We start from the raw sequence: 57,671 nt of genomic DNA on the forward strand, positions 1-57,671 counted from the left end.
CCCGCGATGGGGCGCGCCGGTCCTTTCGATTATTCGGCAGCCACAGAGGTCGCTGCCGCGCGGGCCTTGTCCCAGATCCCGGCCAGACGGGTGTAGCGCGTGGCCATCTCGGCAACCGCCTCCTCGTCATCCATCCGCCCCGCCAGCCAGTCGCGCGCCACCGACCCGAAGATCGTCCGGCCCACGGCAAAGCCTTTCACCAGCGGGAAGCCTGCGGCCACCTCGAAGCTTGCCGCCAGTTCCGCCTCCGGCGCATCCAGCCCCAGAACCACGATCCCGCGGGTGTGGCGGTCATGCTCCTCGATGGCATCGCAGGCCTTGGCCCATCCGGTCTGCGATGCCATCGGCTCCAGCTTCCACCAGTCGGGATAGATCCCTTCCGCATAGAACCGCCGGATCAGGATAGCCGTGGTGTCATCGGTCACCGCAGCCACCTTGGAGGGGATGATCTCGAGGAGGAACTCGAGATTGTTGCGGCGCGAAGCCGCGTAGAGTTTCTTGACGCTGTCGAGCTGCCAGGCCCAGGTCTGCGCATCGTCATCGGGATGGCAGAACACCAGAACCTTCACCACATTCTCGCGCGCCCATTCCTTCAGGCCACCGCAATCATCGCCCAGTTCCGGCTCCAGCGTCAGCGGACGGGAACCAGGCCATTCGCAGGGACGCCCGATCCACAGGCCCGTGCCGGAGGCCGCATGCAGCGCATGCCGCCCGATGCGGTTGTCGCACAGGATCCCATAGCCCGGACGGCCATCCTGCACCTTGAGTGCGGCCTCGAGGCACAGCTCCTTGAAGGCCCCGCCTTTTTTCAGCGTATAGCCCTCCATCTCCTCGAGCTGCATCCGGTGATCGAAGGCGAACACCCGCATCTCGGAGAAGTCGCCGCCATGGCTGCGATGGCGGTTGGTCGCCCAGTGGATCTGCTCGAGCTCGGCATCATTGCGCAGATCGGGCTGGATCACGCCGCGGCTCAGGAAGAACTCCAGCTCCTCGAGCGAGGGATAGGCCGGCGTGCAGCCATGGCGCGAGACCGCAAAGGCCCCGCAGGCATTGGCATATTCGAGCGCCTTCGGCCAGGTCTCGCCATCGAGCCAGCCCTTCAGGAGGCCGGAGAAGAACCCGTCGCCCGCGCCCAGCACATTGAACACCTCGATCGGGAAGCCCGGGCCCGTCTGGCCCTCGTCAAGGCTCTCGGGGATCGCGCCTTCAAAGGCCGCAGCCCCCGCCGCCCCGCGTTTGCAGATCAGCGTCGCATTCGACACCGCCCGCACCGCCTTGAGCGCCGCGATCGTATCCGTCGTGCCGCCCGCAATGTGGAACTCTTCCTCGGTGCCCACGATCAGGTCAAAATAATGCAGGCTCTTTTGCAGCTTGGCCGTCACCTCGGCGCTTTCCACAAAGCGGCTCTCGCCATCGCCATGGCCCGCAACCCCCCAGAGATTGGGGCGGTAATCGATATCGAGCGCCGTCTGCGCACCATGTTTGCGCGCCAGCGCCAGCGCTTTCAGCGTCGCCGCTTCCGTCTTGGGGTTCGACAGATGCGTGCCGGTCGCCACCACCGAGCGCGTGCGCCCGATCAGATCTTCCGAGATGTCATCCTCGCACAGCGCCATATCCGCGCAGTTCTCGCGGTAGAAGATCAGCGGGAATTGCTCCTCGTCGCGGATCCCCAGAATCACCAGCGCCGTCAGACGCTCGGGATCGGTGGTCACACCCTCGACATTCACCCCGTGGCGCACCAGCTCCTCGCGGATGAACCGACCCATATGCTCGTCGCCAACCCGCGTGATCAGACCCGAGTTCAACCCAAGACGCGCCGTCCCGCAGGCGATATTCGTCGGAGACCCGCCAATATATTTCTCAAATGACCCCATATCCTCCAAACGACCCCCAACCTGCGAGCCGTAAAGGTCAACGCCAGCGCGACCAATCGTAATTACATCCAATGGTTTCATGTCTTCCTCCCTCGCGCCCGCTTATGAAAGGCTGCGGGCCTCCTGAATGTCGCGCCATGTGCCGTTCGAGCGGGCCATAGCGTGAATGATTTCCTCGATCACAAGACCCTGCGCGAAATCGGGGCCGCATGCGGACGCCCCCCCGATGCACGCCACCAGATCGCGCGCCTCGATAACCTTCTGCTCGTTGAAGCCGAAATTATGGCCTGGCGCGGGACAGAATGCCGCGAAATCGGGCTGTTCGGGGCCGGTGAGGTGGCGGACAAACCCTGCCTCGCCCTGCCTGTGCAGCCAAAATTCATTCATATGCTCCTGATCGAAGCGCAAGGCCCCGAGGCTGCCATGAATCTCGAACGACAGATGGCATTTGCGCCCGCGCGCGACCCGCGAGGTGGCAAAGCTCCCCTGTGCACCCGAGGCGAAACGCAGAACCGCCATCGCGCTATCCTCGTTTTCGACCGCTTTCATCCCCTCGGGCGAAGGACGTTCGGCAATGGCGATATGGGTCCGGGCAGATAGCCCCGCGACTGGCCCCATCAGAGCCACCATGAGCGAGACGAGATGGCAGCCAAGATCGCCCAAAGCGCCCAAGCCCCCACCCTGCAAGGTATGGCGCCACGACCATGGCAAATCGGGATCGGCGGCATAATCCTCGTCATAGACACCGCGGAACGTATGCAGCTGCCCCAGCGCCCCCGCATCGACCAGCGCGCGGATTGCCTGGACTGCGGGCGAGCGCAGGTAGTTATAGCCCAGAATGGTGACCTGCTGCGGATGGGCTGCGGCCATCTCGGCCATGGCGCGGGCATCTTGCAACGTCAGCGCCATCGGCTTTTCGAGCCAGATATGCTTGCCTGCCGCAAGTGCGGCCATGGCCATAGGGTAATGCAGACCGTTGGGCACAGTGATGGAGACCACATCGACCCGCGGATCGGCCATCACCTCGCGCCAGTCGCTTGTCGCGCGGGCAAACCCCCATTGGGGCGCAAGACGCGCGGCCGCATCGGGGTCGGCATCGCAGAGCAGCTCCAGACGGGGCCGCGCTCCGCCGAAAACCGTTGCGACGTTATTCCATGCCATCGCATGGCATTTGCCCATGAAGCCGGTGCCGATCAGGGCTACCCCGAGTGGCTTTTGCGAAAGAGTGCCCGTCATGGCAAACTCCATACCTATCGGAAAACCTGCAAGGCTTCCGGGCGCTACCGCCCGGAATTTGCGTCAGATCGTGCCGCCGAGCGACCCTTCGAGGTCGGCCAGTTCCTGACCGCCAGCCATGAGGTCCTGCAGTTCGGACGAGGTGATCTCGCCCCGCGCTGCCGTTCCAAGGGTCTGGCCACGGTTGAGCACGGTGAAGCGGTCGCCCACTGCCATCGCATGGCGCACGTTATGCGAGATGAAGACGACCCCCACCCCCTGATCGCGGACGCGGTCGATGGTCGCGAGCACGTTGGAGGTCTGGCGCACACCCAGCGCCGAGGTGGGCTCGTCAAGGATCAGCACCTTCGCGCCGAAGAACACCGCGCGGGCAATGGCCACCGTCTGGCGTTCGCCGCCCGAAAGCGTGCCCACCGCCTGATCGGGCGCGCGCAGGTTGATCCCCATCTTGCGCATCTCTTCCATGGTGATCTCGTTGGCACGCTCGATATCGAGACGCTTGGTCAGGCCCCTGCCCTTGGTGGGCTCGCGCCCCATGAAGAAGTTGCGGGTGACCGACATCAGCGGGATCATCGCCAGATCCTGGAACACGGTGGCAATCCCTGCCTCCATCGCATCGCGCGGGCTGGAGAAGGACAGCGGCCTGTCCTCGAAGGTGATCGTGCCGGAGGTGGGCTTGTGCACGCCCGACATGGTCTTGATGAAGGTCGATTTACCCGCGCCGTTATCGCCAAGCAGGCAATGGCATTCACCGGGTTTCACATTGAAAGTCACCCCGTTGAGCGCGATGACATTACCGAAATGCTTGGTGATCTCTTTCATCTCGATGATCGGGGCCTGCGCACCGGCGACCGAGCCGTGATGGAATTTGCTATCCTGAAGGGTCATCTCAACGCTCCCCCGTCACGCGTTTGCGCACCACATTGTTGAAGACCACGGCAATCAGCAGCATGCCGCCCAGGAAGACCTGGAACCAGTCCTGATCGAAATTGGTATAGGTCAGACCGATGGTGACCATGCCGAAGATGATCGCCCCGAAGAAGGCCCCGATGGCCGAGCCGTAACCGCCAGTCAGAAGGCACCCGCCGATCACGGCCGCGATGATCGCCTCGAATTCCTTCTGGAAGCCACGACGCGCATCGGTGGAGCCGGCATCGATCACGGTGATGATGGCTACAAGGCTTGCCGCGATTGCCGTCAGCATGAAGAGCGAGATTTTGACGCGCTTCACCGGCACACCCGAATTCTGCGCGGCATTGCTATCGCCTCCGGTGGCGAAGATCCAGTTCCCCACCGGCGTGCGTAGCAGGATATAGGTGGCGACCAGTGCGAAACCTATGAACCACAGCACTTCGACCGGCACCCCCGGCACTTTCGGCGCTCCCGATTTGAAACTGTCGATGATGCCCGCTTTGGCCATCCATGCGAACAGGCCGGTAAACGCATCTCCAGAGAAGAACGGCGTCAGGAAATCCCCTTCGACGGCCTCACGCACACCGCGCAGCTGGGTCGAACCGCCGGTGAAGAGCTTCAGCCCGACCAGAGACAGGCCGCGCAGGATGAACAGACCCGCCAGCGTAACGATGAAGGAGGGCAACCCCGTGCGGATGACGATGGCACCATTGGCCGCCCCGATCGCCGCGGCAAAGACCATGGTCAACGGGATCGAAAAGATCAGCGGCAGGCCGAGATTGACGGTGAACACACCGAAGACCATGCCTGCGAAGGCTACCATGGAGCCGATGGACAGGTCGAACTCGCCACCGATCATCAGCATGGCGGCGGCAATGCCCAGAATACCCAGCTGCGCCGAAGGCGTCAGAAAATTCATGATGCCGGACAGGGTGAACATCGTGCTGTCGGCGGTGAACAAGAAGAACAGAGTGACGAGGATCAGACCCCCGATGGCACCCAGCTCCGGTCGTTTCATAAGTTTAGCGGCAAACGACTCGGATTTGATCCGTTCGTCCGCCTCGATGGTGGCGTCCGTTGGCATGGTTCCCTCCCCACATGCGATCCGTCTTGAAAAATTGGCTGCTCTTCCCCAGCAGCCCGGCCCTCGGGCCGGAAGTGTCATGCGTCACATGACATGCGCCCGTAATACGGCGCGGCGGATGCCCGGAGCGGGTGCTCCGGACATCCCGTTGACTTAGCGAATACCTTTGGCCGCGAGGTCGATGACCTGCTCGGCCTTGTCCTGCGTGATCAGGTTCGGACCCGAGGGCACATCGCCTGCAGGCATCAGCCCGTATTTGGCATTGAGCGCCAGGAAGGCCACCGGCAGATAGCCTTGCAGGAACTGCTGCTGGTCGATCGCGAAGGCCGCATCGCCATCAACAACCGATTGCAGGAAGGAGGACGACATATCGAAGGTCGCCACCAGCACGTCATCGCGCCCGATCGCCTTCACGGCCTTGACCGAGGGTTCGCCCACGATGGGGGCCGACAGACCCAGAACCGTGTTCACATCGGGATCGGATTCAAGCGCGGCGCGGACCTTGGATTCCACCTCTGCCGGATCGGTCATGGTCGGGATGACCTCGACCGGATTACCGAACCCCTCCTCGAAACCCGCACAGCGCTGATCGAGCGAGACATTGCCCACTTCCTGATTCACACAGATGCCCTTGGTGCCGCCCATTTCCGCGAGCTTGACCCCTGCGGCCTTGCCCGCATCATATTCGGATTGGCCCACATGCAGCATCGCGCCCAGTTCCTTGGACACATCGCCACCCGAGTTCATCGAGATCACCGGAATACCGGCATCCACCGCGCGCTGGATCGACGGCCCGAGCGCGTCGGCATCGGGAATGCTCACAACGAGCCCGTCGGGCTCCTGGTTCACGGCAGCATCGATCAACTGGCTCATCTGGACCATATCGAAAGTCTCGGGCGAGCGGACATCGACGGTCGCGCCGGTATCCTTTGCCGCCTCGGCGGCACCGTTTTTCACGACCGACCAGAACGGGTCACTGGCCTGACCATGGGTCACGACGATGATCTCTTGCGCCATCGCCGATCCAGCCATCATCGCGGTCACAGCTGCCGTGGCAAAAAGGGTTTTCATTGGTCTCTCCTCCCAAAAAGGTCTTGGCGCGGGCGTCCCTGTCGCCCTTTGCGCCGGTTATCCGGCCCTTGGCCGGTCGGGCCTTTTACGGCCCCCACTTACCCTGCGAGGGGTGGTCCCTGCCGGCTCCTCTTCCGGCAAGGCCCCCGCGGGGGTGTCTGGACCAGCGCGTCAGACCGCGCGCTGGTAAAGCTCCTCATGCAGATCGAGCGAGACGGCCTGTCCGGTTTTGGCCGATTCCGTGGCGGCTTCAGCCATTGCCAATGCCGCGATCCCGTCCTCGAGCGAGGTCGGCAGAGCCGCGCCATCCACAAGGGCTGCCACGAAGGCCTCCCATTCCGCCGCATAGGCGGGCATATACCGCTCGAGGAAGAAATAGGTGGGCTTGGCACTCATCACACCCTGAGTCGTCGACCGCACCACGGTGTTCTCCAGCATGTTCTGCGCCTGCAACAGCCCTTCGGAGCCCAGCAGTTCGACCCGCTGGTCATAGCCATAGACGGCACGGCGCGAGTTCTTGATGACGGCGATCCGCCCGTCGGCATAGGTCAGCGTGACCACGGCCGTATCGACATCGCCTGCCGCGCCGATCTCGGGATCGACGATCGAGCTGCCGACCGCGCGCACCGTCACCGGCGCCTCGCCCATCAGGAAGTTGGCCATATCGAAATCATGGATCATCATATCGCGGAACAGCCCGCCCGAGACCTTGATATAGGACACCGGAGGCGGTGCGGGATCGAAGGAGGTAATCGACAACAGCTCGGGCTTGCCGATCTCGCCGCGCTGCACCGAAGCCTTCAGCGTCGCGAAATTCGGATCGAAGCGACGGTTGAAGCCCATCATCACCGGACGGCCCGTCATCGATGCCTGCGCCAGACAGGCTTTGGCCCGCGACAGTGACAGATCGACCGGCTTCTCGCAGAGCACCGCCTTGCCTGCCGCCGTGGCCTGCTCGATCAGATCCGAATGGGTATCGGTCGAGGTCGCCACCAGCACCGCATCGATCGCCGGATCAGCGAGGATCTCCTCGGTGGTGCGCGCCTCGGCCCCGAATTTCTCGGCCAGCGCCTCGGCCCCCGGACGGTAGACATCCGAGACCGCCACCAGCGTCGAGCGCGGGTTTCCGGCAATGTTCACAGCATGCACCTGACCGATCCGGCCGGCGCCCAAAAGCCCAACTTTCAGCATTTATCCCTCCCTGTTGCCGCCCTCCTCAAGGCCGCGATGGGGATATTAAGACTTCCTTTGCTCGCGTGTGCAAGCTAAATTTGCTCTCGTGTGCAAAATTTATGAGCCAGCCGACAGTTACTCTGTAGAGTGGAGCTGCCGTCCAAGAGGCGCTATAGAAACAGTGACCGGACAGCCACGCTGCCCGATCGCGTAACAAGGACCAGAGCATGAGTAACGACGTCCCGACGACCCCAGAGGCTAGCACCGCTTACGGCAGCTATGTGACCGCCGATGACGTGGCCCGTGCAGCGGGTGTCTCGCGCTGGACGGTCAATCGTGCCTTCCGCAAAGATGCCTCGATTTCCGCCAAGGCCCGCGAGAAGGTGATGCAGGCCGCAGCCGATCTGGGCTATATCCCCGATCTGCGTGCAGCAGGTCTGGCCTCGGCGCGCTCCGTCTCGGCGCGCTCCAATCTGGTTGCGCTTCTGATCGACGATTTTGCCAATCCCCACAAACTGGTAATGCTGGAGCATCTGACCCGCGCGCTGCGTCAGGGCGGATGGGATATCTTGCTGGTGAACACGCTCGATACCGATGATACTGCGCCGGCCTTGCGCCATGCCAGCCAGCGCCGAGTCGATGCGACGATCCTGATCGGCATCCAGTTCCGTGACGAAATCCTTGATCAGGTCCATCAGGGTGGGCGCCAGCCCAAACTGATCGTCTTCGCACGGACCTCGCAGGTGGACGGCGTGATCTCGATCGCGGTGGATGATCAGGCCGCGACCCGCTGCATCGCCGAATATGTCACCCAGAGAGGCTTCCGGAGGCCCTTCTATCTGGCAGGGCCGCGGACCTTCTCGGCGCATCTTCTGCGCAAGGAAACCTTCATGGAGTATTGGGTGCAGAGGCATGAACACACGCCGGAAACCGCCTGGATCGGTGCCTATGATTCGCAAAAAGCCGAATCGCTGATCCGCGAGAGCCTGCGCGGACGGGCGGCGGAGGCCTTGCCCGATGTCATCGTCTGCGAGAATGACGCGCTTGCTTTGGGGGCGATTGATGCCATCCGGCACGACCTGAAACTGCGCGTGCCCGAGGATATCGCGGTGATCGGCTTCGACGATGTGCCGCAGGCGGCAGGCGCCAATTACCGGCTGACCACCTATCGCCAGCCACTGGCCGAGATGGCCGCCTATCTCGTCGAGGTGCTCGAGGCGCAGGAACCGATGCAAAGCCGGATGTTTCTGGGCGAGCTGGTCGCCCGCGAGACCGCATAAGCCCCGATTTCAGATCCGGCCGTCCGCGCGTGCCTCCAGCGCCACCCGCATCTCGGCCACTTCACCCTCGCCGAACCCCCGCAGGCAGAGCCGCTCGACAGGGCTCAGCTCACACCAGAACCGCTTGAGGACCATATCCCTCTCGGCACGCGGCGCGTTTTCCATCCGCAGGTCGTAGATCCTCTCGGCGGCGTCCAGAAGTCGCAAATGTAGCGCCGCCAGAAGCGCGCCGAAGGCCGCCTGACCGCTGGCCGAATTGCGCAACCGCAAGATCGCGCCCTCACCGATGGTCATGGTCTGCGCGAGCCCCCAGCCTAGCATATCGGCGGCCCGATGCGGCTTGACGGGCAGATGACCAGTCAGACCATAGGTCAACTCCAGCACACGCCGTTCATCGGCCGGCATCGACAGCACTACCCTGGCACAGGCCCGCTCGAGCGGGTCATCGGCTTCGTCAAGCCGTCCGCGCCGCGGCACGAGGCTCTGTGGCACGGACCCCTGTGGCGCATGACGGCGCGCCTCACGCGAAGGACGCGGCTGCAAGGTCCTGCGCACGAGACCATCGACTTTCGAGAGAATATATTCCGCCAGCACCGATTACCCTTTCACAACCTAACCGGATCTGAAGGTAGCGCGTCCGCGCCGGTTTTCCCCTTGCAAATAAGGCAAACCGGCCATGCATCTTTACGGGCAGACCAGGCGGCAAGCACTCTGCGCGCCAACCCGCCATACTCCCTTTGGTGCATATGCCTTTGCACGCGATCGCGTCATCGTCCTCCCCACGCCGCCCCTTCCAATAACGCGGCACCATCAACAACGGGGATGAATTATGAAAAAAACCAATCTGACCATCGCGGCTCTGGCCTTTGGCGCCGCTTCCGCCCAAGGCGCTTTCGCCGAGGACACCGTGAATGTGGGCGTTCTGCAATCGCTCTCGGGCACGATGGCGATCTCGGAAGTCACCGTGAAAAACGCCGAAGTCATGGCGATCGACGAGATCAATGCCAATGGCGGTGTGATGGGCCACCAGATCAAGGCGATTGTCGAGGATGGCGCCTCCGATCCCGCGATCTTCGCGCAAAAAGCCACCAAACTGATCGAGAATGACGATGTCGCCACCGTCTTCGGCGGCTGGACCTCGGCCTCGCGCAAGGCGATGCTGCCGGTCTTCGAGCGCACGGGGAACCTGCTGTGGTATCCGGTCCAGTTCGAGGGTAACGAATGCTCGGCCAATATCATGTATTCGGGCGCCCAGCCCAACCAGCAGATCCTGCCCGCCTATGAATGGGCCAAGGCCGAAGGCGACAAGAGCTTCTTCCTCGTCGGTTCGGATTACGTCTTCCCGCGCACGGCCAACCTGATCGTGAAGAAACATATCGAGAAAGACGGCCTGACCATGGCGGGCGAGGAATATGTGCCCCTCGGCGGCACCGATTTCTCCGCTGTGGTCGCCAAGATCCGCGCGGCCAAGCCCGATATCATCCTCAACACGCTCAATGGCGATTCAAACGTGTCCTTCTTCAAACAGCTCGCCGCCTCGGGCATCACGCTGGAAGATACGCCGGTCATGAGCTTCTCGATCGCCGAGCAGGAAGCGCAAGCAATGGGCACCTCGCTGGTGGCAGGTTCCTATGCCGCATGGAACTATTTCGAGACCCTGCCGGGCGATGCGAACGCGAAATTCGTCGAGGCCTACCGCGCGAAATATGGCGCCGATGCCGCGATCACCGATCCGATGCTGCATGGCTATCTTGATGTCTATGCCTGGAAAGCAGCCGTAGAAAAGGCCGGCAGCTTCGAGACCGATGCCGTGCGCAAAGCCGCTGTCGACCTCGATGTGGCAACGCCTATGGGCGATGTGGCCTTCGCCCCCAACCAGTCGCTGACCCAGACCGCCTATGTCGGCAAGCTCGACGAGAACGGCAAATTCGACATCGTCTGGAAATCCGAAGGTGAAATCACCCCCGAGCCCTATGATGCTCTCACCTTCCCGGGCAAATCCTGCGACCTGAGCGCAACCAACTGATCCCCCGACTGGCCCCCGGATCGCACCGGGGGCCGATTTCTTTCCCGCGAAGGAGAAAACCCATGTTGGACACCGCACTTGTTGTCGGGCAGATCTTCAACGGTTTCAGTGTTGCCTCGCTCTTTGTTCTCGCCGCTCTCGGTCTCGCGCTCAGCTTCGGGCTGATGCGGGTGATCAATATGGCGCATGGCGAGATGCTGATGCTGGGCGGCTATCTGGCCTATCTCACCTATCTGGTCGTGCCGGGTCCGCTGGCGATCCTCGTCGCGATGCCGGTGGCCTTCCTCGGCGCGGCACTTCTGGGCGGCATCATGGAGCTGACCGTGGTGCGCAAACTCTCGGCGCGCCCGCTTGATACGCTTCTGGCCACATGGGGGGTCAGCCTCATCCTGCAACAGGCGGCGCGCTCGATCTTCGGCCCCATCGGAGTGGGGGTCACCGCGCCCGACTGGCTCAATACCGGCTTCATGCTGGCAGGTGTCTATTTCCCCTCGACCCGGATCTTCATCCTTCTGGTGGCGGTTCTGGTGCTGGTGGCGCTGGGACTTCTCATCGCGCGCACCCGGCTGGGTCTTCTGGTCCGCGCGGTCAATCAGGACCGCATGATGGCAAGCGCCTCGGGCATCAATGTCCGCCGCGTCGATCTGGCCGTCTTCTGCCTCGGCACGGGCATCGCGGGGCTTGCGGGCGTGGTGCTCTCGCTTCTCGGACCCGTCACCCCCTCGGTCGGCCAGAGCTATATCATCCCCGCTTTCCTCGTGGTGGTCATGGGCGGGCTTGGCTCGATGGTGGGCACAACGATTGCCGCCATTATCCTCGGCCTCGTCTCGGCGATCAGCCAGATCTTCCTCGATGTCTCGATGAGCCAAGTGCTGATGCTGCTGGCCGTGATCATCTTCCTGCAATTCCGCCCGCAAGGCGTGGTGGCCACCCGCTCGCGCGCTCTGGAGGACTGATATGACTGCAATTCACCGCTATGGCTGGATCGCCGTGCTGGCACTGGCCGTTCTCGCTCCCTCCTTCGTGTCTTCCTACGACCTCAATCTGCTGGGCCGTTTCCTCGCCATGGGCATCCTTGCCATCGGCATCGTGCTGATCTGGGGCGAGGCCGGTATCCTCACGCTCGGACAAGGCGTATTCTTCGGACTGGGCGGCTATTCCATCGCCATGTATATGAAACTGGCCTCGCTGCCCGCGGGCAGCCTGCCCGATTTCATGGAATGGTCGGGCGTGATGGAGCTTCCCTGGTGGTGGGTGCCCTTTGCCAACCCCGCCTTTGCCATCGCCGCCATCATCGTAATCCCGACGGCTTTCGCGGCCCTCTTCTCGTGGCTCGTCTTCCGCCGCCGCATTGTGGGGGTCTATTTCGCCCTCATCACACAGGCCGTGGCGCTTACCTTTGCCACGCTGCTGACCAGCCAGCAAAGCACGACAGGCGGCTATAACGGGCTCACCGGCTTCACCGAGATCTTCGGCTTGCAACTGGGCACTCCGGAGGCCAACCGCATCCTCTATTTCGTCACACTGGCGCTTCTGGTCGTAGTCTTCGCCTTTACCAAATGGCTGACCGGCTCGCGCTACGGCACGCTTTTGCGCGCCACACGCGATGGCGAGAACCGCGTGCGCTTCTTGGGCTATAACACAACCCCCTACAAGGTCGTGGCCTTCGCATTCGCAGGCATGTTCGCATCGATTGCAGGGGCACTCTTTACGCTCCATGCCGGTGTGGTCTCGCCCGCATTCGTAGGCGTGGTGCCCTCGATCGAGATGGTGGTCTGGGTCGCGGTCGGCGGCCGCCACAGCCTCTGGGGCGCAGTCCTTGGCGCACTGGTGGTCAACCTTGCCAAGGACGTGATCTCCTCGGCCATGCCGGAAGCGTGGCTCTATGTGCTGGGCCTCGTCTTCATCCTGACGGTCATGTTCCTGCCCAATGGTATCGCCGGTCTGATCGAGGAGCTGATCGAGAAATCCCGTAACCGCCGCCCCCCCGAGGCCGAATTGGTGGAGGATGTGAAATGAACGCCTATAGCCCAGTGACCCCCGATCCCTATATCCTGAAACTCGATGGTATCACGGTGGATTTCGACGGGTTCAAAGCCATCGACAATTTCTCGATGACGCTCGAACGCGGCCAGCTGCGGGTGCTGATCGGCCCCAATGGCGCGGGCAAATCCACGCTCTGCGACACGATCATCGGGCGGGTGCAATCGGCCTCGGGAACGGTGACCTTCAACGGCGCCAATATCACCAACCTGCCCGAATTCGAAATCGTCCGCCGTGGCATCTGCCGTAAATTCCAGACACCGGGGGTGCTGCCCTCGCTCACCGTGCGCGACAACCTGCTCGTCTCGGCACGCAAGGATCGCCGCTGGTGGAAGGGCTTCGGCCATGGCGCCAAGCGCGAGGAGGCCCGGCAGGTTGATGATCTGCTGGAGAAGATCGGCCTGACCGACAGGGCAGACACCTATGCCCGCGATCTGGCCCATGGCGAGAAGCAATGGCTCGAGATCGGGATGGTGGTGGCCACGGGAGCCGAGCTGCTTCTGCTCGACGAGCCCACCGCCGGCATGGGGCCCAACGAGACCTCGAAGACGGCCAAGCTCATCCATTCGCTTCTGGGCGATCATGCGGTGCTGGTGATCGACCATGATATGGCCTTTGTCGAGGAACTTGGCGCCAAGGTCACCGTGATGCATCAGGGCAAATTCCTCAAACAGGGCTCGGTCGCCGACGTGCGTGCCGATGCCGAGGTCGCTGCCGTCTATCTTGGCCGCGCAAAGGAGTAAGCCCATGGACAGCCTGTTGAAAATGGAGCGCGTCGGCGCAGGTTACGGCCAGAGCCCCGTGCTGTTCGATATCGACCTTGATGTAGAGCGCGGCGGTGCGCTCGCCCTGATCGGGCGCAATGGCGTAGGCAAGACCACCCTTTTGCGCACCATCATGGGCGTTCAGAAAGCCACTAGGGGCCGCATCACTCTGGACGGGGCGGATGTCACCTCGACCAAACCGCATGAGCGCTCGCGCGCGGGCATCGGCTTTGTGCCGCAGGGCCGCCATGTTTTCCCGCATCTGAGCGTAGAGGAAAACCTGCTCTCCGGGCTCTCGGCCCTGGCGGGGCGCGGCAAGGGGCTGATTGGCCGGGGCATCCCCGATCATATCTTCGATCTCTTCCCCAAGCTCGACCAGATCCGCCATCGTAAGGCGGGAGTTCTATCTGGCGGCGAGCAACAGCAGCTGGCGATCGGTCGGGCGCTCTGTGGCCAGCCGAAACTCCTGCTGCTCGACGAGCCCACTGAAGGCATCCAGCCCAATGTGGTCCAGCAGATCGAGGAGGCCCTGCGCCGCGTGCGCAGCGAGCTGGGGGTGACCATCATCATCGTCGAGCAATATCTCGATTTCGCATGGTCCTTTGCCGATGAGTATTGCGTGCTGCAACGTGGGCGGCAGGTCCGTCAGGGACGCACGGCAGAGGATACCGCCGCCGAAGTCGCGCATCTGGTCAATGTGTGATTTGTGACAATTTGGCCGAGCGGCCTATCCCTGCTCGGCCAGCACCTGCACCGCCATTGCCGCGGCAGTGGCCCGATTTTCCACGGATAATTTGGCATAGATCTGCAACAGGTGCTTTTTGACGGTGGCGACCGAATTCCCCAGAATGTCGGCAATGTCCTGATTGGATTTTCCTGCGGCGACCCAGACAAGCACCTCCGCCTCGCGCTGGGTCAGCGGAAACCGGTCGCGCAGGATCTCCTCGCGCAGACCCGGACGGTCTTCGGTCACGCGGAACAGATATTCGCCCTCGCGCACCGGATTGAGATAATGGAACCCGATCTCCGCCTCGCCCAGAGGCACCACCGCACTCGCTCCTGCCTGACGGGTCAGTGACAGAAGCTGCCCCACCAACGCATCGGTCAGCATCAACTGCCCGCCGTGGAACAGGCCACCCAAGAGCTCCTCGGCGCGTGGCGTGGTCCACAAGATCCGCCCGCCCGCATCAATCGCCATCAACGACCGGCCCGTGGCATCCAGCGCCGCCCGCGCGCCTTCGGCCAGACGCGCGTTGGACAGATGCACGCGGATACGAGCGATCAGCTCCTCCAGCTTTATCGGCTTTGTGACATAATCGACCCCGCCCGCCGCCAATCCCGCCACCACATGTTCGGTATCTGACAGTCCGGTCATGAAGATGACGGGGATATTCTCGCGTCCCGGTGTCTGCTTGATGGTCCGCGTGGTGGTGAACCCGTCAAGACCCGGCATCACTGCATCCATCAAGATCACATGCGGCGCGATCTTGGCCAAAAGGTCCAGCGCCGCCTGACCGGAGGTCGCGACCAGCACCGTCATCCCCTCACGCTCCAGCGTGTCGGTCAGAAGCCCCAGTGTCTGCGGTGTGTCATCCACGATCAGGACGATATCCTCACTCATCGCCTATCTCCTCCAGCAGAGCCCGCAGCTCCTGTGCCAGCCGTGGCAGCTCGAACCCCTGCGCCAGCTGCATCCAATGCGCCACCGATCCAGCCGGGCGGCCCTCCAGAATATCCAGAACCCCGCGCCGGTGACCGATCTCCGCAGCCGCCAGCAAGCGTTCGAGCATCTCGCGCGGGATTTTTACCTGCGCCGCAGGCGGGCGGGCGGGTTGCGCCTCACGCCAGCGAAGGTCCAGAAGACGCCCGATCTCGGCCACGACTGCATCGAGATCGACCGGTTTGGGCAGGAAGGCGTTATGCACCCCCGCGCCCTCGGCATGGCTGTCATGAGCATTACCCGACAGCATCACGATCCTCATCTCTGACGAGAGCGCCCGCAACTTTCCGGCAAGCTCCCAGCCCGTCATGACCGGCATGGTGATGTCGAGAAGCGCCAGATCGGGGCGCAGCGAGGGCGCAAGGCGCAACGCCTCGGTCCCGTTCTGCGCCACCACGACCTGAAAGCCCAAAGGCGCAAGGATGCGGCGCAGGAGGGCCAGATGATCGGCATCGTCATCGACCAGCAAAAGCCGTTTGCGTGGTCCCTCATAGCCCGCAATAGCCTGCGCCTGCCCCTGTGGTCCGCCCGATGCCTCGAACATCAGCAGCTGCAGGAACATGCGCGTGCCCTCGGCTGGCGCACTTTCGACGCGCAACTGTCCGCCCATGATCTCGACAAGAAGCTTGGTGATCGTGAGGCCCAGCCCCGTGCCCGGCACCAGATCGGCACGGGTGCCGCGATCGAACGGATCGAAGATACGGCCAAGATCCTCGGGCGCGATCCCCATGCCGGTATCGAACACCTCGACCTCGAGGATATGGCTGCGATAGCGCAGGCGCATCCCCACTTGCCCGGCTTCGGTGAATTTCACCGCATTGGAGAGCAGATTGATCAGCACCTGTCGCAGCCGCTTGCGGTCCACCAGAACCTGTCGCGGCAGCCAGCCCTGGCGGTCATAGACAAACTCGAGCCCCTTCGCCTCGGCCTGGAAACGGAAGATCTCGGCCAGCTGGTCCAGCAGCTCGGGAAGCGCCACGCGGTCGCGCGCCAGCACGAGCGTGCCGCTCTCGACACGGGAAATATCCTGCAACCCGTCCACCAGATCGCCCAGATGCTCGGCCGAACGGCGGATCACGCCCACCGCCGAAGGCGCGGCCGAGATATCGCGCTCCATCAGCTGGGCATAGCCGTAGATCGCGTTGAGCGGCGAGCGGATCTCGTGGCTCAGCCCCGTAAGAAACCGCGATTTGGCAAAGTTCGCGGCCTCGGCCACCTCGCGGGCCTTGCGCGCCTCGGCCTCGGCCTCCTCGCGGGCCGAGACCTCGCGGCGCAGATCCTCGGCCTGACGCTCGAATTCATCCTCGACCTGCCGGCGGTTCTCATGGGCCAGCACGAAGAACCACGCCATCAGCCCCGACAGGATCGCCAGCGCCACGAAGATGACCCAGAAGGCGGTGCCCACGGCCTGTGCGGGGATCTCTTCCATATCGCGGGTCACCTGATGGCGCACGGCTCCCAGAAGCCCCGCCATGGTCAGGATGAAGACCAGCCCCAGCCCCGCCACCTGCCCGATCCGCGCCCGCCTGCGCGCCGAGAGACGTGCGGGCAACAACCGCTGCGACAGGGTGCGGATCTGCTGCGAGAGCCGTGCATCGGGCTTGCACAGATCGTGGCAGCGCCCCTCGAGCGAGCAGCACAGCGAGCAGATCGGCACGCCGTAAGCCGGACATTGGGCCATATCCTCGGGATCGAAGCGGTTGGCGCAGATGCCGCATTGGCACAGACCCTCCGCATCGGCAGGCGTCTGCGACTGGCGCGCGATATAGAATCGCCCGCCCGTGGCATAGGCCAGACAGGGCGCGGCCAGAAACGCGACCAGCAGCCCGACCGGCACACAGAAGGCCTGCGCCATCTCGCCCGCGAGCCCCGTCAGACACAGGATCGAGACCAGCACCGACAGCGCCATTGCCCCGCAGCCTACGGGATTGATGTCGTAAAGATGGGCGCGCTTGAACTCGATCAGCTTTGGTGAGAGCCCCAGCGGCTTGGCAATCGCCAGATCGCCCGCCACGGCCCCGAGCCAGCCCACCGCCAGAATACCGTAGAGATCGAGGATGCTCTCGAGCGCCCCGAACACGCCCAATTCCATGAGCATCAGCGCAAGGGCGGTGTTAAAGACCAGCCAGACCACACGACCCGGATGGTTATGGGTAAGGCGCGAGAAGAAATTCGACCAAGCGATAGAGCCCGCATAGGCATTGGTCACATTGATCTTTACCTGCGCGACACAGACGAAAACCCCCATCACAACCAGCGCGATCAGCGGATTTCCGAAGACGGTGCGGAAGGCCAGATCGAAGGCCACAGCAGGCTGGGCGGCCAGATCGGGCGGGACACCCGCGCGGATCGCCATGACCGTCAGCCACGAGCCGAGCGCGATCTTGGCGCCCGCGATCAGCACCCAGCCGGGCCCCGCAAGCCCCAGCGCCAGACGCCTGCGCCAGCCATCGCGTTCGGGCAGGAAGCGCAGATAGTCGACCTGTTCGCCGATCTGCGGCAGGAGCGACAGCAACAGAGAGATCCCTGCCCCGATCTGGATCAGATCGAATCCCGAGGCAGACCCGCCAAAGCCCAGCCATGCGCCCGCACCGGGCGCGGTTCCGCCCTGCCCTGCCATGAGAAGCACGAGGAGCGGCGCGATCTGGAACACCAGCCAAACCGGCTGGCTCAGCCGTTGCATTTTGGAGATCCTTCGGATCCCGAAAGCCGCAATCGGCAGCACCACCAGCGCCGAGACCAGATGCCCCAGCCAGAGCGGCACCCCGAGCGCCAGATTGAGCGCCACCGACATGATCGAGGCCTCGATGGCAAAGAGCACAAAGGTGAAAGACGCATAGACCAGAGAGGTGATGGTCGAGCCGATATAGCCAAAGCCTGCCCCCCGCGTGAGCAGGTCGATATCGAGCCCCGAGCGCGCCGCATTGCGGGTAATCGGCCAACCGATCAGCAGGGCCAGCACGATCAAACCGCCGATGGCTGCCAGCGTATCGCGTGTGCCATGCGCCAGCGTCAGCGAGCCGCCGATGGCCTCGCAGGCCAGAAAGGCCAGTGCTCCGACAGCGGTATGGGCCACGCGGGACGGTGTCAGCCGCGCCCTGCGCGCGGTGAAGCGCAGCGCGAAATCCTCCAGCGTCTCGTTGGCCGCCCATTGGTTGTAGTCGCGGCGCTCGGGCGCGATGAACTGGTGCCGCAAGAAAGCCTTCCTTTCCGGTCTCTGTCTCCGGTTAGGATAGCAGGTGCCGCCCGCGCAAGCCCTAGCCGCAAAAACCGCCCGAAAAACCGGCCTTTGCCCAGAAACTTGGCGGTCCAAATGGAAACCGGGACCATTGGCCCCGGTCCGGTGTCAGGCTTTTGCCGCTTTGGCAGGTTTCGAGGGCATCTCGATATTGATCTCGAGGCTCTCGATATCGTCACCGCGTTCCATGCGGATATCGACTTCCTCATCAGCCACTTCGACATATTTGCGGATCACCGCAATGATGTCGCGTTGCAGCTGGGGCAGATAATCCCCGCCCGAGGAATTGCTGCCGCGTTCATGCGCCAGCAGGATCTGCAGGCGCTCCTTGGCAGCATTGGCGGTCTGCTTCTTGCGGGGTTTGAGAGAGAATCCGAATAAGCTCATGCCGTCCGTCCGAAGATACGGCCCAACAGACCCGGTTTCTTCTCTCCTTCGATTTTCATTTCGACCTTCTCGCCCAGCAGGCGCGCCACGGCATCCTCATAGGCACGGCCTGCCGAGGACGGATCATCCAGCGTCACCGGCGTGCCCACATTCGAGGCGCGCAGGACGGCAGGGCTTTCGGGCACGATCCCCAGAAGCGGCACGGCCAGGATCTCCAGTACGTCTTCCACGGTCATCATCTCGCCCTTGTCGATCCGGGCCTGATCATGACGGGTCAGCAGCACCTGCGCCTTCACGCCGGTGCCATCTTTCTCGGCCCGCTGGGTCTTCGACGCCAGAAGGCCCAGAACGCGGTCACTATCGCGCACCGAGGACACTTCGGGGTTGGTCACGACCACGGCTTCATCAGCGAAATACATCGCCAGCTGCGCACCGCGCTCGATCCCTGCGGGGCTGTCGCAGACGATATAGTCGAATTCCTGCTTCAGCTCGTTGAGAACCGCCTCGACGCCTTCTTGCGTCAGCGCATCCTTGTCGCGGGTCTGCGAGGTCGGCAGGATCTGCAGCGTCTCGACGCGCTTGTCCTTGATCAGCGCCTGTTTCAGGCGCGCATCGCCCTGAATAACGTTGATAAAATCGAAGACCACACGGCGTTCGCAGCCCATGATCATATCGAGGTTGCGCAGGCCCACATCGAAATCGATGACGACGGTCTTGTGACCGCGCTTGGCAAGCCCTGCCGAAATCGCCGCAGCGGAGGTCGTCTTGCCGACGCCCCCCTTACCGGAGGTGATGACGATCACCCGACCGAGCGGCGGCTTTTCCTTCAGCTCTTCCTTGGCCTTATCTGTGGTTTGGGTGCTCATGCAAAGCTCTCCATGCAAAGTCTGTCATCTTCGAGCCATGCCTGCACAGCACGATGGCGCAGGTCGTCTCCGATGGTTTCACTGGTACGGTATAGGCCCGCCACGGCCAGAAGTTCGGCATCCAGATCGCGGCAGAAGATCCGGCAGCTCTCGTCGCCGAACACCCCTGCCATCGCACGTCCGCGCAGCGCGCCATAGACGTGGATATTGCCCGCCGCCACCAGCTCGGCGCCCGAGGCGACCGATCCCAGCACGATCAGGTCGCCATGTTCGGCCACGATCTGCTGGCCCGAACGGACGGGGTTGCGGATGGTCATGGTCTGCGCGCCACTGCTGCGCTGTTCGGCCTCCGCCTCCGCCTGTTGCTCGGCAGGCTCCTCGGCGGTGGCATTCCTGCCCAGCTGGTGGGCGCCGTTGCGACCCTTCGGGTTGAGCGGCTTGCGCGGCTCGTGCACGGGGCCGTCGCGCCCCGAGATCACGGGAATCAGGCCAAGCTGGTCTGCGGTGTCGAGCTGCACCTTGCTGGCATTCTGCACCCCGAAGACCGACAGGTTGCGCGCCCGCATGTGGCGCACGAGGTCTTGAATATCGGTGGGGTTGGCAAAGCCCGGCACATCGGCGAAATCGATCACCATGGGCGAGCCGACCAGAAGCTGCGGCGTTTTCTCGAGCTGCTGGTCGAGGGCGGCATAAAAGGCCTCGTCCGGCGTATCGGATTCCATACGCAGCGCAATCGCGGTCAGGAACCTGCCGCGGAAATGGAAGGGCCGTGCCTGCGCTACGGCCTGTGCTGCGGGCCCCTCGGCCCGGCTACGGATATCGTCTTTCGCCACGACGAAACTGCTCCTCATTTATCAGGGCGTGATTTTAGAGCTTCGACTCGGATATCGCCCATATTGATGTTTGTCCCCCTCATGACACTATGGACAGGGGTCTGTGAAGCTTGACGCTACGGATTGCGCGGGTTCCTGCCACCCTTTGGCCGGATTATCCGATGAAGACCTGCTGATGCAGGCGCGTATAACGCATGCCCTTGCGGAATGTGAAGTAAATTCCGGCACTGGCGATCAAATGCCGTTACAGCTATTCTGCAAGTGCAAACACGGAGGAGCCCTATGACCGATCTTGCGGCAATTTCAGGCGGAATCGATCTGGGCGGCACCAAGATCGAGGCCCGTCTCTTCGGTCCGGGCTACCAGAGCATCGACAGTCTGCGCATCCCGACACCGCGCGGCAGTTTCGACAGCTTTCTGCGCGCGCTCGCCAAGCAGATCCACTGGCTCGAGGCGCAATCGGGACGCGGGGGCAAGCTGCCCATCGGCATCGGCCTCCCGGGCATCATCAATGGTGAGACAGGCGAGGCGATGGCCGCCAATATCCCGATCACCGGTGTGGACCTGCCTGCCGCGCTCACACGGACCTTCGGGCGCGCGCTACCGCTGATCAATGACGGGCAGGCTTTCGCCCTGTCCGAGGCGCATGGCGGCGCGGGTCTCGGGGCGCAATCGGTTCTGGGGCTCATCATGGGCACGGGGATCGGCGCGGGCCATGTGCTCGGCGGCGCGCCCCCCTACCGGCGCAACATCGCGGGGATCGAAGCGGGGCATCTCGGGATCCCGGCCCATCTGCTGGCGCGGGTCGATCTGCCCCTGCGCTCCTGCGGCTGCGGCAAGAAAGGCTGTTTCGAGACCTATCTCTCCGGCCCCGGCCTCAGCGAGATCTGCCGGCTCAAACTCGGCCACCCGATCACGCCGAAGGATCTCGGGCAGGCGGCGGAGGCGGGCGATCCGGCCGCGCAGAGCGTGCTCCAGATCTGGGCCGAGCTGATGGCCGAGCTGCTCCTGACCCTGCAAATCACCCTTGATCCCGATTGCATCATCCTTGGCGGCGGACTGTCGCAGCTGCCCGATGTCACCCGCCATCTGACGCGCGCCTTTGCCACGCGCAGACTGGGCCCGATGGCCCTGCCCGTCTTGCGGCTGGCCGCCCATGGGGATAGTTCGGGCGCACGCGGCGCCGCCATTCTGGCCGTGCAGCAAGCGGCAAGAGGATAGCGTCATGATCATCATCGCCAAGCGTGGCTGGGTTGCGGGACAGTTCTGCGGGCCGCTACGGCTGGAGGTGGAAAACGGGCGGCTCCTCGGCTGGCGCACGGCCGCGGGCGCGCGCGGCGATCTGGAGGTTGCCTTTGCCGGCCCTGCCCTGACCGATCTGCAGGTCAATGGCGCGGGCGGGGTGATGTTGAACTCGCAACCCGATGCCTCGGGGATCGCGACCATCATCGACACGCTGCGCGCCCGTGGCACCGGCTGGGCCATGCCTACACTCATCACCTGCGAACCCGAGCGCCTGATCCGCGCCACCGATGCCGCGATCGAAGCCTTCGGGATGGACGGGTTTATCGGGCTCCATATCGAGGGCCCGCATATCAACCCCGCCAAGCGCGGCACCCATCAGGCAGGGTTCATCCGACCCTTCGACGACCGGACAATGACGGATCTGCGGCGCCTGCGCGCAAAAGGCATTCCGGTGATGCTGACGCTTGCCCCCGAATGCGTGGATCTGTCGGTGATTGCGGAACTGGCGGAGATGGGCGTGGTGGTGTCAGGCGGGCATACGATGGCCGATGCGGCACGGACGCAGGCCGCCCTCGCGGCGGGTCTGCGTTGCTTTACCCATCTTTACAACGCCATGCCCGCCATGGGCTCGCGTAGCCCGAACCTCTTGGGCGCAGCGATCGCCTCGGACGCCTATGCGGGCATCATCCTCGACGGGCATCATGTCGATTACACCATGGCCGCGATCGCCTGCCGTGCGCGGCCCGAAACGGGGCGGATGTTCATGGTCTCCGATGCAATGGCGACCATCGGCGGGCCGGAGCATTTCGAGCTCTACGGCCAGACGATCCATTTGGAAAACGGCGCGCTGGTCAATGCCGAAGGGGCGCTTGCAGGCGCGCATACCGATCTGGCGCATTGCCTTTACAATGCCGTGCACCATATGGGCCTCTCTCCCGAGACCGCCTACGAGATGGCAGCCCTCGTGCCGCGCGATGCCATGCGCCTGCCCCGCCCCGATCTTGCAGCGGGCATGGCGATGGCGGAAGTGATCCTCCTTGATGACGCCTGTTGCCGCGTGGTCCCCTGACCCGCGGCAACCCGCAGGAGAATCGGCGCGGCCGCTGCACATCCCCGTCCACCGGCGTGACCACCCGTGATCTCTACACGCCACGCATCATATCCCATAAATAATTGTAATATATATTATATTTTTTTAAAACTCCTCCCGCGGAAAGATGTATCCGGGTTGGACAATTTGTCCAATGCCGGAATGTCAGATGTAGGTTTACACCCCACCGCGTCAGCAAATGCAGCGCTGTTCCAGACACCCGTCCTCCCCTCGGATCTTCCGGACCATCTATGCGCTGCCTCAGCAAAAGGCATTGCGATGCAACCAGATCCACTTAGCATCCTGATCTCGCGGATTGATTTCGGCCTGATCTCCTCGGTGCACATCCTCTTCCCCCCGCTCACAATCGGCCTTGCGATCATCCTGTTCGGTTTCGAACTCGCATGGTTCCGCACCAATGATGAACGCTGGTACCGTCTGTGCCGGTTCTTCGAAAAACTTTTTATCGTGAATTTCGGTGCGGGCGTGGCCACCGGCGTAACCATGGAAATGGCCTTCGGCATTCTCTACGGGCCGTTCAGCCAAGCCGCTGGCCCGTTCTTCGGGCAGGTGCTGGGCTACGAGACCATCACCGCCTTCATGTATGAGGCGGGCTTCATCGGCCTGATGATCTTCGGCTGGGGCAAGATCAGCCGCAAGATGCACCTCTTTGCCACTTTCAACGTGGCGCTGTCCTCGACCCTTTCCGCGATGTGGATCCTTGTGGCCAATAGCTGGATGCAGACACCCAGTGGTGTCGAGTTCAAGAACGGCATGTTCCAGGTCACCAACTGGCTGCAGGCACTGTTGAATCCCAATGTCTTCGCCGCCTTCCCGCATATGCTGCTGGCAGCGGTCGAGCTGTCGCTATGCTTCGTGGTAGCGGTCTGTGCATGGTTCGTATTCAAACGCCGCGAGGTGCAACTGTTCGCGCGCCCGCTGCGCTATACGTTGGTGGCTCTGGCCGCTGTGGCCGCCGTGCAGATCTATATGGGCGATGTGCTGGGCGAGAACGTGCTCGAGCACAAACCAGCCGCCTTGGCCGCGATGGAAGGCCAATACGACACCTATGACGAAAACGGCAACGTCAATAACGCATGGAATGTCATCGGCTGGCCCAATAAGGACAACACCGGCCTTGCGTGGTCGATCAAGATCCCGCATGCGCTTTCACTCATTGAAACCAAAACCTGGAACGGCGCGGTCGAGGGTCTGAACTCCTTCCCCGAAGACGAACGCCCGCCCGTCATCCTGCCCTTCTATACCTTCCGCGCCATGGCCGCGATCGGCGGAGCGATCCTTCTGGTGGCGCTCTGGGGATGCTGGCTCAGCTGGCGTGGCCGCATGACCGAAGGTCTGGCCTCGGCCAACCGCCTGTTCCTGATGGCCTGCACCGGGATGGTCGTGCTGCCCTATATCGCCGTGATCGCCGGTTGGTGGACGCGCGAGATCGGCCGTCAGCCGTGGATCGTCTATGGCATGATGCGCGTCGAGGACGGCATGTCGAAACTCTCGGTCGGTCTGGCGACCTTCTGGCTGATCGGGTTCGCGATCTTCGAAACCGCCGTCGTTCTCGGCACGATCTACTTCCTGCTGAAGGTCTGCCGCAACGGGCCCGATCTCACGAGCCCCGTCGCGGGCGATGGTGACGAGCATCTGGGCGAGCTGGATCTGCCCTCCTCGGCAGGCCATGCCGATCACCCCGAATATATCCGTCCGGTCTGAGCCATAGGAAAATCAGATGACACAACTTGATGACATGCAATATTTCCTGGCCAATGCCTGGTGGCTTGGTCTGGGCGTGGCGATGCTCCTCTATATCATCCTCGATGGGGCGGATCTGGGCGCGGGTATCTTCGGGCTTGTCGTGGGCGACCATGACGAACGCGGCGCGATCATGGCGGCGATGGCCGGCACTTGGGATGCCAACGAGACCTGGCTCATCGTGGCGGGGGGCATTCTCTTCGGAACCTTCCCCTTCGTCTATGGCTCGGCCTTCCATTATCTGATGGTGCCAATGGCCTTCGTGCTCTGGGGCGTGATGTCGCGCGCCGTGGCGATCGAATTCCGCCATCTGGCTTCGGAAAAATGGCAGCGCTTCACCGATTGGGTGTTTGGCCTCTCCTCGCTGACCGTCACCTTCTTCGGCGGCATGAGCGTGGGTGCGCTGCTGCAGGGCTTCCCGCTGGTGCATGAGGAGGGCAAGCTGCCCTACTACGCAGGTGGCGCGTTCGACTTCGTGTCGGCCTTCTCGATCTGGACCGGCATCGCGGCCTGTGTGGCGGTGACGCTGTCGGGGGTGCTTTTCGTGCGCGCCCGCTTCGAGAAAACCGAGCGCATCCGTCAGGACGCGGCCCGCTGGACGGCAACGATCTTCTGGCTGGCGATTGGCTCCGTGCTGATTACACTGGTCTGGAGTGCGGCGATCTTCGACTGGGCGCGTTCGACGTGGTTCGGCCCGCATTTCTGGCTCTGGGGTATCTTCGGCCTTGTGGCACTGTGGTGCATCGAACAGGTCCGTCGCGACACGCTCAAGGACCGCGACCTTGCCGCGATCCTGTGGTATAACGGCGCTGTGCTGATCTTGGGTCTGGGCATGCTGATCACGCTGCATCCATGGCTTGTTCCGGGCACCTGGACCATCCGCGAGGGCGCCAGCCCGCAGGTCTCGCTGATCACCTTCACCATGACCATGGGTGGCTTCCTTCCGGTGATGGTCATGTATAACTGGTACCAGATCTGGGTGTTCCGTGCGCGGATCTCCAAACTGGTCGCCTATGAACATCACTGAGTAACGCATGTCCCAATCCTCCCGCCCCCTCACACCGCGCCCCGTCCATGGCGAAGCCGCAAAGCGCATCGAGCGTTGGCTGAAAAGCTTCGGACTGGCAGGCAAACGGGCTGCCGCTCTGGCGATTGCCGCGGCTCTGGGGTCGGGAGCGATGGTCATCGTGCAGGCCTATGCGGTCGCTGCGATGATCGCGGGCGTCACAGTCGATAAAACCGATCTGGGCGGAATGCACGCCCAGATCATCCTGTTCGTGCTGGCCATGATCCTGCGCGCCGCCTTCGACACGCTGCGGCAGGGGTTGGCCTTCGAGGCAGGCGCCGCGATCCGTGCCCGTCTGCGCGAGGTGATCCTTGGGCGTGTCGGCGCGGCCCGCATCCACGACCTCCCCCCTTCGGGCGAAGTTGCAGGGCTCGTCTCCGACGGTGTCGAAGCCGTTCAGGAGTATTTCGCAGCCTTCCTTCCCCAACGCATGATCGCAGCACTCATCCCCGCGCTGGTGCTCGTCTGTGTCATTCCGTTTGATTGGGTCACGGCCCTTATTCTCGCCATCACCGCGCCGATTATTCCGGTCTTCATGGTGGTTGTGGGCAAGGGCGCCGAGGCGCTCAACCGCCGCCAATGGCAGCGCCTGATGGTGATGGGCGCGCATCTGTTCGACCGGATCGCGGGTCTGGTGACCCTGCGCCAGCTGGGGGCCGCCCAACGTGAGGCGGCCTTGGTTGCCGCCATGTCCGAAGGCTATCGCGGCGCCACTATGAGGGTGCTGCGCCTTGCCTTCCTGTCCTCGCTGGTGCTGGAGTTCTTCTCGACCATCGCCGTGGCCATGGTGGCCGTCTATGTGGGCTTCCGGCTCTATTATGGCGATATCACCTTCCTTCCGGGGCTCTTTGCCCTGCTGATCGCGCCCGAATTCTTCCGCCCGCTGCGCGAGATGGGCCAGCATTACCACGCCCGCATGGCCGCCATCGGCGCCGCCGAGGCGATGATCGGGCTGATCGGCCCCGATGCGCCGGCCCCCGAAACACCGGATACCGCAGGCAACTGGCGGATACTCTCGGTCGAGGGGCTCGCCTTTACCCATGAAGGGGGTGACAGTATCGAGCCCCTCTCCTTCACCCTCAAACGCGGGCGCACGCTGGCGATCATGGGCCCTTCGGGCGCGGGCAAGACGACGCTGGCACGGCTTATCCTTGGCCAGCTACCGCCGCAATCGGGGCACATCCTGCTAGATGGTCACGAGACCGACCCGAAGGCGCTGCAGGAAGGCACCGGCTGGCTGCCGCAGACACCGCGTCTCTTTGCCGGCACCATCGCCGAGAATATCGCACTCGGCCAACCGACAGCCAGTATGGCGAAAATCGAAGCCTGCGCCCGCATCGCGCAAGCGCATGACTTCATTACGGCCAGCACTTCGGGATATAAAACCGTATTGGGCGAAGGCGGGGCGGGTCTTTCGGGTGGGCAGATCCGCCGTGTGGCCATGGCGCGGGCGCTTCTGTCCGAGCCCGATCTCCTGATCCTCGACGAGCCCACCGCCGCCCTTGATGCTGCGGGCGCGCAGGCACTGATGGAGGCCGTATTGGCAGCCACGCCCGATGCGGCGCGGCTCATCATCACCCATGACCCCACCTGTGCAGCACTTGCCGATCGGGTGATCATGCTGGAGGCGGGCCGCGTCACCTATCATGGCCCCACCAAGGAGATGCCCCATGCGTGAGTTCCTGCGTCTTCTCAAACTGTGCCGGCCTTTCGGCTGGCGGATCGCGCTTGGCGTGGTGCTCTCTGTCACGGTCATGCTGTCGAATGTGGCGCTGATGGCGGTGTCGGGATGGTTCATTACCGCGATGGCGCTGGCGGGTCTGGGGCAGCTGATGCTCGAATTCTTCACGCCTGCCGCAGCCATCCGCGGGCTGGCGCTGTTGCGGGCGGGGGCGCGCTATCTGGAGCGGCTGGTGACCCATGAGGCCACGCTTTCCTTTATCGCCCGCCTACGGCCATGGCTTTACGCGCGATTGGTGCCGCTGGCGCCTGCAGGCCTGCGCGGGCTGCGCCATGGTGATCTTCTGGCGCGGATACGCAGCGATGTGGATGCGCTCGAGAACTTCCATCTGCGGATTCTGGGGCCGGTGATCTCGGCGGCGGTGGCCTCGGTGCTGATCGTGCTCTGGCTGGGGCTCAATTCGGCCTCGCTGGCGCTGCTGGTGGCGATCGGGCTGGCGCTCGCGGGGATGATCCTGCCGCTGATCCAGCGGGCCTTGGTGCGCAAAACCGGAGGCCAGATCACACAGGCCCGCGCGGCCCTGCAAAGCGAGAGCACCGATCTGACGCGGGGATTGGCCGAGCTTCAGGTCTTTGGTGCGGTCGCCCGTCAGGCCGCCCGCGTGACCCGCGCAAGCGCGCGTATGGTCGCGGCGCAGCGCCGTCAGGCATGGATCGCGGCGCTTTTCATGGCGCTCGGCACGCTGACGGGGCAGATCATGGTGCTGGGCGCGCTGCTGCTGCTGATCCCGCAGGTCGAGGGCCAGAGCCTTTCGGCGCCCGATATGGCAATGCTGGTTCTGGCGGTGATGGCCGCGATGGAAACCGTGGCAGGCCTGCCCGCCGCCGTGTCCAACTGGGATAGCACGATGGCCTCGGCACGGCGTATTTTCGAGCTGGCAGACCGCCCGCCACAAGTGGCCCCGAGCCCTGCCCCCAAAGCCCCGCAAACGCCCGGTCTGGTGCTTGACCGTGTCAGTTTCGGCTATGGCGACGGGCCGGATATTCTCACCGATCTCAACCTGTCGCTGCACTTGGGCGAAAGTCTTGCGCTGACCGGCCCGAGCGGCGCCGGCAAGACCACCATCCTCAATCTGGTCCAGCGGTTCTGGGACCCGCGCGCGGGCCGGATCACCCTTGCGGGCGTCGATCTGCGGGATCTGTCGGACCGTGATCTGCGGGCGCAGATCGCCGTGGTCGACCAGACTGTCCATCTGTTCAATGGCACCATTGCCGAGAACCTACGCCTTGCCGCCCCCGGGGCCGATGACGCCGCTCTGTGGCAGGCGCTGGATCTGGCCGCGCTGCGGGCGGAGGTCGAGGCGATGCCCGAGGGGATCGAGACCCGTTTGGGCGAACTCGGAGCGCGGCTTTCGGGCGGACAGGCGCGCAGGCTGTCGGTGGCGCGGGCCGCGCTGCAGGATGCGCCGCTTCTGCTTCTGGACGAGCCGACCGAGGGGCTCGACCGCGCGACCCAGGCGCAGGTCATGCGCGGACTGGCGCAGCTGGCCGAAGGCCGGATGATGCTGATCGTGACCCACCACGCGCAAGTGCTCGCCCTTGCACAGAAAGTCATTATGCTGGACGAGAGCACCCCACGTTCCGAATAGGCGCCTTGCGAGAGATCGCACGCCCCTGCATGCTGGATACCCAAGATGAAACTGCCTCTTCCTTCATCCCAGAACGCCGATCCTAGCGATGCGATCCGCGCGCTCTCCGAGGATACGGGGCGGCGCAATCTGGCGCTCCTGATCCGGCTCCGCTGGATCGCTCTGGCAGGCCAGGCTTTGGCCATCGCCATCACGGTGCTCTATCTCGGCGCGGATCTGCCGGTCTTCAATATGATCGCGGTGATCGGCCTCCTCGTGGCGCTCAATCTCTTCGCGCTCTGGCGCTGTCGCAAGGGCTGGGGCGTCCCCGACTGGGTGATCACGGTCGAACTGCTGATCGATATCGCGGCGCTCACGCTGCTGCTCTACTATAGTGGCGGCGCAACCAACCCCTTTGTCACGCTGTTTATCCTGCAGGTGATGCTGGGACTGTTGCTGGCGCCCATGCCACAGGTGATCTTTATCCTGACGGCGGCGGCGGCGGCGCATTTCTGGCTGATCGACCATGGCCGCCCGTTGGGCCTGCCGATGATGCGGGACGGCATGGTGGGCTCGCTGACGGGGGGCGGTTTCTTCAGCCTGCATCTGTTGGGGATGTTTCTGAGCTTCGTGCTGGCCGCGGGGCTGATGACATGGTTCGTCTCGGGGCTCAGGCGCAACCTGATGGCGCGCGATGCCCAGATCATGGCGCTGCGCCAGAAGGTGGTCGAGGACGAGCATTTCGTCCGCTTGGGCGTCATGGCCTCCAGCACGGCGCATGATCTGGGCACACCGCTGACCACCATCGCCGTGACGCTCGATGAATGGCACGAGAGCGGCATCCCCGACAGCCCGCGCCGCGAGACGGTGCTGACCCGTATGCAGGGCGAACTGGCGCGCTGCCGCAGGATTGTCAGTGGAATGCTCTTTGCCGCGGGGCTCGACCGGCTGGACGTGGCCGAGGCGCTGCCGGTGGGCGAGTTCCTCGAGGAGGTCATCGCCGATTGGCGCGAGGATGGCGGCGAAATGGAGGTGGTCCTGCCCAAGGCTGCGATCCTCGGGGCGCAGATCATCGCGGATTCGATGCTGGAACAGGCGTTCCGAAATATCCTGACCAACGCCCAGCAGGCCGGTGCCCATCGCACATCGATCACCGTCGAGGCCGGAACTGCCTCCCTGACCCTCGTGTTTACCGATGACGGGCCGGGCTTCCCGCAGACGGTGCTGGACAACCCCGTGCGGCCGATGGCGGCGGGCAAAGGGGATCCGGGGCGGGGCTTCGGGCTCTATCTGGTCTCGAATGCCGTGCGCCGTCTGGGGGGGGACTGGTCGGTGGCAAATGCCGCGACAGGTGGGGCCGTGGTCCGCGTGCACCTGCCGTTGAAGGAGGAGACCGCATGAAGGATAGGGGGCATAAATTGCTGATCGTCGAGGATGACACCGCCTTAGGAGAGACCCTGAGCGAGGCGATGACGCGGCGCGGATTTGCCGTGCGCCATGCCGGATCCGCCGAGGAGGCGAGCGAGATGGTGGCGCAAGAGGTGCCCGATCTCGCGCTGGTCGATCTGAAACTTCCGGGCCGGAACGGGCTGGAATGCGTGCGCGAACTGGCCGCGCTAGATCCGCCGCCACGGATCGTGGTGCTGACGGGCTTTGCCTCGATTGCCACCGCCGTCGAGGCGATCAAGCTCGGCGCGGGCCATTATCTGGCCAAGCCCGCAACCGCCGCCGAGATCGAGGCTGCCTTCGAGCGCGGCGAGGGCGAGACCGATCTGGCGCTGGGGCAAGCCTCGGGCGGGATGCGCGTCAATGAATGGGAACGCATTCAGGAGGTCTTGCGCGCCACCGATTTCAACATCTCGGAGGCCGCACGCCAGCTCGGGATGCACCGCCGCACATTGGCCCGCAAGCTGGCAAAACGGCAACTGCGCTAGAGCACGCGTAGGCAAGGGAAAACCCTGCCGCCCCGGGAAGGGCGACAGGGTCCAGACCTTGTCTTACGCGCTTACCAGGAGGTCAGCACCGTGCCGTGATAGCTGTCCTCGATGAACTTCTTCACGTCATCCGAGTGATAGGCCTCCACGAGGGTCTTGACCCACGGCTGATCCTCATCGCCCTTCTTGACCACGATGATGTTCACATAGGGGCTGTCGGCCTTTTCCATCGCGATGGAATCGGTCTTGGGGTTCAGGCCCGAGGCGATGGCATAGTTGGTGTTGATGATCGCGATATCGGTATCGGCCAGCGAGCGCGGCAGTTGCGCGGCATCCAGCTCGAGGAAGGACAGATCCTTGGGGTTCTCGACCACATCCAGCGTGGACGGCACGAGGCCCGTGCCATCGGCGAGCTTGATCAACCCCAGATCCTGCAGCAGCAAGAGCGCGCGGCCACCATTGGTCGGATCATTCGGGATCGCGACCTTCGAGCCGTCTGCCAGATCTTTCATATCCTTGATCTTGTCGGAATAGATACCCATCGGCGTGGTGATCGTATCGGCCACCGGCACAAGATCGAAGCCGCGATCCTTGATCTGGTTATCCAGATAAGGCTTGTGCTGGAAGGAGTTGGCCTGAATATCGCCATCGGCCAGCGCCTGGTTCGGCACGACGTAATCCGAGAATTCGACGATATCGATATCGAGACCCATCGGCTCGGCGACCTTTTTGACCTCTTCCATGATCTCGGCATGTTCGCCAGGCGAGACACCGACCTTGATCTCTTCGGCCATGGCTGCCGCTGCCGAGAGGGCAATCGCGGAGGTGAGGGTAAGAATGCGCAGCATGATGATGCTCCTTCGTCTGTGATTACTGTCCGCGGCTCTTGGGAGCGCGTTTGTCCACCCGTGCCGCGATCCATTCCCCGATGGACTGGACCAGCTGCACGAGCACAATGAGAATGACGACCACCGCCAGCATGACTTCGGGCATGAAGCGCTGGTAGCCGTAGCGGATGCCGAGATCACCCAGACCCTCGCCACCGACTGCGCCCACCATGGCTGAATAGCCGATAAGCGAGACGACCGCGAGCGTGAGCCCCAGCGTGATCGAGGGCGCGGCCTCGGGGATCAGCACCTTACGGATGATCTGCATGGGTGTTGCCCCCATCGAGCGCGCCGCCTCGATCAGCCCGCCATCAACCTCGCGGATGGCGTTCTCGATCAGCCGCGCGATGAAGGGAACGGCGGCAATGGTCAGCGGCACGATGGCGGCAGTCGTCCCGATCGAGGTGCCCGCGATCGCGCGGGTGAACGGGATGATCGCGACCACCAGAATGATGAAGGGAACGGAGCGCGTGGCATTGACCACCAGCCCCAGCACCTTGTTGACCAAAGGTGCCGAGAGCAGCTCGCCCTTTTGCGAGCAGGCAAGGAACGTGCCCAGCGGCAGCCCGAACACGGTGCCCAGAAGCGCCGAGATCGCCACCATATACAGCGTCTGTCCGGTGGCCTCGATCAACAGATGGATAAGGTTAGCCGACATAGCCCAGCACCTCCGTAAACAGGTTATGGCGTTCGAGATAGGCCCGCGCCTCCGCCCCGCGTCCGGCGGGCAGCGAGACCAGCAGGTTACCGAAAGGCCGCCCGCTGATTTCCTCGACCGCACCGGCAAGGATATTGACCGAGACGCCCAGATCGCGCCCCAGAAGCGCCAGCATCGGGTCGGTCGCATGGGTTCCGGCGAAGGTCACGCGGATTACCTCCTGATCCGCGCCATCGCCCGGCGCGGATTGCAGGCGCGAGGCCACGAACTCGGGCAGGGTCACGCCGGTCACCCCCGACAGGAAGCTGCGGGTCGTGGGATGCCCGGGCCGCACGAACACATCATAGGTCTCGCCCGCCTCCACGATCCGGCCCGCATCGATCACCGCCACATGGCTCGCGATATCGCGCACGACAGCCATCTCGTGGGTGATCAGCAGGACGGTCAGGCCCAGATCGCGGTTGATGTCGCGCAGAAGCTGCAACACTGTCTGCGTCGTTTCGGGATCGAGTGCCGAGGTCGCCTCGTCCGACAGAAGCACCTTGGGGTTGGTGGCCAGCGCCCGCGCGATCCCCACGCGTTGCTTCTGACCGCCCGACAGCTCTGCCGGATAGCGGTCTGCCTGCACGCCCAGCCCGACCCGCTCGATCAGCTCGTCCACGCGCGGCTTGATCCGCGCTTTGGGCATTCCCGCCACCTCGAGAGGCAGTGCGATATTGTCACGTACGCTGCGCGAGGCCAGCAGATTGAAATGCTGGAAAATCATGCCGACCTCGCGGCGGATGCCACGCAGGTCCGCCCCACGAGCGGCCCCCACATCATGGCCTGCCACGACCACGCGTCCCGAACTCGGCACCTCGAGACCGTTGACCATCCGCAGCAGGGTCGATTTACCGGCGCCCGAACGCCCGATAATACCGGTGATCGTGCCCGGCTCGACCTCCAGAGACACATCCGACAGCGCGTCAAAACGACCGCCGCCCGGTTTGGTATAGGACTTGCTGACCGCCTCGAAACGGATCGCGGCCCCTTGGGCCTTCTCTTCGTCTGTGCTCATCTCACTTCGTCCATGCGGTTCTGACAATAGGGTCACGGTTGCGTGGGGATAGATAGAAACTTTGGGCGAGATTCAAGCGCATTCGCCCTGTTTTACAGGCATCCGCGCGCATCCGCCGCGAACAATGTCCACAGCCCCCCTTGTCTTCGATCACGATGACCTGTCAGATCATGAGCAGCCAGATCATCATTCTCCCTTTTCAGTAGAAGACATGACATTCCGTTTTATCCATGCCTCTGACCTGCATATCGGTCGCCGTTTCGCAAATATCCCCGAAGGCCCCGATACCAATCTGCGCGGGCGGCTGATGGAGGCGCGCCATATGAGCCTCGCGCGGCTGGCACAGGCCGCCCGCGATCAGGGCGCGGTCCATGTGGTTCTGGCAGGCGATACATTCGACACCCCCACGCCAACGGCTGCCCTTTTGCGGCAGGCGGTCGGTGCGATGAAAGACGCGGATGACATCACATGGTGGCTCCTGCCCGGCAACCATGACAATCTGCGCGAGGCCGAGCCCCTGTGGGAGACCCTCACCCGCGAGGCCCCCGCCAATCTGCGCGCGCTGACCGAGGCCACGCCCCGGCAGATGGCGGCGGGCGTATTCCTTCTGCCGGCGCCTATCCAGTGGCGGGCGCAGGTCGAGGATCCGTCAACCGTGCTGGATGTGATGGCCACTCCTGAAGGCGCCACCCGCATCGGGCTCGCACATGGCGGGATCACCGATTTTACCGATGAGGGCGGGGCGATCGCGCCGGACCGCGACACCCGCGCGGGGCTCGACTATCTGGCGCTCGGCGACTGGCACGGGCGGATGGCTGTCAGCGCGCGCACCCATTACAGCGGCACCCCCGAACAGGACCGGTTCAAACATGACCGCCGCGGACTCTGTCTAAGCGTCACGCTTGATGGGGCGCCCGATGTGCGCGAGATCGAGACGGGACAGTTTCTGTGGCAGGATCTGGAGCTGGATCTGACTGCCCAGCAAGACAGCGCCGCCGCGCTGGCCGCCTGTCTGCCGCCCCAAGGGCGGCGCGATATTCTGGTGCGCGTTACCGCACGCGGCTGGACCACCCTGCCCGGTCAGTTCGCGCTGGGGGAAATGGCCAAGGCCCAGAGCCCCGAATTTGCCCATTTCGTCCTGCGCGAGGACGGGCTCTCGGTGCAATATGCGAGTGATGACCTCGATGAGATCGACCATGGCGGGGCGCTGCGTCAGGCTGCCGAGGCGCTGAAATCCGAGTTCGACGATGACCGGCTGGCCCAGAGCGAACGGGCGATTGCCGGAGACGCGCTGGCGCGGCTTTACGGCTATATGCGGGAGGATATGCCATGAAGCTGCGCGCAATCCGGATGAAAGATGTCCGCCGCTTCACCGCCCAGGTCGAGATCACCGGCATTGGTGACGGGCTCAACGTGCTGTCCGAACCCAATGAATATGGCAAATCCACCCTCTTTGATGCGCTGAAGGCGCTGTTTTTCGAGCGTCACAGCTCGAAAAAGAAAGAGGTGGGCGCGCTCAGGCCCCATGCGGGCGGTGCCCCCGAGATCGAGGTCGAGATCGAAACCGCTCAGGGCCGGTTCACACTGGCGAAACGGTGGTTTTCCAAACCTATGGCCGAGGTGCGCCAGAACGGGCGGGTTATCGCACAATCGGATGCTGCCGAGGACTGGATCGCGCGGCTTCTGGGCGCGGGGGATGGCGGTCCGGCGGGTTTGATCTGGGTCCGTCAGGGCATGACCGAGCTGGAAGGGCCGGTGAAGGCGGAGAACGAGGCGGCGCTCGCCTCGCGCCGCGATCTGATGTCGAGCGTGACAGAAGAGGTCGAGGCGATGACCGGCGGCCGGCGGATGGATATGGCGCTCAGGCGGGTGGACGGAGAACTGGCCCGCTATGTGACCGCCAGCGGCAAGCCCAGGAAGAACGGCCCTCTGGGCGATGTGCTCGACGAGATCCAGCGGCTGGAGGCGGCGCAGGCCGAGCAGCAGGCCCGCGTGGAGGCCCTTCACCGCGACCTCGAGACGCGCAAGCGCCACCGAAAGACCCTGACCGATCTCGAGGATCCCGAGGAAAGAGGCGCCCGCGAGACGCGTCTGGCCCAGGCGGAGACCGCGCATTCGGAGGCGCTCCGCCATGCCGAGCAGGTGGCCGCTGCCGCCCGCCAACTGCAATCGGACGGGCTGGCCGTGACCCGCGCCGAGGAGCGGCTGGGGCAGATGCGCAGCCTGCGCAAGGAAGCTACCGAGGCAAAGGCCGGGCTCGAGGCGGCGATGCCTCTGGCGGAGGCCGCGGCAGAGATCGAGGCCCGCACCCGCGCGCAGGCCAAGGAGCTGGCGGCCGCGCTTGAGGCCGCCCGCGAGGCCGAGCGCCAGCAGGCCGGGCGTCACGCCCGCGCCAGTCTGGCCGAGGCCGCGCGGCAGGGGGCCGCCCGTAAAGCCGAGATCGCTGCACGGATCGAACAGGCCGAAGCGGCCCGCACGCGCCACGAGGAAGCGCAGGCCGAAGCTGGCTTGCTCCTTACCTCCAAGGATCTGGAGACACTGCAAAGCCTCGAACAGGCATGGATCACCGAGGCGCGGCTCGCGGCGGCGGGAGCGGTGCAACTGAGCTTCGTCCCCTCGGGCGCGCAGGAGATCCGGCTCGACGGCACCCCGCTGACCGACACGGCCACACCGCTTTATGCACGGGCCGATCTGGACCTGCCGGGCCTCGGGCAGTTGACCATAGATCCGGGCGAACGGGCCAAAGCGGGGGCCGCGCAGGCCGCGCACACACGGTTGATACAGGCGTTCGAGCGCCATGGTCTGCCCGATATGGCCGCCGCCCGCCGCAGCGCCCACCGGCGTGCCGAGCGGGAGGCCGCCGCCCGCGATGCGCAGGCGGAGCTGAAGATCAACGCTCCACAAGGGATCGAGGCGCTGCGCCGCGACCATGCCGCGATCCCCGCCCCGATTGAAGACCCCGACCTGCCCCCGCTGGCCGAGGTGAAGTCCCTGCTGGAGGCCGCGCAAGCCAAAGCCGCCGAACTGGCGCCGCAAGCGCGGCTCGCGGAGGAAAAAGCCACCGAGGCACGGCTCGAGACGGGGCGGCTGCGAGGCCTGTCTGACGCCGCCCGCGAGCGGCTGCAACGGGCCGAGGACAGGCTTGCGGAAAGCGCGCGGATGGGCGATGAGGACAGCCTTCAGGCCGAGCTGACCCATGCGGCCCAGGCCCTGAGCGCGAGCCGCGCCCTGCATGACGATCTGCGCCGGAAGGCGCCCGATCTGGCGGGGGCCGAGGCGGCGTTCAAACGTGCCAGAGCGGTCATCGAGACCGCGCAAAGGGAAGCCACAGAACTTTCGACCGAGCTTGCCCGCCTCGACGAGCGCATTATGGCGGCCAACGGTCAGGCCATCGAGGAAAAGCTGGCCGAGACCCGCGATGCGCTCGAAGCGGCCCGCGCGACCGAAGCACGCCTGACCCATGAGGTCGCGGTGCTGCACCGGCTGCAGGCCGCGCTCGAGGCCGCGCGCAGCGCCGCCCGCGAGCAGTATTTCGCCCCTGTCGCCAAGGCGCTGCGCCCGCTTCTGGGGCTTCTGTGGCCGGAAGCCCAGCTGGAATGGGCCCAGGACAAGCTGTTGCCCGAAGCGCTGGTGCGCGCAGGCCAGTCCGAGCCCATCGACATTCTCTCGGGCGGCACGCAGGAGCAGATCGCGCTGATGGTGCGTCTGGCATTCGCACGACTGTTGCAGGAGGCGGGGCGCGGGGCACCGGTGATCCTCGATGATGCGCTGGTCTATACTGATGACGAGCGCATCGAGAAGATGTTCGATGCGCTCAATCGTCAGGCGGGCGATCTGCAGATCATCGTCCTCACCTGCCGCCAGCGTGCCTTCCGCGATCTGGGCGGCCAGCGCCTGCATCTGACCCCCGCCCCTTAAGGAGCCTCCATGACCCGTATCGTTTTCCTCGACCGCGCGACCATCGCGCCGCAGATCACCGTGCCACGACCAGTGGGCGACGTAGATTGGGTGCAATATGACCGCACCCGTCCCGAGGAGGTCACCTCGCGGCTGGCAGGGGCCATGATCGCGATCACCAACAAGGTGAGGATCACCGCCGAGGTGCTGGCGGCCTGCCCCGAGCTGAAGCTGGTGGCGATTGCTGCGACAGGCTTCGATTGCGTCGATCTGGAGGCGGCCCGTGCGCGCGGCGTGACCGTGTGCAATATCCGTGGATATTCGGTCAATACCGTGCCCGAACATGTCATGGCGCTGCTGCTGGCGCTCCGGCGCAACCTGATCCCCTATGCGCGCGATGTTGGCGCGGGCCGCTGGCAGGAGAGCGGACAGTTTTGCTTCTTCGACCATCCGATCCAGGATCTGGCAGGCAGCACGATGGGCATCGTCGGGCGTGGACAGATCGGACAGAAGGTGGCAATGCTTGCCCGCGCTTTCGGGATGGAGGTCTGTTTTGCCGCCCGTCCCGGACAGGTGGCGCAGGATGAGCGGATCGGTTTCGACGAGATGCTCGAGCGCGCCGATGTGATCTCGCTCCATTGTCCGCTGACGCCCGAGACGCGGGGGCTGCTGGGGCCGGATGCCTTTGCCAAAATGGCGCGCAAACCGGTGATCCTCAATACCGGTCGTGGCGGGTTGATCGATCTGGCGGCGCTCTCTGGCGCGCTGGAGGCGGGGCGGATTTCGGGCGCGGGGATTGATGTGGCCGATCAGGAGCCACCCCCCGCCGATGATCTGCTGATGCAGCTGGCAAGGGATCCGCGCGTCATCGTCACGCCGCATGTGGCATGGGCGTCGGAGACCGCCCAATCAGCGCTGGCCGCGCAGCTCTGTCAGGTGATCGAGGGGTTCATGGAGGGTAAGCCCCTGAATGTGCTGACCTAACCGCGGGCCGCCAGAAAGGCTTCAAAAGCGCTCAGCGTCTCGTCACAGACATGATGTTCGATCCCTTCGGCATCGAGCTCGGCCACAGCCTCCGGCACCCCTACCGCCATCAGGAGCGCCACCACCGTCCGGTGGCGCGCCCGGACACGGTCGGCCAGAGCCGCGCCCTCATCGGTCAGGAACACCCCGCGATAGGGCCGCGCGGTGGCCAGCCCCTCGCGTTTGAGCCGCGAGATCGCCTTGGTGGCGGTGGGCTGTGCCACCCCCATCCGCGCTGCGATATCGGCCACGCGCGCCTCGCCCATCTCGGCGATCAGATCCCCGATCAGCTCGACATAATCCTCGAGAAGGGCCTTCGCCTGCACCTCGCGCGCGCGCGTGAAACGGTCGGCCATCTCTTCGGGGGGCGTCTGATCCTGCGGCACGGGTCTCTCCTTCTTGGGGCGCTGCGCGTCTTGGGCATCGACGCCGCGTGCGAGCGCCCCAGATACCACATGGTGCAGAACGGAGCCAGCCTGAGCATTACATATTTACCCTTGCAAGAAAGTTAGCACAGGCTATATTTCTGACAAAGTGCAATATCGGGGCCTCCCCTCCATTCGCCCCTGTCAATGAAGGCCATTCCATGAGTTCTCTCGCCAGCAAAGCGCAAAGCCGGATCGACGAGGTGCTATCGAGCCCCACGATCGGCTGGAAGGCGCGTCTGATGTTTCTGGGCCCTGCGGTTATCGCCTCGGTCGCCTATATGGATCCGGGCAATTACGCGACCAATATCCAGGCGGGCGCGGGCTATGGCTACAAGCTTCTGTGGGTCGTGTTGCTGGCCAATCTGATCGCGATGCTGTTTCAGGCGCTTTCGGCCCGTCTGGGAATTGTCACCGGCAAAAATCTGGCCGAGCTGTCGCGCGACAATTTTCCCCGTCCTGTCGTCTGGGTGATGTGGGTGGTTTCCGAGATCGCGGCAATGGCCACTGATCTGGCCGAATTCCTCGGCGGGGCGATCGGTCTGGCGCTTCTGTTCGACCTGCCGCTTTTCGTGGGGATGATCATCACCGCAATCATCACCTATGGTCTGTTACTGTTCGAGGGCCGTGGCTACCGCCCGATGGAGCTTATTATCGGGGCCTTTGTCGGGGTGATCGGGCTGTGCTATCTGGCCGAGGTGCTGATCGCACCCGTAGACTGGAGCGCCACGGCCCGCGGGCTGGTCACGCCCGATATGCCCGATACCGCAGCGCTGGCGATTGCGGTGGGGATTATCGGCGCGACCGTTATGCCACATGCGATCTATCTGCATTCCGGCCTGACCCAGAACCGGATGCCCACCCAGAAGATCGAACATAAACGACGCCTTGTGCGGTTTTCCAATGTCGAGGTCGTGCTGGCGCTGGCTGTGGCGGGCATGATCAATATGGCGATGGTGATGATGGCGGCGAGTGCCTTCCACGAGGGCCATTCGCAGGTGGCCGAGATCGAGACCGCCTATCACACGCTGACGCCCTTGCTGGGAGCGGCGGCGGCGGGGATGTTCCTGACCTCGCTGATCTGCTCGGGGATCTCCAGCTCGGTCGTGGGCACAATGGCAGGACAGATGATCATGCAGGGCTTCCTGCACTTCCGCGTGCCGATCTGGCTGCGCCGTCTGGTCACGATGGCGCCTGCCTTTGCCGTAGTGGCTTTGGGGGTGAACCCGACACAGGCGCTGATCTGGTCGCAGGTCGTGCTCTCGATCTCGCTGCCGGTGCCGATGATCGCGCTCGTCATCTTCGTGTCGCGACGCGATATCATGGGCGAATTCGCGACGTCCATGCTGACCCGCTGCCTTTCCATTCTGGGCGCGTTGCTGGTCCTGACGCTGAACTTCGTGCTGCTGGCGGAGTTCTTCGGGGTGACGATCCCCTTCCTCTGAGCATGAGACCGCGTCCCGATACCAGATCCATGGAAAGGCGTCCTTATCGGGCGCCTTTCTGATTCGTAATAACGCTAATCCCTACCACTACCGCGGCGCGAAAATCCGTATAAAATTCGCGCCTTGAGGGATACACCTTCCCAAACGGCAACTGCAGGCGGGGGCGGCAGCCTGCCAAATACACCCACAAGATGTAACTTAACGGCATTTACCGAACGTTATCGGTTATCGGCCAAATCTGCACTCATCCGCTCGACAGGGCGGAGACGTTACGAGTTCATTTTTTTCAGGCTCCAGATGCAGCATTCGGTTTCCCTATCCAAGGCGCTTGGCGATGACGCGATCGTGCAGATCTCCAAGCGCCGTATCTATCACCGCCGGATGAAACCGGTTTTCGACCTGTGTCTGGCGCTCGCTCTTGCCCCCGTCCTCATGCCCGTCATCGCCGTGTTCTGGGCGCTGGCCCGTCTGGACGGGGGCTCCGGTTTCTATGGCCATACCCGTATCGGGAAGGATGGCCGCCCCTTCCGCTGCTGGAAGATCCGCACGATGGTGCCCGATGCCGAGCGCAGACTGGCCCTGTTGCTGGCCACCGATGCCGATGCCGCCATCGAGTGGGAACTGTCGCGCAAGTTGAAAAACGACCCGCGCGTGACACGGCTGGGCCGGTTCCTGCGCAAGACATCTCTCGACGAGTTGCCCCAGATCTGGAACATCCTGCGCGGCGAGATGAGCTTTGTGGGCGCGCGCCCCGTCACAGAGGACGAACTGACCCTCTACCGCCATCGCCGTCAGGCCTATCTCAGCCAGCGTCCCGGTGTCACCGGTTTCTGGCAGGTGCTGGGCCGCTCCGATCTGCCCTATGCGCTGCGCGTCGAGATGGACATGGCCTATCTGCAGAAATGCTCCCTTTTCATGGATATCGGCCTGATCCTTCTGACCGTCGCAGTGGTGCTGCGCGGAACCGGCGAGTAACGCCCCTCCCCAGCCCCTTGCGCCAAGAGACATATTATGAACGCCTTCTCTCCCAAACTCGCCAAAACCGCCAAGACCCTGCGCCATGTGCATGCGCGCGGGCTCAGGGTGGTGCTGATCACGGGCCATCTGCCGCTCCAGAAGCGTAAGGCCTCGATGCAGTGGTTCTGCGAGGATGTGCAGAAACGCGGCGGTCATGTGACCATGGTCAGCGTGGGCTATAGCTGGATCTCGAAATGGCGCAAGGACCGCCGCCTGATGCAGGTGGATGGGCCGGTGCCCGAGGGCTACCGCCGGATCACTCCCAGTTTCGACGCCTATTTCGGCTATGCCCCGATCCACCCGTTCAGCCTGCGCAACCGCAAGCTCGACACGCTGGCCGCGCCGTTGATGACGCTATTCCGGCACTTTTGGGCCCGACGGCTGCCCGCGCTGCTGGCGCAGGCCGATCTGGTCATCATCGAAAGCGGCCCTCCGGTGCTGCTGGCCGATATCGCCAAATCGGCCGCGCCCCATGCCAAGTTCATCTACCGCATCAGCGATGATGTGAAGGCGCTCGGCCTGCCGCAGATCGTGCGCCGCGCCGAAATGGCACAGGCGCATCTGTTCGACCGCATCAGTATTGCGGGGCCGCAGATCGCGGCGCGTTTCGACGAGCATCCCCAAACCGAGATCGACCCGATCGGCGTGCCACGCGCCGTGCTCGAAGCGCCGATGATCAATCCGTTTCTGGGCAAATTCGGCAAACAGGCGGTCTGTGCGGGCACGACCCAGATCGATCTGGCGACGGCGCGGATCATGGCCGAGGCCCGCCCCGACTGGCGCTTCCATATTCTGGGACGCATCGCGGATGTGCCCGCCGATCTGCCGGCGAACCTGATCCTGCATGGCGAGGTGCCTTACGAGGTCTCCGCCGCCTATATCCGCTTTGCCGATATCGGGTTGGCGCTCTATCAGGACAAGGCAGGCGCGGAATATCAGGCCCATCACAGCAACCGTATGCTGCTTTACCGGTATTTCGGGCTACCGATCCTCGGGCCGCATCGTGTCTTTGGCGGCATCGCGCTGCATGGCGCGGGCTATGATGCCCATGATCCCGACAGCATCCGCCTGGCGACCGAACGCGTGGCTGGGCTGCGCCGTGTGGCGGGTGATCCCGAGATCGAGGACTGGTCCCGCCTGACCGACCGGCTGCTCTCGGTGCTTCCGGGGATCCACCGTCAGGTGGAGAACGGGCGGATGGCGGATCAACGGAGCGGAATGCCTGCCGCCAATGGCGCGGAGGATCCGCTGGCGCAGCTCTCTTGCATGCACGATCCCTCTCTGCACGGCCCCCACCCATGAGACCGAAACTCTGGCTGCTCTCGCCGATCTCGCTGTTGGGACTTGCCTGGGTTCTGACGCTCGGGATCGGCGTGCTGCCCTTTCTCTATCCCGACAGTTTCTCGCTCGCACTCTATTTCCTCTCGCGCGAGGAACTGGGTGCAGAGGCGATCACCCTGATGGGGCTTGCATGGATCGCCGCGGCACTTCTTTTCTTTGTGGCGCTCAACGCTCTGACGCTCCTGCGCGCCAGGGACCTGCCCGACACCCGCGCCCTGACCGATTTCGAGCGTATGGCACGGCGGATCTTCCGTGCCAATCTCGTCTGTCTCGGGATCACGCTGGTCTGGGTGCTCAGCAGTGCGGTGCAGATGGGCGGAATCGGCGCGCTGATCGAGAGCGCCCAGAGCGATGCCAGCAGCCTGCGCGACCAGATGCTGGAGAACAAACTGTTCAGCGGGATGCGGTTGTTTTACGGTGCCCTGCCGGCCATCGGAGCCATGGCCTGTGTCATGCTGGCCGCTGGCCGGAAATTCGGGACGATGTCGCCCTTCGCGCGCCGGATCCTGATCCTCGTGCTGATATCGGATTTGGTGGCGCTGGCCCTTCTGCCGATCGTGATGTCACAGCGTATCCTGCTTTTGCACCTCATGCTGGCCTCCTATTTCGGGCTGTGCATGGTCCATCAGCGCATCGTGGCGCTGCCACAGCTGATCCTGGGGGCCACGCTATTCCTGACGACATGGGTGCTGCGCGAGGCTGTGACAAATCCTACGATCGACAATCATTCCGCCCTCGAGATCGGCCTGCAGAAGCTGGTCTTCTATATCTCGAATGACTTCCTCAATTCTCTGCTGCCGTTCACGCAAGAGTTCGACCACATGCTGGGATATTTCAGCTTCCATTTCCTGCTGATCCTGACCCAGAGCCGCGATGCGGTTGATGGCCTGATACCGGAACGGCTGGAACGGATCGAGGTGGTGCGCGGCGGTGGCGAATGGTCGATGCTGACCACGCCCTATGTCGATTTCGGCATCGCCGGTGCGCTGGTGCTGCTGGCGGTCTTCGCCATTGCCACGGCCATCGCGTTCCATCGCGGGCATTTCGGGCTGACGGCGGCCACGCTTTATGCCCATCTCGCGGCGGGCTTTATGCTCTCTACCCATGTCCAGTATTTCACCAATGTAAATTTCGTTACGGGTCTTGCGCTGACCGCCTTTCTGGGACGCGCCTGCCACCTGAGCCAGCAGAACGCTGGTCGCCCCGCGATCACGCCACTGCAAAGAGCCAGATAATGCGAATTGCCCATATCCTGACACGCCTGCTTCGCGCGGGTTCGGAAGAGAACACCCTGTCGACTGCCCTGTGGCAGGCCCAACACGGGCACGAGGTCCATATCATCCACGGCCCCGATCCCGATCGGGGCTGGGCAGCCGAATACGGGCATCTGATGGCCTTCCATACGCTGCCCGATATGGTCCATCCGGTGGCCCCGCTGGCCGATCTGCGGGCGGTCCTCGCGCTGCGCGGGCTGCTGCGCAAACTCGATCCGGATGTGCTGCATACCCATCAGAGCAAGGCGGGCGTGCTAGGGGCACTGGCCGCCCCCGCCTGCCCGCATATGGCGGTGCTGCGCGGGCTGCATATCGTATCCTTCCAGACATCGTCATGGCCAAAACGCGGGCTGTTTCTCGGGCTCGAACATATAGCGGCACGCTTCAGCGACCGCTTCGTCGCCGTCTCAGATGCGACCGGCCGCGCCTATCTGCAGGCGGGTATTGCCCGCGAGGTTACAACCATCCATTCGGGGATGGATCTGGCACGTTTCACCACGGCAGGTCCGGCGCCGGATCTACCCTCTGACGGGCCGATGATCGTGATGCTGGCGGCCTTCGAGCCCCGCAAGCGCCATGCCGCCTTTCTCGAGGCGCTCCCGCCGCTTCTGGCCCGCCACCCCGATCTGCGCCTGTGTTTCGCCGGCAAAGGTCCCGAAGAGGCCGCGATCCGCGCGCAGATCGCGCGGATGGGGCTCGGGGATCATGTGTTGATGTTGGGCCATCGCCCCGATCCGGAGGCGCTGATCGCGCGCGCCGATCTGAGTATCCTCTGCTCGACCAATGAAGGGCTGCCACGGGTGATCGTGCAATCGCTGGCGGGGGGGTGTCCGGTGGTCTCGACCGATCTGCCCGCACTTCGCGAGGTCCTCACCGATGGGGTGAACGGGCTGATCGCCCCACCCGATGACCTGCCCGCAATGATCGGCATGATCGATGCGCTGCTGGACGGGCCCGCGCATCTGGCGCGTCTCGCGCAAGGCGCGCAAGAGACCGATCTATCGAACTGGGCGCTCGACCGGCTGGGGCGCGAGAGCACCCGCCAGAGCGTGCTGGCATGGCAGGCCCGTCAGGCCCGCCACCAGCGCCGCGCTGCGGCCAATCTGGCAAAAGGGGTCATTCAATGACACATCTGCCGAACCGCTGTGCGGTCAATGCCCGCTTCCTAACCCAGGCCCAATCTGGCGTGCAGCGCTATGCGTTCAATCTGCTGAGCGCATTGGACCAGAAGCTCGGACAGGGCGCGCTGGTCGAGGCCATCGGACCTGTTACCGCCTATTATCCGGCAGGCGCGCGGCTGCAGATCCGCCCTGACTGGCGTCATATCCGGCTCATGCCCCTAAGCAGCCCATGGCCGTTCGCGGGGCATCTATGGGAACAGATCACCCTACCACGCGCCTGCAAGGGAGCCTATCTGCTCAACCTGACGGGCTCGGGTCCGCTCAGCCATGCCGAGCAGCTTCTGGTGATCCATGATGCCAATGTCTGGAAACTCCCCGAAGCCTTCTCGCGCCGCTACCGCACCTTCCATAAAACGGTCCGGCCCTGTCTGGCACGGCGCGCGCGCGATCTGGGCACCGTCAGCCAGTTCTCGGCAAGCGAACTGGCCGAGGTTCTGGCACAGCCCGAACTCAGGTTCCGCGTAATCCCCAACGGCTCCGACCACCTTCCACCGCCCGAAAATACCGCGAAGGTGATGCGTGATCTGGGTCTGACCAAGAACGGCTTCTTTCTGGCGGTGGGCAATCTCTCGCCCAACAAGAATCTCGCGCGACTGATCGCGGCGATGGCCGAGGCCGGTCATCCGGTGCCGCTGGTCGTAGCGGGGGCCAGTGCTGCGGGGCTTGCAACAGATACGGGGCCGAAAGGTCCCTGCCCGCCGGAACATGTCCGTTTTCTGGGACGGATCGATGACGCGACGCTCGCCGCGCTTTATGCAGGCGCGCGGGCCTTCATCTGGCCGCCGCTGCGCGAGGGATTCGGGATACCGCCTCTGGAGGCGATGCGCTTCGGCACGCCGGTGCTGTCATCCAACACCACCGCCATGCCCGAAGTGCTCGAACATGCACCGCTTTACTTCAATCCCGAAGATAGCGGGGCGATCGCGCAGACGATCACGAGATTCCTCCGGCTGTCCGCCAAAGCACGCGATGCCATGGTGATGGAGGGCCATAACCGCGCCTGCCGGTTCACATGGGAAGCCTCGGGCGCGGCGCTGGCGGATCTTCTTGTCAAGCGTGTGGCGGCATAGACCGCCCGCGCGAGCGCCGGAGCACCACCGCCCAGAACGGCAGGCAGGCCACAAGCATCAGCGCCCCCTGCCCCATAAGCTGCCACAGCAGCGGCCACTCCGCCACGAGCGCGCCCAGACGCCACAGGCAGACCCCGAGACCCGCCGATAGCATATAGGGTAGCGCCAAAGCCCGCGCCACATCCTGCGGCCTGACGCCGATCAGCCGCAGGCTTCGCCCCAGCGTGACCGCCAGCGCAAGATAAGCGGCCAGAACATAGCTGCCAATGCCGGCGTAGGCCGAGACCGGCAGGGCCAGCGCCATGAAGACCACGGTAAATGCCAGCGTCAGACAGGCCCGCCAGAGCGCCCGTCCAGCCGATTTCTGCGCGACAAGCGCCTGGTCGAGCGCCAGAACGAGGCTCGCCACCGGCCCCAGAGCGGCCATGATCTGCACCATCGGCGCCGCCATCTCTCCCGCCGGACGCCCCAGAAGCCAGACCAGCACAGGCTGGGCCCAGAGCGCCGCCATCACATAGAACGGAGCGGACAGGGACGCCGCCGCTCCGATCACCCGCCGGACCAGCGCAGGGCTCTGACCCTTGGCCCGCCAGAGCATCGGCAGCACCAGAAACCGGATCGGCGCAAGGGTGACGGCGTCCAGAAGCTGGAAGATCCGCTGCGCGATCTGGAAGCCCCCCGCCACGGCCCCGCCATAGACGAGCCCCAGCGCCAGTTGGAGCAAGGGCAACGCGGCCCCCGCCACCAGCCCGCGCCCCGCGATGGCAAAAACCTCGGGCGCGATCGCGCGGATGGCCCCGCGATCCGGTCCTGCCTGCGGCCACCAGCGGGCCATCCGCCATGACAGGACCGCCGAGAGCGCCGCGTTGAGCACCGCAAACCCCACGAGCGACCACAGCCCGGCCCCCAGCGCATAGAGCGCAAATCCCCCCAGCGCCGAGACCAGCTGCACGAAGGCCGTGCGGCAGGCGAGCGCCTTCAGCCGCAAAGCCTGCCGCAATTGCGCCTCCTGCACGGCACTCAGCCCCTGGAACAGTGGCACCAGCATCAACGTGGCGATCACCGGTCCCATTCCCGCCAGCGCCCCGATCCCCCACGCCGCAAGCACCATCAGCCCCAGCGCCAGCAGACAGATGCCCAGTGTCATCAGTTGCGCGAGCCAGAAGAGCGTGTCCATGCGGCGCATATCGCCGGGTGCAGTCAGGACGACCGCATCGGCAATCCCCCCCTTGTGGACAACCTGCATCCAGCGGAAAAGCGCAAGTCCCGTTGCGAAGGCCCCGAGATCCGCCACCGGCAAAAGTCGCGCCATAGCAAGGAAAAACACCACGTTTCCGCCCAGACGCGACATTTGCAGAACCAGTGACCAGAGGCCCTTCGACATGGCTCAGACCCCGCCCTGATAGAAGCCGGCGGTCGCGGCGGAACGGATATGGTGATAGATGTCCAGATCGGGCGCGCAAACCGCCTCGACCCGTGCCCGCAACGCGGCAGGCAGCTCCGGTGCAGGATCGGGGCGGCGGTTGCGTGAGAGTGGCACAAGAGGACGGCCCGCCAGACGCTGCAGCGCGCGGCGGAAAGCGGCCCCCTCCTCCAGAAACCCCACCAGCGAGAACCGCTCCAACGCGCGACAGGCGCGCTGCGTGTCACCCGCGACATCAGCACTATGATGTTGATAGGTCTCGGCAAAATAGAACAGATATTGCGAGCCGAAACGCTGGGCCGCCTCCGTCCCGAGAAAGGCATCGAGCGTTCCGGCACGCGATGGATCGGGGTGGTGGCGCTGGACATAGGCATAATGCGACAGGAACCGCGCCACCGGATCGCGCAGCAAGGTCACGCAGGCCCGCGCCGGATCGAGCGTCGAGAGCACCGTGTCGCTAAACCGGACATGGGCCGAAATACAGCGCACCCGCCGGTCGAGCATCTGCGCCAGTTCCACGCGGCGCTGCGCATAATCAGCCAGAATCAGCTCCGTTCCCGTTGCCTCTGGCGCGAGCGCCTGAGCCAGACGTCTTGTCCTGTCGATATCGATCGTGGCCTGCGAGGGCCAATAGGCAAGGCGCAGGGCCGCACCGAAACTGGTGCCGCCGCATTTAGGAACATGGATATAGAGAAAGGAACGGGACATGGGACTCGTGACAGATAGATCGAATGCGATTCATTTACCCTAACGGCATTAAGCACGAATTAACTGAGCCCCGCCATTCCTAAGACTAACTTATGGTCAACCCGCATCTGACGACGTTTTACGGGGCTTGAATGGTAGATATTTTGTTGATGGATTGCTTGGCTTATATCCGCGCATCGCGCCCTGTTCATGATGGGGGAGACCTGCCATGAGCGTGCAACCGAATTTCCGCACCACCCAGCCACATCTGACGCTTAGCGCCGTTCAGGAGACGGCCATAGTCGAGGACGGGCAGATCATTGCCCTGCTGCGGATGGTTTGGGGCGGGCGATGGCTGATCCTCGCGGCCACGCTGGTCGCGTTGGGTCTCGCGCAGCTCTGGCTGAGCACGATGGCTAGGCCGCTTTACAAAGCGACCGCCAGCATCCTGCTCGACCCACGAACAGAACAGTTCACCGACCCCAATCCGGTTACCGAACGCATGCAGCCCATCGACGAGACCATCCGCCGGACCGAGGTCGAAATCCTGCGCGGCCGCCCTCTTCTGGGCACCGTGGTCGATGATCTGCGGCTGGTCGAAGACCCGGAATTCAATCCCGCGTTACGCCCTGAAAGTGCGTCCGCGCGGATCAAATCCCTGATCCCGCTCGAGAAAACCGATCGGGAAAAAGGCGCGACAGAGGCGCGTGAAACCGCGATCTCGCTGCTCGCGAATTCTATCTCGATCCGAAATCTGGCCCCCAGTCTGGTGTTCGAACTGAGCGCGGTCACCAGCGAAGCGGAGAAATCCACCCGTATCGCCGATCAGCTTGCCCAGAATTACATCCGCGAGCAGATCACCCGCAAGCGGGCGGAAAGCGATGAGGCGATCCGCTGGCTGGGCCAACGGGTGAGCGACCTGCAGCACCAGATCGAAACTTCGAATGCCGAATTGTCGAAACTCGACACCACCAATGCGGAAACCACGCGCACGCTGGTGCAGACCCGCCGGCTACAAAAACTTGACGGTGATCTGACGCAGGCGCGCGCGGCGCTCGACGCCTCGCGCAAGGCGCTCGAGACCCTCCCCGCCACCGCCTCCGAGGCCGCGCATGAGAGCCGTGCCGCGCAGGTCTCGATCGATGCCGCCACGTTGCGCAATCTCGAGCGGCAATATCGCGATCTCGAGGCTGGCCTGCGTGACGAGACCGAATCCGCAACCCGCCAGAAACTGCTGGAACAACAGAACGAGACCGATCTCTTGGTCTATGGGCATTTTCTGACTCGGCTGAAAGACACCATCGCGCGCGAGGGGCGGCAACTGGCCGATAGCCGTCTTCTGGCACCGGCGGTCATGCCCTCCATGCCCTATCTGCCCCGCGCGCCCCTTGTCCTGTCGATGAGTGCGATGGCGGGAGCCGCGGTTGGCCTGACCCTACTGCTCTTGTGGCAGGCGCTGCGCCAGACCGTGCGCTCGGCGCAGGATCTGCAGGATCTGACCGGCCAGAAGGTGATTGGACAGCTGCCGCGCCTGCCCCAGCGCCGTGGCCAGAGCGGGCTTGCCTATCTCCATGACCATCCCGACAGCCCCGCCGCCGAGGCGCTGCGCGCACTGCGCACCAATATCGTGCTCGACCAGCTGCTGCTGGGTCAGAAGATCATCGCGATTACCTCCGCCAATCCGCAGGAGGGCAAAACAACGCTTTCTCTGGGGCTGGCGCGGCAGATGGCGAGCCTTGGCAAACGCGTGCTGGTGATCGAGGGCGATCTGCGCCGCAGGGTCTTCATGGAGTATCTGGGGCTCAAATGCCCACAGACCCTGTTGGGCGCTCTGACCGGCGAGACATCCTTGCAAGGCGCCGTTTGTGCTGATCCCTATAGCGGGATCGATGTGCTGGTAGGGGCGAAGCCCCCCGGCAATCCGGCGGATATCTTCGCGTCGAATGCCTTCCAGGCACTGCTGGACGAGGCGCGCGAGCAGTATGATTACATCATCATCGACACGCCCCCCGTGCTCTGCGTGCCCGACACACGCATCATCTTGCAAGGCTGCGACCGCGCGCTGTTTGTGGTCAACTGGAACATGACCACCAAACAGCAGGTGCGCGACGGTATCGGGGCGCTACATACATCGGGGCGCAAGCTGGGAGGGGTGATCCTGAACCGGATCGACCCGAAAAACCGTCAGGAATTCTACTACAGCGGCTATTATAGCACGCAGACCAAACCCTTCTGGCGCACTCGCGCCAGAGCCTGATGTCACGGTCCGGCAGGTAGCCAGCCTGCTGGACCGTCCCGTTACAGAGCCGGTTCCAGCGCGTTCGCGACACAACGGGGAGCGGCAGCACGCGCCACCATCGCGCGGTTCACCACCTGCCAGATATGCCCGCTGTCATGACGCGGCACCAGAAGCGCCAGCCGGTTGAAACTACGGCGAATGGCAAAGATCTCAGCTCCGCCAATACGGGCCGAGCGGGCCGATCCGGGCGCGAAGCTTGCCACATCGAGATCGGTCAGGCGAATTACCAGATCCTCGATCGTGCTGGCATCGCAGGCCACCAGCTCAAGCATGACCCGGCTCGCCCCCTGCGCGCTGATCGACAGGCCCGGCATCCCGTGCCGCAGATTACGGGTCATGTCGGCTTCGGAGACGTTCTCGGCCTCGAGCATCCATTGGCCCGGCCCCGTCCAGAACGCGCCAAGCCCGCGCCCGCCATGCCAGTTGCCCGGCCCAGGCAGGGAGACCCCCATGGGCACCGGCACCTGCGCGCCCCGCTTCACACCAAGCGAGACCAGCGCCATATCGGAGCGCTCCGACAGGGTGGTTGTTCCGATACGGGTCTCACGGGCCATCCGGGCTGCGTGACGGTCTTGGGTGTCAGCGTGGGTCATCGGGGCAATCTCCTTAATTATACAGGCACTTGATCGGCATGCATTGCCACTGGAACGAGGGGGATAGTAGCGCCCGCCAAACGCTGTTACTTTCATTATAAAGACATTTCTTTTCATTATAGGGCCATCATGATCAGACGTATCGGTTTCCTGCTGATCGACGGATACGCGATGCTGTCGACGGCCGCCGCGCTCGATCCGCTGCGCGCTGCCAATAGTTTCGCGGGACGCACACTCTACGAGATCACCCTGCTGACGCCCGAAGGCCATGTCGCGACCTCGTCACTAGGCGGGCGGTTCGATGCGGTGCCTCTGGCGCAGGCGGGGATGGAATTCGATCTGGTCTTTGTGGTGGCGGGGGGCGACCCGATGCGGTTGCGCCGCCCCGATATCGATACATGGCTACGCCGCGCGGATCGGGCGGGGATCGAGCTGGGCGGGATCTCGGGGGGCGCGGTGCTGCTGGCGCGGGCGGGACTCCTGTCGGGGCGGCGCTTCACCGTGCATTGGCATCATTACAGCGATATCGAGGAGATCGACCCGACGCTCCTGCTGGAGCGCCGGCTCTTCGTGATCGACCGCGACCGCTATACCTGCGCAGGGGGATCGGCCCCGCTCGACATGATCCATATGCTGATCGCGCGTGATCACGGGGCACATTTCGCGCACGAGATTTCCGACTGGTTCATCCAGGCGCAGGTGCGCCCCTCCGAAACACCCCAGAAAGGGTCGATCAGCGCCCGTTACGGGGTTCTGCCACCGATGGTGGAGGCGGCGCTGGAACTGATGGAGGCGCATATCGCCGACCCGCTCAGCCCCGCACAGCTGGCCCAGCTGGCGGGGCTCTCCGAGCGCCAGCTGCAACGCCAGTTCAACGCGGCCCTCGGTGCGCCGGTGATGGAGATCTACCGCCAGATGCGCCTCGATGTGGCCCGCGCACTGGTGCAGCGCAGCGCCCAGCCTCTGGCCGAAATCGCCCAGATGACGGGGTTTTCCTCACAGGCGCATTTCACCACCCGCTATCACGCGCGGTTCGGCACGCCTCCGCAGGCCGACAGGGCCGGCACCCGCAAGGGCTGAGCCCTTACATCGCCCGCATCAGGCGCATCCCGTCCAGCACCGCCGCATGGGTGTTGCGCGCCGAGACCGCATCCCCGATGCGGAACAGCTTGAACCTTCCATCCGCATTGGGGGCAAGCGTCTGCGGGCGGCCCGCGATCAATGCCTCGTAATCGACCTGCCCCAGATTGGAGGACTGCCCCTTGAGATCGAAATAGAGATCATCGAGCGGCAGCGTGCCGGAATTCACCACCAGCTGATCGACCAGACGTTCCTCCTCCTCCGGCCCGTAATCCGAACCCAGCGTGACCTTGATCCGGTTGCCCTCGCGCGTGGCCGCCTTCAGCCGCCATGTCAGCGTGGTCCTGAAATCGCGCCCCTGCAGCGCGCGGATATAGGGGGTGAGGTTCATCGCCATGACCTCGGGCGCCAAGGCCCGATCCGCCGAGACCAGTTCGACCTTGCCACCAGCCGCGGTAATCCTCTCGGCCGCCATCAGCCCTGCATGATCGCCCGCCTCATCGAAGATCAGCACCTCGGAGGCCGGCGTCACATCCCCCGAGAGGATATCCCATGCGCTGATCGCCAGATCCGCGCCGGGCTGGCCCAGATCGGTGCGCGGCAGACCGCCTGTCGCCACAACGACCACCTGCGGCTCCTGCGCCAGCACATCCTCGCCTTCGGCGAAACAGTTGAATTTGAAGCTGACCCCCAGCGTATCGCATTCGCTCATCCGCCATTCGGTGACCGCGAGCATCTCGCGGCGGCGTGGGTCCTGTGCGGTCAGCCGGATCTGGCCGCCCGCCTCGTTGGCGGCTTCCAGAACGGTGACCTTATGGCCACGCAGCGCCGCGACCCGTGCGGCCTCAAGCCCCGCAGGCCCTGCCCCCACAACCGTCACCCGCAAGGGTGCCTCGGCAGGATCGATCCGGTGCGGCAGCTCGATCTCGCGGCCCGAGGAGGGATTGTGCATACATAGCGCCCCGCCCGCCTGATAGATGCGATCGATACAGAAATTCGCGCCGACACAGGGCCGGATACGCTCTTCCTGACCCGCCACCAACTTGGCCACCAGATGCGGATCGGCGATATGGGCGCGGGTCATGCCGACCATATCCAGCTTGCCCGAGGCAATGGCATGGCGCGCGGTCGACAGATCGGGGATGCGCGCGGCATGCAGCACCGGCAGCCGGACCTGCGCCTTCACCTCGCCCGCCACATCCAGATGCGGGGCCGAGCGCGACCCTTGGATCGGGATCACATCGGTGAGCCCCGCATCGGTGTCGATATGACCGCGGATGACGTTGAAGAAATCGATCAGCCCGCTTTCGGTCAGGCGCTTGGCAATCTCGCGGCCCTCGCCCGCATTGATCCCCTGCGGCAGGTCCTCATCGACCACACCGCGCACCCCCACGATGAATTCGGGCCCCACGCGGTCACGGATCGCCTGCAGCACCTCCATCGAGAATTTCATGCGGCTTTCAAGGCTCTGCGCGCCATAGGGGCCGTCCAGCTCGTTCCATTGCGGCGACCAGAACTGGTCCATCAGATGGCCGTAAGCCTCCAGCTCGATCCCGTCGAGCCCTGCGTGTTTCATCCGCTCGGCGGCATCCGCATAATCGGTGATGATGCGGGTGATGTCCCAGTCCTCGATCAGCTTGGGCATCGCGCGGTGGGCAGGCTCGCGGACGGTGCCGGGGGCGACGGTGGGCAGCCAGTCGCCACGGTCCCAGCGGGTGCGGCGGCCCAGATGGGTCAGCTGGATCATCACCGCGCAGCCCTCGTCATGACATTCCTGCGCAAGCTTGCCCATATGGCCCACGATCTCGTCCTTATAGGCGAGGATATTGTTGAAAGCGGGCGGGCTGTCGGCGGCGACGCTGGCCGAACCCGCGGTCATGGTCATCGCGATCCCCGCGCGGGCGCGTTCGAGGTGATAGGCGCGGTAGCGCTCGGTCGGCATCCCGTTCTCGGCATAGGCAGGCTCGTGCGAACTGATGAAGATCCGGTTTTTCAGGGTCAGATGTTTGAGCGTGAAAGGCTGCAATAAAGGGTCGTCGCGCATGGGAATCCTCCGGTGGCCGCAACCTATGCGGGCTATCCCAAGGCAAATCCGCCCCGCAGCCCCTGTCAAATCCCTGAGCGACCTGACTTGTTTATAAGCGACACCCATTTGCAAACGGGAGCAAAGTCCATTTATCGCGCGCGCGAAGTGCCCGCCTTTCGGGCAAGTCGCGTAACAGATTGACTTTCCGCGAATCCGCGCCAACCTCTGGCGCATCTGAAACGGCCTACGGAGCCAACATGCCCAAAGAAACCCGCACCTTCGCGATTATCGGCCTCGGAGCGTTCGGCTCTGCGGTAGCAAGCGAACTGGCGAGATTTGGCAACACCGTCATGGGCATCGATCAGGACGAGGCCCGCGTGGCCAAACTGGCCGATGCACTGACCTCTACCGTTATTCTGGACGCCACCGACGAGCAGGCCCTGCGCGAGGCGGGCGTCGACCGCTATGACGTGGCACTCGTGGCCATCGGCCATGATATCGAGTCGAGCATTCTGGCCACGATGAATGTGCGCGTGCTGGGCGTGGACCAGCTCTGGGTGAAGGCGATCAACAAGACCCATCACCGCATCCTGTCCAAGCTCGGCGCCGACCGGATCATCTTGCCCGAGCAGGAAATGGGCCGCCATGTGGCGCAGCGCCTGAACAATCCCGTGGTGCAGGATTACGTCAACCTCGGCAACGGGTTCAGCGTGGTGACCATGGCCGTGCCCGAGAGGCTGAAGGGGCGCCTGCTCTCCTCGCTGGATTTCGAACATTACGATCTGCGGCTTCTGGGCTTGATGCGGGGCACCGAGTTCCATCCCTGCGAGACCGAGGGGCTGGAGCTTGCACCCCAGGACAAGCTTCTGGTGCTGGGCCGCAGGCCCGATCTGCGCAGCTTCGGGGATGCGTTGTGAAACCCTCGACGCGTATGCTCTGGCACAAATGCCAGCGTCGCCTGACCCATATGCCACCGCCGCTCCTGCTGGCCGTGCTCTATGCCTCGGCGATCCTCCTGGGCGCCTGCGCGCTGATGCTGCCCATCTCGCGCCATGCCCAGATCAGCTGGTCGGATGCGCTCTTCACCGCCACCTCGGCGGTGACAGTGACGGGGCTCGTGGTCTTCGATATCGGCACCAGCCTGAGCCTCTTCGGGCAGATGGTGCTGGCCTTCCTGATCCAGCTGGGCGGGCTCGGGCTGATGACCTTTGCCGTGCTGGTGCTGGGGGCCCTTGGCCTGCCGATCGGCCTGACCGGACAGATCTATCTGCGCGAGGACCTCAACCAGAACTCCATGCACCGCCTGATGCAGCTGGTGCGCGTGATCCTTAAGGCCGTGCTGATCTGCGAGGCGATCGGTGCCGTCGCCCTCTGCTTCAGCTTCGTGCCACGGCTCGGGCTGCGCGACGGGGTCTGGCAGGCGATCTTCCATTCCGTCTCGGCCTTCAACAATGCGGGCTTCTCGACCTTTTCCAACGGGCTGATCGGCTATGCGACCGATCCGATCATCAATCTGGTGATCCCTGCCCTCTTCATCATCGGCGGGATCGGCTATACGGTGCTGCGCGAACTGGGCTCGGGCAAGGGCTGGAAACGCTTCAGCCTCTCGACCAAGATCGTGCTTCTGGGCACGGCCATCCTGATCCCCTGGTCGGTGGTGATGTTTGCCGCGCTCGAATGGACCAATCCCGGCACGCTGGGCGGCCATACCGTCTGGGCCAAGCTGATGATCAGCTGGTTCCAGGGGGTAACGACCCGCACGGCGGGCTTCAACACCACCGATATCGCGGCCATGCATGACAGCACCTCGCTGATGTTCATCTCGCTCATGCTGATCGGCGGGGGGCCGGCCTCGACCGCTGGCGGCATCAAGGTGACGACCTTCGTGGTCATGCTGCTGGCCACGGTGGCCTTTTTCCGCCGCCAGACCCAGCTCAACGCCTTCGGCCGCTCGATCGGGTTCGAGGCCGTGCTGAAGGTGATGGCGCTGACCGCGATCAGCACCGTTCTGGTGTTCGTGGCCACCTTCCTGATCCTGATCACCCATGACGGGAGGTTCCTCGATGTGGCCTTCGAGGTCTCGAGCGCCTTCGGCACCGTCGGGCTCTCGCGCGACTATACCAGCCATCTGAACGAGTTCGGGCGCGCGGTGATCATTGCCGTGATGTTCCTCGGGCGCGTCGGGCCGCTGACACTGGGCTTCTTCCTTGCCACCCATTCGGTGCCACGGCTGCGCTATCCAAAGGGCGAGATCCATCTGGGCTGAGGATACGGCTTTGTGTTCGCCCGCAAGCGGGCGGGCATTGCCAAAACCCCATCCACGCGGCTAGGTGGGATCATGCGCAAGATCCTTCTCACATTGGGCCTTCTGATGGCCCTGCCGCAATGGGCCGAGGCCCATCCGCATATCTTTGTCGATGCCTCGCACAAGCTGATCTTCGATGATCAGGGCCGCCTGACGGCTGTGCGGGTGACATGGGATTATGACGAGATGTTCACCATGCTGATGGTGGAGGACGGCAAATACGACACCAATGGCGATGGTGATGTCACCGGCGACGAGCTGGAGGCCTTCCGGCTCTGGGATGCCAATTGGCCACCGGATTTCGGCGGTGATCTGGTCATCCATGCCGATGGCAAGGATCAGGCGCTGGAAGACCCCACCGATTGGGCCGCCGAATGGCATGACGGGCGCGCGGTCTCCATCCATACGGTCAAGCTAAAGACCCCGCTCGATGCGTCCAAAGGGATCGTCCTGCAGAATTACGACCCCTATTTCTACGTCGATTACGAGGTAACGAAGACCCCCACCTTCGAGGGCCGCAGCGACTGCAAGGCCAAGATCGTGCAGCCCAAGCCGCACCAGATCTCGGCCAAGACCGCCGCGGCCATCGCCAATCTGCCCGCCGACCAGACGCCCGAGCAGGCGGGGCTCCCCAATGTCGGCCAGTATTTCGCCCAGACCGTGGAGATTACATGCGGTGGGTAATGCTGGCCGCCTGTGCGGTGATCCTCGGGTTTGCGGCGCTTTGGGGGTTGGGCGTATTCCAGGGGCTGCACTTCGCGCTTCTGGACATACAGCGTAGTTTCCAGAGCGTATTGGCGCGGGCGATGCGCGCGCTCAAGGCCGATCATCCGGGGGCGCGCGCGAGCCTGATCTGGCTGAGTTTCCTCTACGGTGTGGTCCATGCCGCAGGGCCCGGCCATGGCAAGATGGTGCTGGGCAGCTGGGCCTTTGCCTCCAAGGCGCGGCTTGCGCGGGTGGCGGGGCTCACGCTGACCGCAAGCCTTGCGCAATCGCTCTGCGCCATCGGGATCGTGGTGATCGGCGCCTCGGTTCTGGGGCTCGGGCGACAGGCACTGACCGAACTCGC

Annotated in this window: 49 protein-coding genes (1 of these 49 cut by a window edge); 29 read left to right on the forward strand and 20 right to left on the reverse strand. The window is 64.0% G+C overall.

The genetic code is table 11. The annotated features are described in order from the left end of the window. Nucleotides 1–29 precede the first annotated feature (29 nt). The 6 genes from iolC to iolG all read right to left on the reverse strand — a co-directional run bounded on the left by iolC (nucleotide 30) and on the right by iolG (nucleotide 7,368). The gene (gene iolC / locus WDB91_RS19105) at nucleotides 30–1,955 is read right to left on the reverse strand and encodes a 5-dehydro-2-deoxygluconokinase (RefSeq protein ID WP_339115253.1); all 1,926 of its coding nucleotides are present in this window, start codon (nucleotides 1,953–1,955) and stop codon (nucleotides 30–32) included. A 21-nt stretch (nucleotides 1,956–1,976) separates the two neighbouring features. Continuing rightward, nucleotides 1,977–3,110 carry a Gfo/Idh/MocA family oxidoreductase gene (locus tag WDB91_RS19110; protein ID WP_339115254.1) on the reverse strand — a complete coding sequence of 378 codons (1,134 nt, stop codon included), beginning with the start codon at nucleotides 3,108–3,110 and terminating at the stop codon, nucleotides 1,977–1,979. Between the two features lie 63 nt (nucleotides 3,111–3,173). After that, the gene (locus WDB91_RS19115) at nucleotides 3,174–3,998 is read right to left on the reverse strand and encodes an ATP-binding cassette domain-containing protein (RefSeq protein WP_339115255.1); all 825 of its coding nucleotides are present in this window, start codon (nucleotides 3,996–3,998) and stop codon (nucleotides 3,174–3,176) included. Between the two features lies 1 nt (nucleotide 3,999). Beyond that, a complete protein-coding gene (locus tag WDB91_RS19120) occupies nucleotides 4,000–5,106 on the reverse strand; it encodes an ABC transporter permease (protein WP_339115256.1) in 1,107 nt (368 codons plus the stop codon). 153 nt (nucleotides 5,107–5,259) lie between these two features. Further along, entirely contained in the window at nucleotides 5,260–6,177 is a 918-nt protein-coding gene (locus WDB91_RS19125; protein WP_339115257.1) for a sugar ABC transporter substrate-binding protein, read from the reverse strand. A 171-nt stretch (nucleotides 6,178–6,348) separates the two neighbouring features. Then, entirely contained in the window at nucleotides 6,349–7,368 is a 1,020-nt protein-coding gene (gene iolG, locus WDB91_RS19130) for an inositol 2-dehydrogenase (RefSeq protein ID WP_339115258.1), read from the reverse strand. Between the two features lie 209 nt (nucleotides 7,369–7,577). Between iolG and WDB91_RS19135 the strand changes: the two genes are divergently transcribed. After that, nucleotides 7,578–8,630, forward strand: a complete 1,053-nt coding sequence (locus WDB91_RS19135; RefSeq protein WP_339115259.1) for a LacI family DNA-binding transcriptional regulator — start codon at nucleotides 7,578–7,580, stop codon at nucleotides 8,628–8,630. 9 nt (nucleotides 8,631–8,639) lie between these two features. Here the strand turns inward: WDB91_RS19135 and WDB91_RS19140 are convergent, their stop codons facing one another. Next, complete coding sequence (locus WDB91_RS19140; protein ID WP_339115260.1) at nucleotides 8,640–9,224, reverse strand: hypothetical protein; 585 nt, start codon at nucleotides 9,222–9,224, stop codon at nucleotides 8,640–8,642. 235 nt (nucleotides 9,225–9,459) lie between these two features. Between WDB91_RS19140 and urtA the strand changes: the two genes are divergently transcribed. The 5 genes from urtA to urtE all read left to right on the forward strand — a co-directional run bounded on the left by urtA (nucleotide 9,460) and on the right by urtE (nucleotide 14,166). Beyond that, a complete protein-coding gene (urtA, locus tag WDB91_RS19145) occupies nucleotides 9,460–10,656 on the forward strand; it encodes an urea ABC transporter substrate-binding protein (protein WP_339115261.1) in 1,197 nt (398 codons plus the stop codon). A 62-nt stretch (nucleotides 10,657–10,718) separates the two neighbouring features. Beyond that, nucleotides 10,719–11,612 carry an urea ABC transporter permease subunit UrtB gene (urtB, locus tag WDB91_RS19150; protein ID WP_339115262.1) on the forward strand — a complete coding sequence of 298 codons (894 nt, stop codon included), beginning with the start codon at nucleotides 10,719–10,721 and terminating at the stop codon, nucleotides 11,610–11,612. A gap of 1 nt (nucleotide 11,613) precedes the next feature. Further along, entirely contained in the window at nucleotides 11,614–12,675 is a 1,062-nt protein-coding gene (gene urtC / locus WDB91_RS19155; RefSeq protein ID WP_339115263.1) for an urea ABC transporter permease subunit UrtC, read from the forward strand. Beyond that, on the forward strand, nucleotides 12,672–13,442 hold the full coding sequence (gene urtD, locus WDB91_RS19160; protein WP_339115264.1) for an urea ABC transporter ATP-binding protein UrtD: 771 nt from the start codon (nucleotides 12,672–12,674) through the stop codon (nucleotides 13,440–13,442). Before urtC ends, urtD begins: the two co-directional genes overlap by 4 nt. A 4-nt stretch (nucleotides 13,443–13,446) precedes the next feature. Next, nucleotides 13,447–14,166, forward strand: a complete 720-nt coding sequence (gene urtE, locus WDB91_RS19165; RefSeq protein WP_339115265.1) for an urea ABC transporter ATP-binding subunit UrtE — start codon at nucleotides 13,447–13,449, stop codon at nucleotides 14,164–14,166. Nucleotides 14,167–14,190: 24 nt separating this feature from the next. Here the strand turns inward: urtE and WDB91_RS19170 are convergent, their stop codons facing one another. The 5 genes from WDB91_RS19170 to minC all read right to left on the reverse strand — a co-directional run bounded on the left by WDB91_RS19170 (nucleotide 14,191) and on the right by minC (nucleotide 20,507). Further along, nucleotides 14,191–15,084, reverse strand: coding sequence for a DNA-binding response regulator (locus tag WDB91_RS19170; RefSeq protein ID WP_339115266.1), 894 nt, complete (start codon nucleotides 15,082–15,084; stop codon nucleotides 14,191–14,193). Then, nucleotides 15,077–18,379, reverse strand: a complete 3,303-nt coding sequence (locus WDB91_RS19175; protein WP_339115267.1) for an ATP-binding protein — start codon at nucleotides 18,377–18,379, stop codon at nucleotides 15,077–15,079. The genes WDB91_RS19170 and WDB91_RS19175 overlap by 8 nt, the downstream gene beginning before the upstream one ends. A gap of 150 nt (nucleotides 18,380–18,529) precedes the next feature. Then, nucleotides 18,530–18,808, reverse strand: a complete 279-nt coding sequence (gene minE, locus WDB91_RS19180; protein ID WP_339115268.1) for a cell division topological specificity factor MinE — start codon at nucleotides 18,806–18,808, stop codon at nucleotides 18,530–18,532. Further along, nucleotides 18,805–19,674, reverse strand: a complete 870-nt coding sequence (minD, locus tag WDB91_RS19185; protein ID WP_339115269.1) for a septum site-determining protein MinD — start codon at nucleotides 19,672–19,674, stop codon at nucleotides 18,805–18,807. Before minD ends, minE begins: the two co-directional genes overlap by 4 nt. Next, entirely contained in the window at nucleotides 19,671–20,507 is an 837-nt protein-coding gene (gene minC, locus WDB91_RS19190; RefSeq protein WP_339115270.1) for a septum site-determining protein MinC, read from the reverse strand. Before minC ends, minD begins: the two co-directional genes overlap by 4 nt. A 282-nt stretch (nucleotides 20,508–20,789) precedes the next feature. Between minC and WDB91_RS19195 the strand changes: the two genes are divergently transcribed. The 8 genes from WDB91_RS19195 to WDB91_RS19230 all read left to right on the forward strand — a co-directional run bounded on the left by WDB91_RS19195 (nucleotide 20,790) and on the right by WDB91_RS19230 (nucleotide 30,914). Further along, on the forward strand, nucleotides 20,790–21,728 hold the full coding sequence (locus WDB91_RS19195; protein WP_339115271.1) for an ROK family protein: 939 nt from the start codon (nucleotides 20,790–20,792) through the stop codon (nucleotides 21,726–21,728). 4 nt (nucleotides 21,729–21,732) lie between these two features. Beyond that, nucleotides 21,733–22,821: an N-acetylglucosamine-6-phosphate deacetylase gene (locus WDB91_RS19200; RefSeq protein WP_339115272.1), complete on the forward strand. Its 1,089-nt coding sequence runs from the start codon at nucleotides 21,733–21,735 to the stop codon at nucleotides 22,819–22,821. A gap of 300 nt (nucleotides 22,822–23,121) precedes the next feature. Then, on the forward strand, nucleotides 23,122–24,567 hold the full coding sequence (locus WDB91_RS19205) for a cytochrome ubiquinol oxidase subunit I (RefSeq protein WP_339115273.1): 1,446 nt from the start codon (nucleotides 23,122–23,124) through the stop codon (nucleotides 24,565–24,567). Nucleotides 24,568–24,583: 16 nt separating this feature from the next. Continuing rightward, nucleotides 24,584–25,633 (forward strand): cytochrome d ubiquinol oxidase subunit II, encoded by a 1,050-nt coding sequence (locus WDB91_RS19210; RefSeq protein ID WP_339115274.1) that lies wholly within the window; start codon nucleotides 24,584–24,586, stop codon nucleotides 25,631–25,633. A 7-nt stretch (nucleotides 25,634–25,640) separates the two neighbouring features. After that, nucleotides 25,641–27,350 (forward strand): thiol reductant ABC exporter subunit CydD, encoded by a 1,710-nt coding sequence (gene cydD / locus WDB91_RS19215; RefSeq protein WP_339115275.1) that lies wholly within the window; start codon nucleotides 25,641–25,643, stop codon nucleotides 27,348–27,350. Continuing rightward, on the forward strand, nucleotides 27,343–29,001 hold the full coding sequence (gene cydC / locus WDB91_RS19220; RefSeq protein ID WP_339115276.1) for a thiol reductant ABC exporter subunit CydC: 1,659 nt from the start codon (nucleotides 27,343–27,345) through the stop codon (nucleotides 28,999–29,001). The genes cydD and cydC overlap by 8 nt, the downstream gene beginning before the upstream one ends. Before the next feature lie 45 nt (nucleotides 29,002–29,046). Continuing rightward, nucleotides 29,047–30,381, forward strand: a complete 1,335-nt coding sequence (locus WDB91_RS19225; RefSeq protein WP_339115277.1) for an ATP-binding protein — start codon at nucleotides 29,047–29,049, stop codon at nucleotides 30,379–30,381. Then, entirely contained in the window at nucleotides 30,378–30,914 is a 537-nt protein-coding gene (locus tag WDB91_RS19230) for a response regulator (RefSeq protein WP_339115278.1), read from the forward strand. The genes WDB91_RS19225 and WDB91_RS19230 overlap by 4 nt, the downstream gene beginning before the upstream one ends. A gap of 71 nt (nucleotides 30,915–30,985) precedes the next feature. Here the strand turns inward: WDB91_RS19230 and WDB91_RS19235 are convergent, their stop codons facing one another. From WDB91_RS19235 to WDB91_RS19245, 3 genes are read right to left on the reverse strand one after another with little or no spacing between them, the layout of a single operon-like run. After that, nucleotides 30,986–31,762, reverse strand: a complete 777-nt coding sequence (locus WDB91_RS19235; RefSeq protein ID WP_339115279.1) for a MetQ/NlpA family ABC transporter substrate-binding protein — start codon at nucleotides 31,760–31,762, stop codon at nucleotides 30,986–30,988. A 22-nt stretch (nucleotides 31,763–31,784) separates the two neighbouring features. Next, the gene (locus WDB91_RS19240; RefSeq protein ID WP_339115280.1) at nucleotides 31,785–32,459 is read right to left on the reverse strand and encodes a methionine ABC transporter permease; all 675 of its coding nucleotides are present in this window, start codon (nucleotides 32,457–32,459) and stop codon (nucleotides 31,785–31,787) included. Next, a complete protein-coding gene (locus tag WDB91_RS19245) occupies nucleotides 32,449–33,516 on the reverse strand; it encodes a methionine ABC transporter ATP-binding protein (protein ID WP_339115281.1) in 1,068 nt (355 codons plus the stop codon). The genes WDB91_RS19240 and WDB91_RS19245 overlap by 11 nt, the downstream gene beginning before the upstream one ends. A 211-nt stretch (nucleotides 33,517–33,727) precedes the next feature. Here WDB91_RS19245 and WDB91_RS19250 point away from each other — a divergent pair, with 211 nt between their 5' ends. Genes WDB91_RS19250 through WDB91_RS19260 form a run of 3 tightly spaced genes read left to right on the forward strand, consistent with a single transcriptional unit; the run spans nucleotide 33,728 to nucleotide 38,397 of the window. Further along, entirely contained in the window at nucleotides 33,728–34,849 is a 1,122-nt protein-coding gene (locus WDB91_RS19250; protein WP_339115282.1) for a DNA repair exonuclease, read from the forward strand. Further along, nucleotides 34,846–37,434: a chromosome segregation protein SMC gene (locus tag WDB91_RS19255; RefSeq protein WP_339115283.1), complete on the forward strand. Its 2,589-nt coding sequence runs from the start codon at nucleotides 34,846–34,848 to the stop codon at nucleotides 37,432–37,434. The genes WDB91_RS19250 and WDB91_RS19255 overlap by 4 nt, the downstream gene beginning before the upstream one ends. A 9-nt stretch (nucleotides 37,435–37,443) precedes the next feature. Continuing rightward, entirely contained in the window at nucleotides 37,444–38,397 is a 954-nt protein-coding gene (locus WDB91_RS19260) for a D-2-hydroxyacid dehydrogenase (RefSeq protein WP_339115284.1), read from the forward strand. On the opposite strand, the gene mntR is transcribed toward WDB91_RS19260, so the two are convergent. Continuing rightward, on the reverse strand, nucleotides 38,394–38,822 hold the full coding sequence (gene mntR, locus WDB91_RS19265; protein ID WP_339115285.1) for a manganese-binding transcriptional regulator MntR: 429 nt from the start codon (nucleotides 38,820–38,822) through the stop codon (nucleotides 38,394–38,396). The genes WDB91_RS19260 and mntR overlap by 4 nt on opposite strands. 200 nt (nucleotides 38,823–39,022) lie before the next feature. Here mntR and WDB91_RS19270 point away from each other — a divergent pair, with 200 nt between their 5' ends. The 6 genes from WDB91_RS19270 to WDB91_RS19295 all read left to right on the forward strand — a co-directional run bounded on the left by WDB91_RS19270 (nucleotide 39,023) and on the right by WDB91_RS19295 (nucleotide 46,189). Further along, nucleotides 39,023–40,306, forward strand: coding sequence for an Nramp family divalent metal transporter (locus WDB91_RS19270; RefSeq protein ID WP_339115286.1), 1,284 nt, complete (start codon nucleotides 39,023–39,025; stop codon nucleotides 40,304–40,306). A gap of 297 nt (nucleotides 40,307–40,603) precedes the next feature. Beyond that, complete coding sequence (locus tag WDB91_RS19275; RefSeq protein ID WP_339115287.1) at nucleotides 40,604–41,281, forward strand: sugar transferase; 678 nt, start codon at nucleotides 40,604–40,606, stop codon at nucleotides 41,279–41,281. Nucleotides 41,282–41,317: 36 nt separating this feature from the next. Further along, nucleotides 41,318–42,625, forward strand: coding sequence for a hypothetical protein (locus WDB91_RS19280; protein ID WP_339115288.1), 1,308 nt, complete (start codon nucleotides 41,318–41,320; stop codon nucleotides 42,623–42,625). Then, nucleotides 42,622–43,899: a hypothetical protein gene (locus tag WDB91_RS19285; RefSeq protein WP_339115289.1), complete on the forward strand. Its 1,278-nt coding sequence runs from the start codon at nucleotides 42,622–42,624 to the stop codon at nucleotides 43,897–43,899. The genes WDB91_RS19280 and WDB91_RS19285 overlap by 4 nt, the downstream gene beginning before the upstream one ends. Beyond that, nucleotides 43,899–45,065, forward strand: a complete 1,167-nt coding sequence (locus tag WDB91_RS19290) for a glycosyltransferase (protein ID WP_339115290.1) — start codon at nucleotides 43,899–43,901, stop codon at nucleotides 45,063–45,065. The genes WDB91_RS19285 and WDB91_RS19290 overlap by 1 nt, the downstream gene beginning before the upstream one ends. Next, nucleotides 45,062–46,189 carry a glycosyltransferase family 1 protein gene (locus WDB91_RS19295; RefSeq protein WP_339115291.1) on the forward strand — a complete coding sequence of 376 codons (1,128 nt, stop codon included), beginning with the start codon at nucleotides 45,062–45,064 and terminating at the stop codon, nucleotides 46,187–46,189. The genes WDB91_RS19290 and WDB91_RS19295 overlap by 4 nt, the downstream gene beginning before the upstream one ends. Here WDB91_RS19295 and WDB91_RS19300 read toward each other — a convergent pair. Both WDB91_RS19300 and WDB91_RS19305 read right to left on the reverse strand, forming a co-directional pair. After that, nucleotides 46,170–47,573, reverse strand: coding sequence for an oligosaccharide flippase family protein (locus WDB91_RS19300; RefSeq protein ID WP_339115292.1), 1,404 nt, complete (start codon nucleotides 47,571–47,573; stop codon nucleotides 46,170–46,172). The genes WDB91_RS19295 and WDB91_RS19300 overlap by 20 nt on opposite strands. Before the next feature lie 3 nt (nucleotides 47,574–47,576). Continuing rightward, on the reverse strand, nucleotides 47,577–48,320 hold the full coding sequence (locus tag WDB91_RS19305) for a sulfotransferase family 2 domain-containing protein (RefSeq protein ID WP_339115293.1): 744 nt from the start codon (nucleotides 48,318–48,320) through the stop codon (nucleotides 47,577–47,579). A 208-nt stretch (nucleotides 48,321–48,528) separates the two neighbouring features. Between WDB91_RS19305 and WDB91_RS19310 the strand changes: the two genes are divergently transcribed. Next, entirely contained in the window at nucleotides 48,529–50,556 is a 2,028-nt protein-coding gene (locus WDB91_RS19310) for a polysaccharide biosynthesis tyrosine autokinase (RefSeq protein WP_339115294.1), read from the forward strand. Between the two features lie 41 nt (nucleotides 50,557–50,597). On the opposite strand, the gene WDB91_RS19315 is transcribed toward WDB91_RS19310, so the two are convergent. Beyond that, nucleotides 50,598–51,191: a sarcosine oxidase subunit gamma gene (locus tag WDB91_RS19315; protein WP_339115295.1), complete on the reverse strand. Its 594-nt coding sequence runs from the start codon at nucleotides 51,189–51,191 to the stop codon at nucleotides 50,598–50,600. 129 nt (nucleotides 51,192–51,320) lie between these two features. Here WDB91_RS19315 and WDB91_RS19320 point away from each other — a divergent pair, with 129 nt between their 5' ends. Continuing rightward, nucleotides 51,321–52,271, forward strand: a complete 951-nt coding sequence (locus WDB91_RS19320; RefSeq protein ID WP_339115296.1) for a GlxA family transcriptional regulator — start codon at nucleotides 51,321–51,323, stop codon at nucleotides 52,269–52,271. 4 nt (nucleotides 52,272–52,275) lie between these two features. On the opposite strand, the gene WDB91_RS19325 is transcribed toward WDB91_RS19320, so the two are convergent. Beyond that, nucleotides 52,276–54,315, reverse strand: coding sequence for an NADH:flavin oxidoreductase (locus WDB91_RS19325; RefSeq protein ID WP_339115297.1), 2,040 nt, complete (start codon nucleotides 54,313–54,315; stop codon nucleotides 52,276–52,278). Between the two features lie 239 nt (nucleotides 54,316–54,554). Here WDB91_RS19325 and WDB91_RS19330 point away from each other — a divergent pair, with 239 nt between their 5' ends. The 4 genes from WDB91_RS19330 to WDB91_RS19345 all read left to right on the forward strand — a co-directional run. Then, nucleotides 54,555–55,214 carry a TrkA family potassium uptake protein gene (locus tag WDB91_RS19330; RefSeq protein ID WP_339115298.1) on the forward strand — a complete coding sequence of 220 codons (660 nt, stop codon included), beginning with the start codon at nucleotides 54,555–54,557 and terminating at the stop codon, nucleotides 55,212–55,214. A 50-nt stretch (nucleotides 55,215–55,264) separates the two neighbouring features. Then, entirely contained in the window at nucleotides 55,265–56,563 is a 1,299-nt protein-coding gene (locus tag WDB91_RS19335; protein ID WP_339115618.1) for a TrkH family potassium uptake protein, read from the forward strand. A 72-nt stretch (nucleotides 56,564–56,635) separates the two neighbouring features. Beyond that, a complete protein-coding gene (locus tag WDB91_RS19340; RefSeq protein ID WP_339115299.1) occupies nucleotides 56,636–57,286 on the forward strand; it encodes a DUF1007 family protein in 651 nt (216 codons plus the stop codon). Next, nucleotides 57,274–57,671, forward strand: partial view of a sulfite exporter TauE/SafE family protein gene (locus tag WDB91_RS19345; protein ID WP_339115300.1) — the start only. The gene runs 469 nt beyond the window's last position; 398 of the gene's 867 nt are visible here — the first part of the coding sequence; its start codon is at nucleotides 57,274–57,276; the stop codon falls past the right edge of the window. The genes WDB91_RS19340 and WDB91_RS19345 overlap by 13 nt, the downstream gene beginning before the upstream one ends.

The organism is Thioclava sp. GXIMD2076 (assembly GCF_037949795.1).
GTDB classification, from domain to species: domain Bacteria; phylum Pseudomonadota; class Alphaproteobacteria; order Rhodobacterales; family Rhodobacteraceae; genus Thioclava; species Thioclava kandeliae.

Bases quoted from the DNA above. Each gene is read 5' to 3' on its own strand.
- WDB91_RS19135 (WP_339115259.1), top strand. From the start codon at position 7,578: ATGAGTAACGACGTCCCGACGACCCCAGAGGCTAGCACCGCTTACGGC.
- WDB91_RS19330 (WP_339115298.1), top strand. From the start codon at position 54,555: ATGCCCAAAGAAACCCGCACCTTCGCGATTATCGGCCTCGGAGCGTTC.
- WDB91_RS19335 (WP_339115618.1), top strand. From the start codon at position 55,265: ATGCCACCGCCGCTCCTGCTGGCCGTGCTCTATGCCTCGGCGATCCTC.
- WDB91_RS19230 (WP_339115278.1), top strand. From the start codon at position 30,378: ATGAAGGATAGGGGGCATAAATTGCTGATCGTCGAGGATGACACCGCC.
- cydC (WP_339115276.1), top strand. From the start codon at position 27,343: ATGCGTGAGTTCCTGCGTCTTCTCAAACTGTGCCGGCCTTTCGGCTGG.
- minD (WP_339115269.1), bottom strand. From the start codon at position 19,674: ATGAGCACCCAAACCACAGATAAGGCCAAGGAAGAGCTGAAGGAAAAG.
- iolG (WP_339115258.1), bottom strand. From the start codon at position 7,368: ATGCTGAAAGTTGGGCTTTTGGGCGCCGGCCGGATCGGTCAGGTGCAT.
- WDB91_RS19250 (WP_339115282.1), top strand. From the start codon at position 33,728: ATGACATTCCGTTTTATCCATGCCTCTGACCTGCATATCGGTCGCCGT.
- WDB91_RS19205 (WP_339115273.1), top strand. From the start codon at position 23,122: ATGCAACCAGATCCACTTAGCATCCTGATCTCGCGGATTGATTTCGGC.
- WDB91_RS19255 (WP_339115283.1), top strand. From the start codon at position 34,846: ATGAAGCTGCGCGCAATCCGGATGAAAGATGTCCGCCGCTTCACCGCC.
- WDB91_RS19275 (WP_339115287.1), top strand. From the start codon at position 40,604: ATGCAGCATTCGGTTTCCCTATCCAAGGCGCTTGGCGATGACGCGATC.
- WDB91_RS19300 (WP_339115292.1), bottom strand. From the start codon at position 47,573: ATGTCGAAGGGCCTCTGGTCACTGGTTCTGCAAATGTCGCGTCTGGGC.
- WDB91_RS19340 (WP_339115299.1), top strand. From the start codon at position 56,636: ATGCGCAAGATCCTTCTCACATTGGGCCTTCTGATGGCCCTGCCGCAA.
- WDB91_RS19110 (WP_339115254.1), bottom strand. From the start codon at position 3,110: ATGACGGGCACTCTTTCGCAAAAGCCACTCGGGGTAGCCCTGATCGGC.
- urtE (WP_339115265.1), top strand. From the start codon at position 13,447: ATGGACAGCCTGTTGAAAATGGAGCGCGTCGGCGCAGGTTACGGCCAG.
- urtA (WP_339115261.1), top strand. From the start codon at position 9,460: ATGAAAAAAACCAATCTGACCATCGCGGCTCTGGCCTTTGGCGCCGCT.
- WDB91_RS19285 (WP_339115289.1), top strand. From the start codon at position 42,622: ATGAGACCGAAACTCTGGCTGCTCTCGCCGATCTCGCTGTTGGGACTT.
- WDB91_RS19195 (WP_339115271.1), top strand. From the start codon at position 20,790: ATGACCGATCTTGCGGCAATTTCAGGCGGAATCGATCTGGGCGGCACC.
- WDB91_RS19115 (WP_339115255.1), bottom strand. From the start codon at position 3,998: ATGACCCTTCAGGATAGCAAATTCCATCACGGCTCGGTCGCCGGTGCG.
- WDB91_RS19325 (WP_339115297.1), bottom strand. From the start codon at position 54,315: ATGCGCGACGACCCTTTATTGCAGCCTTTCACGCTCAAACATCTGACC.
- WDB91_RS19280 (WP_339115288.1), top strand. From the start codon at position 41,318: ATGAACGCCTTCTCTCCCAAACTCGCCAAAACCGCCAAGACCCTGCGC.
- WDB91_RS19320 (WP_339115296.1), top strand. From the start codon at position 51,321: ATGATCAGACGTATCGGTTTCCTGCTGATCGACGGATACGCGATGCTG.
- WDB91_RS19120 (WP_339115256.1), bottom strand. From the start codon at position 5,106: ATGCCAACGGACGCCACCATCGAGGCGGACGAACGGATCAAATCCGAG.
- WDB91_RS19270 (WP_339115286.1), top strand. From the start codon at position 39,023: ATGAGTTCTCTCGCCAGCAAAGCGCAAAGCCGGATCGACGAGGTGCTA.
- WDB91_RS19235 (WP_339115279.1), bottom strand. From the start codon at position 31,762: ATGCTGCGCATTCTTACCCTCACCTCCGCGATTGCCCTCTCGGCAGCG.
- iolC (WP_339115253.1), bottom strand. From the start codon at position 1,955: ATGAAACCATTGGATGTAATTACGATTGGTCGCGCTGGCGTTGACCTT.
- urtD (WP_339115264.1), top strand. From the start codon at position 12,672: ATGAACGCCTATAGCCCAGTGACCCCCGATCCCTATATCCTGAAACTC.
- urtB (WP_339115262.1), top strand. From the start codon at position 10,719: ATGTTGGACACCGCACTTGTTGTCGGGCAGATCTTCAACGGTTTCAGT.
- urtC (WP_339115263.1), top strand. From the start codon at position 11,614: ATGACTGCAATTCACCGCTATGGCTGGATCGCCGTGCTGGCACTGGCC.
- WDB91_RS19170 (WP_339115266.1), bottom strand. From the start codon at position 15,084: ATGAGTGAGGATATCGTCCTGATCGTGGATGACACACCGCAGACACTG.
- WDB91_RS19125 (WP_339115257.1), bottom strand. From the start codon at position 6,177: ATGAAAACCCTTTTTGCCACGGCAGCTGTGACCGCGATGATGGCTGGA.
- WDB91_RS19290 (WP_339115290.1), top strand. From the start codon at position 43,899: ATGCGAATTGCCCATATCCTGACACGCCTGCTTCGCGCGGGTTCGGAA.
- cydD (WP_339115275.1), top strand. From the start codon at position 25,641: ATGTCCCAATCCTCCCGCCCCCTCACACCGCGCCCCGTCCATGGCGAA.
- WDB91_RS19225 (WP_339115277.1), top strand. From the start codon at position 29,047: ATGAAACTGCCTCTTCCTTCATCCCAGAACGCCGATCCTAGCGATGCG.
- WDB91_RS19200 (WP_339115272.1), top strand. From the start codon at position 21,733: ATGATCATCATCGCCAAGCGTGGCTGGGTTGCGGGACAGTTCTGCGGG.
- minE (WP_339115268.1), bottom strand. From the start codon at position 18,808: ATGAGCTTATTCGGATTCTCTCTCAAACCCCGCAAGAAGCAGACCGCC.
- WDB91_RS19295 (WP_339115291.1), top strand. From the start codon at position 45,062: ATGACACATCTGCCGAACCGCTGTGCGGTCAATGCCCGCTTCCTAACC.
- WDB91_RS19245 (WP_339115281.1), bottom strand. From the start codon at position 33,516: ATGAGCACAGACGAAGAGAAGGCCCAAGGGGCCGCGATCCGTTTCGAG.
- WDB91_RS19315 (WP_339115295.1), bottom strand. From the start codon at position 51,191: ATGACCCACGCTGACACCCAAGACCGTCACGCAGCCCGGATGGCCCGT.
- WDB91_RS19260 (WP_339115284.1), top strand. From the start codon at position 37,444: ATGACCCGTATCGTTTTCCTCGACCGCGCGACCATCGCGCCGCAGATC.
- WDB91_RS19305 (WP_339115293.1), bottom strand. From the start codon at position 48,320: ATGTCCCGTTCCTTTCTCTATATCCATGTTCCTAAATGCGGCGGCACC.
- WDB91_RS19310 (WP_339115294.1), top strand. From the start codon at position 48,529: ATGAGCGTGCAACCGAATTTCCGCACCACCCAGCCACATCTGACGCTT.
- WDB91_RS19240 (WP_339115280.1), bottom strand. From the start codon at position 32,459: ATGTCGGCTAACCTTATCCATCTGTTGATCGAGGCCACCGGACAGACG.
- WDB91_RS19210 (WP_339115274.1), top strand. From the start codon at position 24,584: ATGACACAACTTGATGACATGCAATATTTCCTGGCCAATGCCTGGTGG.